We start from the raw sequence: 55739 nt of genomic DNA, 5'->3' as shown, positions 1-55739 counted from the left end.
CCGTGGAGCTGTCCGCCTTGATCGAGCGCCAGCTTGCCCTGGACGCACCTCTTCTGGAGCAGCGGAACCAGCGGCTGGTAAAGGATCTGACGCCGGGGATCGTTGTCATCGGGGACGCCTCTCTGCTGGGCCGGGTGGCAGGCAATCTGCTCTCTAACGCATCCCTCTACTCGCCGGAGGGGGCGGAGGTGCGGGTGTGGTGCGGCCTGCTGGACGGCCGCCCAGCTCTGACGGTGGAGAACACCGAGGCCCACATCTCGGAAAAAGCCCTGCCTCATCTGTTTGAGGCATTCTACCGGGAAGAAACCTCCCGGAACCGGGCTACAGGTGGCAGCGGCCTGGGGCTGTATCTGGTGAAAATGATTTTGGCCCGGCATGGAGCGGAATGTACCATCGAAAATACAGAGGACGGGGTGCGGGCTGCGGTGCGGTTTGAAACGGACGCTGTTTCTGGACTTGCCGCCGGGAATATGATAGGATAAGCATAGATGATCCAATGAAAGTGAGGGTGCCTGCGGAACAGACGATTTTGATTCACACCTGTGGCTACAAGGCAGATATCTGGAAAAAACATCTCATTTTTGGATTGCCGGAAAGGGCATCCTGCGCCCGGTTCATTGAGGAGGTGAACGAATGAAGCGCGGACTTGATGCGGCTCCATGCAAGGCTTGAGCTGGATGGCTTGTATGGAGCAAACGGAAATACCCCATCCCAATGGCCTTGCATGATGAAACGGGAAAACAATCATGCAAAGGAGTATTGAGATGAATTACAAAAAGGTTGATTTCAGCACCTGGCCGAGAGGCGATCTGTTTCAGTTTTATATGGACCACATGCGAGTGGTCATGAGCCTGACGGTGGACATGGATGTGACGCCGCTAGTCCGGTTCGTCAAGCAGCGCGGCATGAAGTTCTATCCGGCCATGATCTGGGTGGTATCCCGGGTGATCAACGCCCATGAGGAGTTCAAACTGGGCTGGGACCAGGATGGAAACCTGATCCGCTGGGACTTTGTTTCCCCCAGTTATGCCCACTTCCACCCGGAGGACGGGAACTTCACCAAGCTGGTTACGCCTTACATGGAGGACCTGCCGGCATTCCACGCCCGTTTTCTGGAGGACCGGGAAAAGTACCGGGAACTCCGGGGCGTGGTGGAAGGGCAGCCAACGAATCACTTCGATGTGTCCTGTCTGCCCTGGGTTCGCTACCGCCACTTCGATGTCCATGTGTTTGACCAGGGGGACTTTCTGGCCCCGGTGGTCACCTGGGGCAAGTACGAGGCGGAGGGCAGCAGGCTGGTCATACCGCTGACCATGAACATCCACCACGCGGTGGCGGACGGGTTCCACCTGTCCCGGTTCTTTACCGAGGTACAGGAACGGATGGACCGTATGGCCGCAGACAGTCCACAGGCTGAGGACGGAGGTGAACAGGTTTGAAACGCGCAATTTTATATGTCCACGGCAAAGGCGGCAGCGCCGGGGAGGCAGACCGCTTCCGGGCCGTCTGCCCCGGTTTCGACGTGCTGGGGGTGGACTACCGGGGGGAGCTTCCCTGGGAGGCGGCACCCCAGATCGCGGCCGCCTATGACGAGGCCCGCCGGCAGTATGAGCACATCATTCTCCTGGCCAACAGCATCGGGGCCTATTTCACCATGCTGGCCCTGGGGGATCAGGCGCCGGACAGGGCGCTGTTCGTGTCGCCGGTGCTGGACATGGAACGGCTGATCCTGGACATGATGGCCTGGGCCGGTGTGTCGGAGCAGGCGCTATGCGAACGGGGAGAGGTCCCCACAGACTTCGGGGAGACCCTGTCCTGGGCGTACCTGTGCTATGTGCGGGAGCATCCCATCGCTTGGCAGGTCCCCACGGAAATCCTCTATGCCGGGGGCGACCATCTGGTGTCCCGTCAGAGTGTGGAGCAGTTCGCGGCGGAGCACGGCGCCGGTCTCACCGTCCTGGAGGGCGGTGAGCACTGGTTCCACACAGAGGAACAGATGGCCTTACTGGATAGCTGGGTGAAAAAACATCTTTTATAGTGTTAGAACGGGGCAGGCCGGTGGCCTGCCCTGTTTTCTGCCTTTCTCCATACAAATCACAAATTCCCTCCATCTTCGCTCCATATTGCCCTGGTATTCTTTCCTCATCCCAAGCAGAAAGGAATCCAACAATATGGAAATCAAGATTCAAAATGTCAGTATGACCTACCCCAGTGGGAAGCAGGCCTTAAAGGGGCTGAACCTGGAGTTAAAATCCCCCAGCCTCATCGGGCTGCTGGGCCCCAACGGGGCGGGCAAATCCACCCTGATGAAGCTGCTGGTGGCGGCCCTGCAGCCCACCGGAGGGAACATCCTGCTGAACGGGGTGCCGCTGGCCAAGGTCGAGAGCCATCTGAAAGCCAGCCTCGGCTATCTCCCCCAGGACTTCGGTTTGTTCGATGAATTGACGGTCACCCAGTTTTTAGACTACATGGCCGCACTCAAGGGGATTGCGAATCCCAAGGCCGCGATCCAAAAGACAATCCAGGCGGTCAATCTGGAAGAAAAGGCAAAATCCAAGATCCGCACCCTCTCCGGCGGCCAGCGCCAGCGGGTAGGCATCGCCCAGGCCCTATTGGGGAATCCCCCCTTCCTGATCTTTGACGAGCCCACCGTGGGACTGGACCCGGAGGAGCGCATCCACTTCCGCAACCTGTTCTCCCGCACAGCCGAGGAGCATCTGGTGCTTCTCTCTACCCACATCATCGAGGATGTGCAGTCGGTGTGCGACCAGATCGTGGTCATCCACCACGGGACCATCCTGTTCACCGGCACGCCGGAGCAGTTGATCCAGTCGGCTGCCGGCCATGTGGGCATCTTTTGGGAGAAGGATGAGACGCTGGAGCAGGGGCTGCACATCACCGCCCGGGTGAACACCAGTCAGGGCATCCGCTGCCGGGCCGTGGCGGACAAGCTGCCGCCCTATGCCCAGGCGGAGGAGCCCTCTTTGGAGGATGCTTACCTCTATCTGATCTCCAGGGAGGCGGTACAATGAAGACAATGCGGCTCTTTCCCCTGGAACTGAAGCGGCTGCTGCAAAGCCGCCTGACCTGGCTGATGATGGCTTTGGCGGTCCTCTCCCCGGTGCTGGGGCTGGTACTCTACAAGCCCGCCACATCCACCACCATGCTCTCCATGTATCTGGCAAACCCCGCGATTGCCGGCGGTGTGGCCGGCGCCATCCTCTTCGGCCTGCTGACCATCTTTGAGCTGGACCGGGCCTGCCGCAGCCGGGTGGACATTCTCACCGACGCGGTGGTGTCCCCTCTGACCACAGCCCTGACCCGACTGCTGGCCCTGCTGACGGCCGCGGTGCTGACAGTGGGCCTCACGATGCTGGTCTGGCTGCCCATCAGCGCGGGGCTGATCGGCGCCGTGTTCACCGGCGCAAACTATGTGCTGGCCTATCTGCTGTTTATGGGGCTGGCGCTGCCCCTGGGCATCCTGGCGGCGGCCGCAGCCTACCAGTTCACCCGGCGGGCGGATCTGTCCATCGTCCTGTTTATCGCCTTCTGCGCCCTGAGCCTGACGGTGTGGGCAGCGGAATGGCAGTTATGCTGGCTCAACCCCTGCGTGTGGGCTTTGTCCGATGATTTCTCCAACCTCCGTGTGTTCCGGTCGGTGGCCTGGATGCGTTTCACCTGGCTCCTTGCACTGGCCGGGGTCTGGACAATCTCCTATCTCTGCATCCGGCAATATGGGAAGGGCGTGTTCGGCTCCCTGGCCCGGAGCGCCCGGCGGTTCTACCGCCCGGTGATCGCCCTGGCGCTGCTGATCTGTTCCGGCGCCGCCTATGCCGCCCAGCCCTTTATCGACCACAGCAACCCGGATTTAACGGTGATGTCCTTCTATGAGATCCCCTATGCAGAGGGCGTCACCTTTGTCCGCCGCACCGCCCAGGTGTTTCCGGACACCGATGCCGGCACCGTGACGGGCCGGGCCTCCTACCAGTTCCGGAACACCTCCGGCCAGGAGCAGAGCATCTCCTTCGGCATCAACCCTGGCTACGCCATCTCCAATGTGAAAGCCAACGGCGCTGATGTTCCCTTCACGGTAAGCGACTACCAGGAGTATAACGAGGCTCTGCTGGAAGTCACCATTCCCGCAGAGGAAGAAGTGGAGCTGACCATGGAGTACAGCGGCTTCCCCCAAGAGAGCCTGCCCACCATGCAGGGGGGCAAGGAGCTGAGTGACGAATACCTCTGCCTGGAGAACTCGGCCCTCTCGCCCCGTGTGATGAATGTCATGCCCGGTGATGCCGGCTATCCCGCTGAAATTGAGATCACTCTGCCGGAAAATATGCTGGCGATCCCCTTCGGCTCCAGCGAGGCGGAGGTCGTCGCGGAGCACGAGGACGGCACCAGAACATGGCGGTATGAACACAACGGCGCCGGCGGCATTCTCTACGCCGGGGACTATATCCGGGAGGACATCGAGGCCGGCGGCATGACCATTGAGTTCTACTACGGCCGCAAGCATCAGGCTGTCATGGAGGCTGCCGAAGCCGTGGACGCGGTGAAGGAAGTAGTTGACTACTGCACCGAGCATTATGGCTCCCTCTCCTTCGGAACCGGGGAGACCCTGAAGCTCATCCAGAGCCGGGTGGCCGGCGGCGGCTACGCCACCACCGGGGCCAGCCTGCTGGATGAGGCGGACTTTACCGCCGCCAACCTGGGGAACGCCGAAAAGGGCGGCGGCGCCGGTGAGGTCATGATCCACGAGCTGGTCCATCAGTGGTGGGGCCTGGGCAATATGTTTGATACCTCCGAGCCCACCAGCCCCTGGTCCGCCGAGGGCCTGACCGTCTACACCACCTACCGTATCGTCAAGGAACTATACGGCGAGGACTATGCCCAGGAGCATTATGTGGATCAGTGGCAGAAAGCGGTAGATGACTACTACCTGAACTTCTATGTGCGCAATCCTGAATATCTGGAGATGCTGCCGGAGCAGGTGCAGCTTGCCATCTCCAACAGTCTGTCTCAGGTTCGGCAGTACAATGAGATGCCCCTGAAAATTTGGAAAGCGGAGCAGTTGGTGGACGGCGAGGAGGCCATGGATCAGATCCTCCATGACCTGTTCAACCGGGAGCTGGACCCCATGTATCCCTATCTGACCTACCAGGAATTTTTGGATGCCTGCGGGCTAACGGAGGAGGATTTGAACCTTGCGTAAGATTTTTCGATATGAATGCCGCAGGCTGCTGTGGAACAAGTTTTTTATCGGGCTGGCGGTTGTGCTGCTTCTCTACGGGGCGCTGGTGCTCCATGCCGTGACCATCCTGGGGGTATCCCACACCGCCCCCTTCTCCCCCTGGAGCTTTGGGGATTATCTCTCCCGCATGCTGCCTTTGCTGTGGATCGGGATGCTGTTCTTTCTGACCTTTTATACCTCGCCCAAGGCCCGGCGGGCGGCGGTTCTCATGGACGCTACGCCGATGCCGTCCAGGCAATATGCTTTGGTCCGGTGCGCCGCGGCCCTGACGGGGGGCGTGTTGCTGAGTCTGCTGTGCATGGGCGAGGCGGCGGTGTTCTACGGCCGTATGTTCCACTGGTACGGCTGGGGGAGTCTTCTGCTCCCGGCTCTGGCGACCCTTCTGCCCGCCCTTGTGTTCGCACTGGGGAGCGGCTGGCTACTGGGGCAGATCCGGCCCTGGCTGGTGTATGTGTGGATGGCGGTACCCTTCCTGTGTATGGCCTTGCCGTTGCCCGACGCCCTGGGAATCTGGAACGGACATTTTTTCAGCAGGTACCCTCTAGCACTTGGTACTTTGGACCCCGCCTTCTTTATGCCGGCCGCAGTTCTGATCGTTCAGTGCATACTGTTGGCCGCGGGCATCGTCCTGTTGATGGTTCGCCCCGCACGATCCAAAAGATAATAAGCGGGCGAAGTTTGAATGACTGGAGGTGAGCTGCTTGGGAAGTTTATAATTCTATCGTTTAGGGACGATGAAGAAGCCCTTTTTAGCAAAGCAATATCGGCCTTTGCTTCAGTCGCAGACTTGTCCACAGTGGCCGCCTCCGCAGACGCACTGCTGCTCTTTGGCTCGTTGCAAATCGACCCGCATCGCAGGCTGGTATGGAAGTCCGGCCAGGCGGTGGAGCTGACGCCGATGGAGTTTGATATTCTGCTTCTGCTGGCCCGCCGGCCAGGGCAGGTGTTCACTGCCCGCCAGATCTATGAAGCCGTCGCCGCGGACTCCTACGATGCCAGCTGGACGGGTATCTCCAGCATGGTCTACAAGCTCCGCCGCAAGCTGGGGGCTGGTATCATCGAAACCGTTCGGGGCCACGGCTACAAATTCGTCGCCCCAGACACCTCACCAAAATAAGACAAGCGCACAACGGATCTTCTTCCGCTGTGCGCTTCTTCTATTCCTCACGCCGGTAATGCGGCTCCGGCACATAGGGCTCCTTCTGGTATTTGCGATATTTTTCCGGTACTTCGGCAGGCTCCTCCAGGCTTTCCGCACTGTAATCAATCGGCTCATCACAAACAGCGTCCAGCAAAATGCGCTCCAAATGCTCAAATTCTGAAAACTGATCCAGAGAGGCCATCACAAAGGAATCGCGGACATAGCCGGCACTGGCAGCCATCAGCTCCTGATCCATAAAGTATCCATGATGCTCCACAAAAAATGTCATCATCATTATAACCGTTCGGGTATTGCCCTCCCGGAAAGGATGCACCTGCCAGATTGGCGGAAAGAGGCTGGTAAGCTGATGAACAAATTGTTCCCGGCTGATACCATCCCAGCGAGTATTTCCCAGCCGCCGAAAAGCCTCGTCGAGATCTTCCTCTATCCTGTCGTCGTTGCTGTACCAAACGCTTCGGCCTGCCAGCAGCTTCTCCCGCTTCTCGATATTGATGATGCGGTACTGGCCGGCCCATTCGTAAATGTCGCCAAATAGGGTCCGATGGATCTCCCGCAGGCCATTTGGAGAAAAGTCCTGAAAGCCCTGTTCGTATAACAGCATCATATTGGCTCTGGATTGCTCAGCCTCGATGCGATCCAGTGTTTGCTCATTTTTGATGCCCAGCTTGTTTTTCAAGACAGGCACATCTTCATACAGGTACGGGTCAGACACGGCTCTGGCGCTCCTGCTCCGCGATCCGGCGATGATGTGCCAGCAAAGCCTGCTTCATCTGTTCGCCCGTCAGCTCACCGCGGGCCCAGCTGGCAGACAGCGACCGTGCATAGCTGGAAATCGGCGCGCCCTCAATGGCGTTGATCGCGTCGGCCGTCTTGACCGCTGCAATCCGTTTCTTTTCCAATGGACTCATCGCGCCTTCACCCCCTTCATTGATTTTAGTATAACACAGAACAGGCCTGTTTCCAATAGGCCAGGCTAATGCAAATCTTGCTGAATTAGCAGCGGGTCTCAATGGTTTCCTGCTCGGTGGTGCCGCCGGTGGACGGTTGGTACTCAATTTTGAAAGTTTGGATCAGAGTGGCTCGATGAGTATAAAAGCATAACGCTTTTTTGCTATTTCTCTTGATGATTTTTTCCATAATCAATCAATGTACCTATAACAATTCCAATCAACATTCCAATACCCGCACAAATAGGAATAGCAAAAAGATTTTGCAGAAACGCCCATCCCAATACACCCATGCAACCACCGACAATAAATCCTGTTAATAAGCCAATAGTTAAGTATCTATTGTTTTTCATATTGCTATATCCCCCTAAATTGAGCTTTGTCGTTGGCTTCATTATACTATGACCGGCTACCTTTGGGAATAGATGAATTGTAAACTTGCTGAACGGGAACAGCTTGCAGCGCAAGGTGTTCCCGGGCGGCAAGTCAATTTTTAAGCCCACGGGAAAGACCCTGAGACAGCGATCTCAGGGCCTTTCTCATAGACTTAAATCCGGAACAGGTCAATCGCCCGCATCAGCGTGATGCACAGCTCCTGGTACAGATCCTCGTCCAGTCTGCCGTTGATCACGGCATACTTGAGCAGCAGGGGCCGGTACATGAGTAAAATGCTTGTGATGGCCTCATGGTCACCGTCCTTGGCTCGCCGCAGCATCTGTTCAAATGTCATATCCGTTCACCCCCTCGATGCTCTTCTTCAACTTCCGAATGGCCCGGTAATACACCGCAGCCGCGCCCTTATACGACAATCCCAGCTGCACGCCGATCACATCGAATGGGCGCTTGTCCAGCACACGGGCAAGGAACACATACCGTTCCCGCTCGTCCAGCTGTTTCAAGGCATACAGGAGCGCACCGCTCTCAATTTTCTCCCAGAGGGGCAGCCGCTCCATCACTTCCTGCTCCAGCGTCTGGCTCACGGCAAAGATCGTATCCGTCAAGGTCTCCTGATTGCTGTACGCATAAAGGGCCTTCAGATAATCCCGCTGGGTTCGTCTGACTGCCTGGATTAAGTAACCTGTAAACTTGATTTGCAGTTCTTCCTCTGCTCGTCCATTATTTCGTTGCCACATGGCCTTATCCTCCAAATAGTTCAAGAATTTTAAGGGAATTCTTGAACCTTTGGCGGAGACCGACACCGAACTAACGGGCGTCTTGCCTTGCCATATAAAGAAACGCGGCCGGCCGCACACCGCAAAGGTGAGCTGCCGGCCGAGTGATACACATAAAGAAGTCCGTCATGACTTCCGGCGCCCGCAGGAGGAGGCTTATCGCTCGATTTGCGATGTTCCCGCCTACTCCCGTGAAAAGGGCGGCGGAAGAACCGTATTGTAAAGTAAGCTGTGTGTCGAAATGTAAGCAGATGGACGAACCTCTTTATGTGCATGATCCATCTTTCCATCATGCACTTCTGGCTCCCTGCCATCTGGACCATACTTTGCACACGAGCCCGCCGCTGCTACCAGCAGGCGGCGGACCTGCCAATCATCTTAGGTGCAGTGTTGTTCCAAAAACTTTGTTGCTTTTTGTCGGAATATATAAGAAAAGGCGGCCTCATTCTCTCTGGAATAAGACCGCCTGTTGTAACTTGAAATTACCTCTGCTGTTTTGATTTCTCCGTCTCATAGACATCCCTCCCGTTCTTTCTATCTGTTTATGGTTTCAAAACGCCATATTAAGTGTAAATGTCAAAGATCGCTGGATTTTGACTGAACGACAATTTTTCCCATCAGGCGGTTATTTTCATCAAAATCTTGCAGCTTCAACACAGAGAAAAAGGGCGGGCAAAGATCTGTTTTCTCTGCCCGCTCCTTCTAAACAAGATTTATCCCTGATGCTTGACCTTCAAGTGCTGAAAGCTGTCCTCGCTGATGGCGTGCTCCATCCGGCAGGCGTCGGCCTCTGCTGTCTCCTGATCCACGCCGGCTTCTATGAGCATTTCCGTAAAAAAGCAGTGTTTCTCATAGGTTCGCTCAGCCACCTCGCGGCCCACATCGGTCAGACGAATGAAGCCGTCCTCATCCCGTTCAACAAATCCGCCGGCCTGCAGCGTTGTAATGGCATGGGTGATGCTCGGTTTGGTGAATCCCATGTGCCGGGCCACATCTACGGAGCGTACCATACCGAGTTTCTTTTGGAGAACAAGGATGGTTTCCAGGTAGTCCTCCCCGGACGGAGTTATTACGGGCTTCATAAACTCTTTGCGCTCCTTTGCCTGTTTTTGTTGCAATTCTTCCCATGCTTCACGAATAATCAAAGAAAACACCTTGGCACGCCCCCTTTCAAGAATAATAGGTTCTGATGTTTATGCAAAAGAAATCACTTTAGTTTCCAGCCACTTGCCAGTTCACGCTGTTTCCAAAAACGACTATAAATTCCATCTTGAGAAATCAGTTCTGCGTGCGTTCCTTTTTGCGCCACTTTGCCATCCGATATAACGACAATCTGATCGGCATTTTTTACTGTTGATAAGCGATGTGCAATGGAAATCAGTGTTTTTCCCTTTGTAAGCTGTTCAATCGCTGCCAACAGTTCATGTTCATTCTCCGGGTCAACGCTGGATGTTGCTTCATCCAGGATAATGATTGGAGCATCTTTCAAAATGGCTCTCGCTATGGAAATACGCTGCTTTTCACCGCCAGACAAAGTAGAGCCACCTTCACCCACCTTTGTGTTATATCCTTCGGGCAAAGATACGATAAAGTCATGGCATTGAGCCTTTTTTGCTGCCTCCACGATTTGCTCATGGCTTGCATCAGGATTGCCAAAGCGAATATTATTCTCAATGGTATCATTGAAAAGGTAGACGCTTTGAAAGACCATGCTGATATATTGCATAAGGCTATCAGCAGTGTAATTTTTTACATCCTGCCCGTCCACAAGAACCTGACCTTCTTGAACATCCCAAAAGCGGGCAATCAGGTTGCAAAGGGTTGTTTTACCTGATCCAGATGGCCCCACAATCGCGCAGGTAGTTCCCTGTGGGATAAGCAGAGAAACATGGTCGATAATTTTTCGGGACTTTTCATATCCGAAAGATACATCCCGAAGCTCAATATCAAACCGTTTCGGGACAAGTTTATTTGATGTTGTGTCCATCTGCGGGATGTTAGTAACTTCTTCAAGGCGGTTTAAGCCAGCGGTGACGACACGGGAAAGAAACGCACCATTTCCCATCTGCTCCATTTCGGAAAAAATGATAAAGGCGCTGACAATCACCATGAGGCACCACGGCAACGATAAACTTCCCGCCAGATACAAAAGAACGGCGGCTAACATCAAAACACTGCCGGTTATCTTGTAAACAGCAGAGTACCATTTCATCAAAGCCATAGAAGCGTGTTCCTGTGCAAGATCAGCTTCTTTCTTTTTGCGAAAAGAGGCATAAACGGCATTTTCGCTACCATCCGCTTGGGAAAAGGCACGAAGCACCGCAATTCCCCGGATATATTCCAACGCCTGAGTCGTCATATCTTCTTGCGCCGCCAATACTTTCGGCGCGTGTTCCCTTGCAACTTGTCCAATAGCATGAAGAATTAAGATGCCGACAATGGAACCTGCAAGGGTGATTACTGCAAAAACAGGAACGGAAAATAGAAAGAAAACGATCATTACCAGCGCCATCAACGCTCCGCTGGTCAGATCAGTGACCGCCATCATGGAATATTGTTCCAACTCCGTTACTGTCGTTGTAAGTACATTCTGAATACTTCCCAAACGCTGCTCAGAAAAATATCCCATAGGTGCTTTTCGCATGAGGGAGCCGACATGAAGTCTGTAATCACGGAATATATCAAAGCCTTTAGCACTCATGGAAATATCCATAAGCCACTGAAAAAAGAAACGGCCCAGCACACTGATACACAAGACAGCAAAAGCTTTCCAGATTACATCCATTGTCAGGCTGTCCAGATCAGAGGCAACAATATAAACCGCCCATAAAACCATTGCCATACATACGCTTTTCAGGAAATTAAAGAGGATGCCCAGCAAGATTTTTGATTTATGCTTTCCCGCCAGATTGAGTATTCTTTTAATCATAGCAACCATTGCCTATCCCTCCTTCTTTTCCAGATTTGATGCTCCGACATACTGCTGCCACATTCGATGATACAGTGGACACTGTTCCAGTAATTCTTTCTGTGTTCCTCTGGCAATAATATTTCCCTTATCAACGACAAGAATTTGCTCCGCATTTTGAATAGTAGAAAGCCTGTGGGCGACAACCACAAGAGTTTTGCCGTGAACAAGACGCCCAACAGCCTCTTGGATTTGAGCCTCGCTTTCGGGATCAGCGTAGGCAGTTGCCTCGTCCAAAATGATAAGGTTTGACTGTTTCAGCATAGCCCTTGCAATCGTAATGCGCTGGCGTTCGCCCCCTGAAAGCCGATCTCCCGCATCACCGGCAAAGGTATCATACCCTTGCGGCAATTTCATAATAAAGTCATGGCAGTTTGCGGCTTTGGCCGCAGCCTCTACTTCCTGATCAGACGCTTGTGGGTTTCCCATGCGAATATTCTCTCGAATAGACTTATTAAACAAAAAGTTATCCTGCGCCACATAGCTGATTTCCTGCATCAGCTGATCGAATGGAATGTCTTTTATGTCCTTTCCACCATAACGAACGATACCGGAAGTCGCATCCCAAAATCCAGCCATCAGCTTTGCAATCGTTGATTTGCCAGAGCCGGAAGCCCCAACGATAGCGGTCATAGTTCCTGGTTTTGTCTGGAAAGATATGCCATGAAGCACTTCTTTGGTATCGTTATAGGAAAACGAAACATTCTCAAAAGAATATGCACTTCCGTCAAATTCAACTTTCGCATCCGGCCGTTTTTGTTCCGGCGTTGCGAGGAAATCTTTGACGGGCTTCAGATTGGCGGTAATCGTTGTCAGCATTTCACCGGCACTTGCCAGCTTCATCAAAGGCGCAATCGCACCAATGGGGATGATAATGCACGCAACAAGGATCGGAAGTGAAATCTGCTGGTTCATATAGAGGTATGCACCAATGGGCAGACTTCCCAGCATTGTCGATGGAAGAATTGCTTTTACCGCAGCCATCCAAAACCAGCATTGCCGCCACCAATCAAGCGTACTGTCATGGAAAAAGTTCACTGAATTAGAAAACTTGCCAAAAGATGCTCCTGTACGGCTAAAGGCTTTTATGACCTGGATGCCTCCAACATATTCAACCAGCGCTGCGTTCATTTCGTTTCCGCTACGCAGATAGGTTTCCATTTTCTCACCATATCCGCGAAGCATCCCGAAAATAAAAGGGATGCAAAGAGGAATTGTAATGAGTGACGCCAATCCCATGCGCCAGTCCAACGCAAACAACAAAACAATGCAGGCTGCCGGAGCTGCGATATTTGAAGGGATTTCGGGGATAAAATGCGCTATCGCATCTTCTAATTTTGCAACATTATCTACGATGAGATTTTTATATACGCCGGATGGCGTTTCCAGCATGACACCCATTGGAACCTTTCGCATTTTTTCTGCAATCGCACACCGAATATTGCACAAAATGGTAAATGCAATCTTATGGCTGCGGCTGGATGCAACAATACCGAGCAGAGTTTTGAGGATGATACCTGCTGCGGCAATTCCGGCCCAAATCAGTGTACTATGTATCGTTGCTGTACCTGCGAAAACTTCGTTGGCAAGCATGGCGGCGGTCAAATAGGGGAGCATACCAAATAACTCTGACAGAACTGTCAAAATTACAGACAGCGACATCTTTCCCTTGGCATCGCCGGAAAACTCAAAAAGAGTTTTTATTGGATTATCTTCTTTCTGCTTCATAAAGCCCCTCCTTCCTCAGAACCGAAAAATTGTTGAACACGCTGTCCGTTCTGTGTATCAAACGGCCCATACCATTTCACAGTCCCATCCTCAATAAAAATGAAATAGTCACAGCATTCTGCAATCAATTCCGGGTCATGGGTAATAATCAGCGATGTTTTCCCTATGGCGCTTAATTTCTTGAGGCAATTTGAAACCTCCAACATATGCCGATAGTCCAAACCGCTTGTCGGTTCATCAAAAACCATAATTTCTTTTTTTGATGCAATGGCACTTCCAATCGCCACGCGCTGTTTTTGTCCGCCAGATAACGAAAGGGGATGGATACTTTTTAATGCAATTAAATCCATATCATGCAGGATCTCATCAACTATTTTTTCACGCTGAGCATCGTCCGTATGTTCCACGCTTATGGAAATTTCATCTTCAACGCTTTCTGTAAAAAGCTGATGATTGACATCCTGCATAACCAGATAGCATATTTTCAGCCGCTGCCGGTTGCTGTATGTTCTACTTCCGAACGAGAATAAACCTCTTGCCCGTTTCTCAAGCCCGCACAGGCAACGGGCAAAAGTCGTTTTTCCAGCTCCATTTTCCCCGATAATTCCAACAATCGCACCTTTCGGAATAGATAAGGCCGGTATTTCAATCCCAACGCCATCCTTGTAATGAAACGATAAATCTTTCACAGAATAGCAGTCCGAACTATGCGGTGTTCTGGCATTGGAGCCAAAAGACACTGGCGATATGGATCGTAGCCCACGGCGTTTGATTTCATCTGCTGACAGGCTCCAGAATGTATCAGCGGGCATATCTTCTTTGATTTCTCCATCGTTCATATAAACAACCCGATCTGCCACACCCTTCAAATAACTAAGCCGATGTTCAGCAACAATAACGGTCTTTCCCTGGGCTTTCCATCGCATGATAATATCTTTCAGCATCCAGATTGAGCGCCAGTCCAAATTAGAAGTGGGTTCATCCAAAACAAAAATGTCCGGCATGGGAATGGAAACTGAGGCACAGGCTATCTTTTGCTTTTCACCGCCAGACAGATGGAATAGATTTCGCCCAACAAGTTCTCCAATTCCAAATTCATTGATTGCGTTTTCTAAATACTGGCTGATTTGCTCAACAGGTACAGCCAGATTTTCACATCGAAAAATCAGTTCACTGGTAGAGTCAATATTAAAAAATTGTGTGCGCGGGTTTTGAAAAACAGAGCCAACCTTGCGGGCTACCTTATGGATCGGCTGCTTCGAGATGTTTTCTCCATTAAGCAGGACTTCACCAGTGAGCTGCCCCTCATAAAAGCTGGGAATAAGGCCATTCAATAGCCGTGTGATTGTTGTTTTTCCGCACCCTGATCCTCCACATATAAGGACAACTTCTCCATCGTGAATAGATAGATTTACATTCGTAAGAGAATTGTCCTGTTCGCTGTCCTTATAGCGGAAGGACACATTTTTCAGTTCGATCATCGTGCCCCTCCTTAAAACAAGTAATAGAGAATAAGCGCAGCGGTTAACAGAACCATCAAAAGGATGTCCAACCCTTTGATCTTTATTTTGCAGTAATTACTTCTTTCCGTATCCACGCCGAGGCCGCGTGCAACGGCGGCAGCGGATAGTTCGTCACCAATTTGCACAACAGAAGCAATCAGCGGTACGAGCCTGTATTCCAACATGGCAATCGGCCCTTTACTAATTCCAATACCGCGCATTTTCATTGCATCCTGAATACTGTGGTACTCGTCCGCCACCGTAGGAAAGAAGCGAAATATCACAGCGAAGGGAATTGTGATTTTTCTGGTAATGTGCATTTTTTCCATCGCCGCCACAAACTCGCTGACTTTTGTTGTCTGTAAAAAACTCATGGCGATAAACAGGGTGGGCATCATACGAAGCACCACCTCGACTAACAAGCGAATGATAATACCTAAAAGGCTCATTCCAGATATGTACGCCAGTAGCCCATTTGCCCCATAAGCGGCACAATAGGCCACCGCATAAACCGCGGCAAGGCCGGGCCTCCTGATGTTTATCAACATCAGGAAAGCCAGCCCTGCAAACACGATTTTCAAAATGGTATCAAGTTCGCTTTCAGACGATGGAACCATGACAAGACTGAACACCATTAAGGTATATAGTTTTGTCCTTGGGTCAAGATTGATAACGGCTTGCTGCGTATTCGTTGATACCTTCCCACTCATTATGCAATTCCCGCCCGTTTGAAATGCTTATTCAGGACAGCGCGGCCAATCAAAGCGCCGATGACACCGCCGACAGCAGTTGCAAGAATGACAACTGGAACCATATAGCCCTGCACTAAGGCTGCGAGGCCATCTGCAAAGGCATCCCCCTGGCTGGCACGGTACATTTCAACATAAGCATCGCCCATGATAAACATGGGAAGCTGTGTCCCGACCTGCCAAACACTGAAAACTGCATAGCCTGCCAGCATCGCTTTCCAGCTTTTATATTTTCCAGCCTTCATAATGACATCTGCCAGCAAGCCAAAGACAATGCCGGTAATCAGAGCGTAGTATCCATATCCCATCAGGAAAAAGATAAGGCCCAGAAGCACACCCATGATTGTCACGAGGCCGAAGGATTTTACCTTCGTGTAGAAAAGGATGCAGGGTATGCCTGCAATGATCGCTGTCAGCACAGGATAAAAAACAGCCATCACCGGAACAAAGCCGGTCATTGCACACACATAGAAGATCACAAAATAAATGACCGTGAAGATTGCGACATTTACAAGATCGCGCACGCCAATTTTTGAGGTTTGCACATTGTTTTCCATAAAAATATCCTCCTTTGTTTGTTAGTTACTGCTAACCTATCTGTCAAAATGTAGCCGACGCTTTGAATATTTTCATATCAAACCATCGGCTGTAAGATTGTGTGAAAGCGCCTATACGCAGATCATTCGGGCGGCTTTAATCCGGCCACATGACATCACCCACTTTCCCGCCTTCAAAAATCGTTTTCCATCCGGCATTGAAGAACCAGCTCATACTTTGTATGTGCTTTTTAGCATCTTCTTTGGTCATATCATGGATAACGGTTTCAAAAAGGCCCGTATAAAAAGCGCTCGATAGCAGGTGGGCCAATTCCATTGTCAACCGGCCAGAAGAAATCGCATCGTTTCCAGTCTTTTCAATGTATTGCAAAGTGGTCTGTATATCAATCGCAACCACTCTGTGCATAAACTCCTGATAGCAATTTGTTTCGCCGCTGAGAAGCATGATTTTGAATTCATCAAGATGGGCGAAAACAAAATCCATCAGCTTTGAAAATTTGCCATTGGAGTAGCTATTGATTTGTGCTTTTTGTTCTTCCGGCTCTAAAGCCTCAAACCCGGCCAGCGTTTTTTGTAACAACTCGCAAAAGCCATCAGCAACAGGCTGGACAATACTGTGGTATAACGCCTCCTTGTCCGAATACCGATAGAGCAAGGAGCTTTTCGTTGTGCCTGCTTTTTCGGCAATATTACGCAAAGAAGCGTTCTCGTATCCATTGGCAAGAAATTCTTCTTTGGCACACTTGAGAATATTCTCCGTTACGCCTTCAATCATCTTGGCCATAGGCTCACCTCCTTCATGTTTTAGTCCACCGGTCTAAACCGATGGTCTAAATATAGCATAGAAAGATCAGATAGTCAAGATGGTCTTTCTATGTTTGGTTGTTAATGCTAACGGAAAACAATGTAACAGGCGGAAAAAATCCGCCTGTTCGATGCTGTTAAGCCATAATTAACTCATCTAAAACAATTTCCTCCGCCTGCGCTTTCAGCGTGTTCATCAGCCCCACCCAGCGCATGGGATCACGGACTTTCAGTTCCTCAGTGACGCCCGCCGCCTCCATCATACGGGGCAGCATGGCATCCATGCGCTCCCGCGCCGCCCGGTCAATCTCCAACAGGTGCAGGTACAGCTTTTCGCTCAAAATCAAGCTGCTGTAAAGGCTGGGTCGGTGTTCCTTCAGGTAGCGTTGCCGCATACGGCCATACTTGCCGATGGGGGCCTCCGGCTGCTCGGACAGCTTCAAGTCGGGGATGTAGTAATCTCCGCAGCGGGTGTAAGTCAATTCGCTCATGTTCATTCTCCTTTGCACTGTGATGGTCAAACTGCGGCACTGGCCGATACGGTGGCCTTGCGCGGCTCCTGCCTGGGTAACTGGCTGACGGTGGTAAAAATGCCCTTCTCCATGTCCTCGGCCCGGATAGCTGCCTTTGCCGCCTCCATTTTTGCCTTGCGCTTGGCGTTGTAGCGTTCTTCCCATTCCTTCTGCTTGCCGTTTGCTTTGCGGCGTAAATAGTTCTGGTGAAGCCTGTCCTTGCGTTCCTCCTTCTTCCGCAGTTCTTCCTGCTCCTCCGGGGTCAGGGGAACCGGCTGCAAGGCGGGCGGGATATACCGGCCCACAAAGTTGAAGTAGATTTCAACCTCCTGCGTGGTGTCCTGGCTGCCTTTCCGGGCGCGCTCATGGACAAGAATTTTCTCTACAAACTCGTTGAGCATGGTGTTTGTCAGCGTGTCGAAATTCTCATACTTGTCAATCAGGGCTATAAACTTCTCCGCAGATTTCCGGCTCTGCTCATAGCCGGTAGCGTATCCGATTACTGATATGGATGTGCCGCTCTGATACCATTCCATATCTTGTTTTAATTTGCTGCATAGGAGAGATGTATCCCGTAACAGCTCTGCTCATAATAGATACGGCCATCACTACTATAACCGGCCATACATTCATAAAGGAACGGTTTCCTTTATACCAGAGTTAATCCCGATACCTTTCCCGTATCTGGATGGATCAATACCACAGGCAGTTTCCTCGCCTCTGCCATCCGCAACACCGCCTCCACGCCGCTCGGGCCAGCAGTCTCATCATCACACACGGTCACCAGGCAATCAGCGTGTTCTACCATGTAGGCAGTGCGCTCCCGATACCCCTGGGCCCCCACGATTTTGCTGCCCATTACAAACTGGTCGCAGTTTTCCTTCAGATGGCGCAGACGCTCCCGACTCTTTGGGTCCCATCGCTCGTCATGGCCCGGAAACGGGTAGACCAGCACGATCTCCAGCTCCTGGTACTCTTCCTGCCGGCGCATTTCCAGCAGGATCTCGCCGGCCCATAGATCAACGCCAAGGGCCCCACCAACATAGAACCGGCGCACACCGCGCCGGTACAGTTCGGTAAAAACATCGTGCAGCCGTTTCTTCAGGCGCTTGCACGAGGTCATATATTCCTGATACTTGAATTTGAACCGTGTAGGCCGCTGACTGGTAATTGCACACGAGTAAAACTGGGACATCTCATCTCCTCCAGAAACTTTTTTCTCAATATAGCCCATTATACTTGCTATGGCTGATGAAGTTCAACCATGGCCGCTTAATTTTTTATGTTATAGCGGATAAAATATAGCTATAGCATGGAGGGTTGCGAATGGGCGAACTTTTGAAAGAAATGGGCCAGCGGATGCTGGACCGGCGCAAACAACTAAAATTGACACAAGAGGCTCTGGCCAAGATGGCGCATGTCACGCCCCAGACCGTTTCGACTGCGGAGCTGGGCACGAAAGCCATGCGGCCTGAAACGATGCTGAAGATCTGCGATGCGCTTGACATCAGCACAGACTATCTGCTGCGCGGTCAGGTCGTGGAAGGTGACACCCGCTTGCTCAATCAAAAGGTCTCGTCGTTGACTCCCTGCCAATACCGACACCTGGAAAATATTATCGACAACTTCATCGCGGCTATACAGGAAGAAAAAGAGGTATGAGAGCCAGCGGCAATGCAGCCCTCATACCTCTTTTTATATCATCTCCCCTGGCGAAAAGCTTCCATTGTGCTGGAGATCAGGCCGAGGATCGCATCATCTGCCTCCGGTTCCTCTCCCAGCTCCGACACATATTCCGGCTCCGGCGTCCGCTCCTGCGGCACCGGGGCCGTTGTTGTTTCTGCATCCGGGCAGGCGGCGGGGGCGGCGGCAGGCTTTTCAGAGTGCCTCGTCTCTTGGAGCAGAATCTCACGCACGATGGCTTCAATGGCGGCCCGGTCTATGGCCGGTGCCGCTGCTCTTAACGGTTGTGGATCATCCGCGAAGTGGGTATCGTAGAAAACGACTGCATTGGCGATATACTGTGCTTTCCCGTGGTCAGGCTGTTTTTCCAGCAGTTCGACCGTTGCCAAATGGATCGGGTCGCTGATATTGAACCGCAGGGAAAAACGCCCCCGTTCTTTCTTGGCCGCCATAGCTGTCACCTGCCCGCAGCTTCAAGGCGGTACAGATACTCATATCCGGCTGCATTGGCGTTGATATTGGAGACGAACAACGGCTTACCCACTTTTCCGGATGCCTCAATCTGCCGGCGCAAAAGAATGGCGCCGCCGCCCACAAAGACCACCGTGCAGTAGCGCAAGTCCAGCATCCGCTCCCGCAGGGTGCTGAACAGGTCGTTGACGAACTCCTGTGCCAGCTGCTCCACCAACCGGACTACCGACGGCGGGTACTGCGTCTGCTTGCCGGTGAGGATGGCGTCCACATCTCCCTCATCCAGCAGAAGATCCAATTCTGCGTTGCCTCTGGACCTGATCTTATTGTAAAGCAGGATTACGCCGTTTTCCAGCGAATCACAGGAGCTGAGGTCGGCTTTTCCATTTTTCATCAGCAGATAGTCTGCCGTGAAGCCGCCAATGTCCACTACTACCGCCTTGGCCTCATTCATCAGCGTGTGGAGCATGGTGGCCGCCGCCGCGTATGCCTGGGGATAGCAGGCCACATCATCAATGCTGATGGCATAGTGCTTGTCCCGGTACTGGAATTCTACGATCCCTTTCTTCTGGAAATAGGCAGTGAACTTTTCCGCCTGGGCGCCGAAGTGGGCCGGCGGCAGCCCCACCGGCAGCTGGATACGGTACAATTCTTTCTCGTCAACGCCGCGGGCCGTCAATTCCTCCGCAATCGCAATCAGGGTGAGGATAAAGAAGCGGTCATCCCCAGTCTTGTCCTTGCGGTAAGGAATGCGCTCGTTGGAGAGCGTATAGTAGTTGCCGCTGTATTGCAGGCTCGGCCCAAACGGCCGGGTCATGCTCTGCTGCAGGCCGGAAACGAACGGGGTGCAGTGAACCGTCTTAATTTGTTTATTGCCATGATCGACACCAATTAACATAGGTGAATGCCTCCTTTTTTGCTTTATACATATCCTTTACGCCTGGATGACGCCTTTCTCAACAGGCGAAGGCAAAATTGAGAAAATTGCCTTGTGCATTGACATTTCTCAAACATAGTGCTATACTGAAAATAACCAATTAACCAAAAGGTTAAAAGCTATGAAGGGGGTGTTCACCTTGTTGAATGTGTCCAGCTTGTCTTTTCATTACCAGCCGCAAGTACCTGTGCTGACCAATCTTACCTTTTCTGTGTTGGATGGAGAAATCGTTGGCCTGTTAGGGAAAAACGGAGTTGGAAAAACCACAACCTTAAAGCTGATTTTGGGATTACTACCGATTGAAAAAGGCTCTATCTGCCTTGGTAATTACTCTCTGGAGCAACACCCCATGCAATACAAGAAACAAATCAGCTATGTTTCTGACAGCCATGATATATACAACAATCTTACGGGAAAGGAATATTTGAATTTTATAGCGGATATGTACGAAGTACCTTCTGAAACAAGAGGTAAAATTTATGCTCCGCTGATAGAGGCGTTCCAGGTTGAAAAATATCTGAACAGCCCTATCAAAAAATTATCTCATGGGACAAAGCAGAAAATTGCGATTATAGCTTCACTGGTGAATGATCCCCTTCTTTGGGTGTTAGATGAGCCGATGACGGGACTGGATGTAGAAGCGGTTCAGGTCTTGAAGAAATTGATTCAATCCAGGGCGACCTTCGGAAAATCGGTTCTGTTTTCCTCTCACATATTGGAAATTTGTGAGAACCTATGTGATAAAATTGTAATTATGCAAGCTGGCATGATTAAGAAAACAATCGAACTTCGAGATAACCCTTCCGAAACTTCTTTAGAGGATATTTATATGGAGGTGGTTAATGATGTACCGATGGGCAAAGATTTTTCAATTAAGCAAAGCAATCGGTAAGATCAATTTTAGCTTTTTGAACTTCCGATATAAGTTAAAAGAACGCCCTGACGCCTACGTTATTGTGCTGAGTTGCTTTGTTTTAAGTATTATAAGCGTGTTCTATTACTACTATTTTCAAATGCTGGGACAGCTTTATGATGGACTTTCCGAGTTGGGGCTGGGAGCATTGTTTTGTCGGCTTACACTGTTTGCAGTGGCAATGATACTCTCGATTGCGAGCGCCTTCCTGCTGATCAACGTTTTTTGTTTTTCAAAGGATATAGGACACTTGCTGCTATTTCCTGTGAGGCCATGTGATGTTTTTACAGGCAAGTACATTACCGTAATCTTGTTCTGCTATGGGATTGAAACTTTACTGCTGCTTCCCGTCTGTATAGTTCACGCGCAATACATGGGAAATGTTTCTGTGATAATTACATATATCTCTGCGGCAGCAATACTTCCTCATATTGTTGTGTTCCCTTTGGCGGTTCTTGTGACAATATGCTTGAAATTTGCCATGCTTCTGAAACGCATGAGGACACTGCTGGTGGTTGCAGGAATCATAGTGTATTTTGCGGGCGGCGTGATTGGCGGTCTATTATCCAATGGACAAATAGATGAAAAACGAGACTTATTAAACTGGGTTAATGATTTCATTGTACCATTCCCATTCTATAATCAGTATATCGGTTTTCATCCCGTACTAAAGCTGCTCTGCATGATACTTGTTGTGATATTTATTGGCGGCTATTACTATTTGAGCTATCTTGTGATCGGAAAGAAATATGCCATTTATGATAAAGAAGGACGGATTCGTTTATCGACGATGGAATACAGCTCGTCGTCAAAGCTGAGAAGTTATTTTAAGAAAGAGTATCAAACTTTTTTCCGTAATCCAGTATATGTCATAAATGGACTGTTTGGGATTTTTGTTACCCCCTTTTTACTGCCGCTGTCTTTCCGGATCAGTACAACCGCAGAAAGTATAGAACAAATAAGAACCTTGGTATCTGCCCCGGAGTTTTCCTTCTATGCAATGTTATTTGCGATTGCGGTTATAGTCCTCACATCCACAATCAATGTAGTGGCTTCCAGCAGTTTTTCCAGAGAGGGGGCAAGTTTCTGGATAGCGAAGATTATTCCGTATTCATTAAAGCAGCAAGCGTTTGTGAAGGCCCTGTTTTCTACAAGTATTTCAATGATGGGGATTATCATAAATTGCTTCATATTTAAGGTTTACTTCCACTATGGTCTTATCCAGATTGGAGTAATTGCTCTTGTTGGCATATCATTTGCAGCGTTATGGAACTTGATCGGAGTATGGATCGACATGAAGCGGCCCAAATTGGAATGGACAAATGAAACAGAGGCGATTAAGCAGAATGTTAATGTGGTTTTATCCATTTTGCTTTGCATCGCAATTTCAATAGGATATATATTTGCGGTTGCAAAAATGCTTCAGAATGGATTCCTTGCCGGGGGCGTTATAACCTTTCTGTTGTGCAGCGTATGTATTTTAATTTTACTTGTGTGTAAAGGAATTGCTTCACATCGGGAGTAATTGCCTTTCAAAATATGTCAATCAATCAAAAGGAGGAAGAAGCTATGAGTAAGAAGAACTTGATCCCTGTGGCGCTATTGATCGGAGCCTTTGTCATTTTGTTTGTGGCAACATTTTTTCTTCCAGACAAGATACCTTTCCATTTTGATGCAAATGGCGAGGCAGGATGGTATGCAAGCAAGTATTTTATTCTGCTGCTTACGCCGGTTCCGTATTTGATTTACCATCAATTCACGCGAAAGAAAAAATGAATACAGTATTATAGAAAGGAGATTCGTTTAGATGACTACTGTATTCAAAGCTCTATCTGATGATACCAGACGACAAATCCTAAAGCTGCTTGCGAATGGTGATATGACAGCGAAAGAGATTTCTGAAAACTTTACGATTTCAAAGCCTGCCATATCAAAGCACCTTGACATTTTGAAAGAAGCAAGGTTAGTGACAAGCGAGCGGACGGGGATGTCCGTTACTTATTCCCTGAATGCTTCTGTATTGCAAACAACTTTAGGCGCATTTTTGGAGTTTTTTGATACCAATAAAACGGTAGGAAAAGAGGGAGACGAGAATGAAACTATATAGAAGTCTGAATACGATATTCTTGATTATATTCATCATAGGGACGGTTCTGTGTTTTAAGTACCTTCCCAGTGAAATCCCTTTGTTCATGCAAAGCCCTTCCCGCTGGGTTTTTATCGGGATTTGTTTTGCTCTTTTGTTAGCGTTAGCTATTGTGGCATTTTTCCCTCATAAAATCTCCAAAAGTGATAACAAAGTGAGAAATGATATTACTCTGACTGCGATTAACCTCTTGGGGCTTGGAGTTTTTCTTTTCTATTTTGTCACGGTAGCTAAATACTGTGGTTTGCAGATGAATTACATGAAAGGCATAGTGCTTATCGTGGGAGGCGTAATGGTATTGGTTGGGAATTTATTGCCACAAATGCCTTACCGCAGCCGCATTGGGTTTAAATTGCCTTGGATTCTAAAGGATAAACTATGCTGGCAAAAAACACATCGGTTTGCTGGATACACGGCGATTCCTTTTGGGATTATTCAATGTTTGCTTGTCTTGTTTGTGCAAAACAACAATCTTATATTTTTGCTGGGAATTGGTCTTTGGATTATAGCTGTTTGCATATACTCATTGATTATCTTTTGCCAAATCACGAAAAAGATATAACCCAAGAATAATGGGCGCATTTGCTATTGACAGTTATACCCGTCCGTGCAGATTAGCAAATAATATATTTGGTTTGAAACAACGGAGATGCGCCATGATGAAGGAGTCTGAAAACACACTGGATAAGAAATTTCAAGTGTTGTCAAATCGAACCAGGCGAGAAATCCTGATGCGGTTAAACCAAGAATCACACTCTGCCGGAGAGATTGCAACTTGCTTTCAGATAACACCTGCCTCAATTTCTTATCATCTTTCCTTATTGCAAGAGAGTGGGTTGATTTCCTGCCACCGAGTAGAAAGACGGAGGATATATCGCCTCAACCATGATGCACTTGATGAATTGTATCTATGGTTACAAAATCTATATAAAACTAAGTAAAATAAATAATCAAGTAACTATACAAGGAAAAATTTAAGAGGAGGTGATCCACATGGGAAGTTTATAATTCTATCCTTCAGCGACGGTGAGGACGCCATCTTTGCAAACACTGTGACGGCCCTTGCTTCTGTCGCAGACTTCTCCACGGTGGCCGCCTCCGCAGACGCACCACTGCTCTTTGGCTCTCTGCAAATCGACCCGCAGCGCAGGCTGGTGTGGCAGGCCGGCCAAATGGTAGACCTAACGCCAATGGAGTTTGACATTCTGCTCCTGCTGGCCCGCCGGCCAGGGCAGGTGTTCACCGCCCGTCAGATCTACGAAGCTGTCGCCGCGGACTCCTTTGACGCCGGCTGGACCGGGATCTCCAGCATGGTCTATAAACTCCGCCGCAAGCTTGGCTCCGACATCATCGAGACGGTGCGGGGCCACGGCTACCGTTTCACACCAGAATAGCAAAACAGCGCCACCTCGGCTCTACCGGGGCGGCGCTACTGTTATATTGCAAAGAGGTATGAGCGCCAGCGACAATGCAGCTCTCATACCTCAGGTGAAGGCAAAATTACAATGAAATTCTGCAAATAGCTGTACCTCAAAAATTAAGAGATGCAGCTATAATTTTTGTCAGTCTATTGACATCAGCGTATTTCCGTTATATACTGTTATCATAGAGCAATACAGTTAATACAGTGCATAACAGAGAGGAGGAGAGATAGATTGGAGATTGTCGTAAGCAACAAGGCAAGCCAGCCGCTATATGAACAAATCGCATCTCAAGTTAAAGCCGCTATTATGAGCGGTGAACTAAGTGCCGGTGAGCCACTTCCTTCGGTGAGAGCTATGGCAAAATCCTTACGCATCAGTATTTTGACTGTTCAAAAAGCCTATGGTTGCCTACAAGATGATGGGTTCATCGAAATAACGGCAGGAAAAGGCTGCTATGTATCAGCACAAAATCAGGACTTCTACCTGGAAGAACAACAAAAGAGAATAGAAGAAAAATTTGCAGAGGCAATCGAGATTGCCCGCACAAGCGGAATATCTCTGGATAAACTGACCGAACTGCTTACACTTATGTATCAGGAGGATGAATGATGACTGATAATGTTTTAGAAATCCGAGAGCTATCAAAAGACTATGGCGATTTTGTTCTTGACAGAGTGAGCTTTGCTTTACCTCGCGGCGTAATTATGGGCCTAATAGGAGAGAATGGGGCTGGCAAATCTACGACTATCAACTGTATTTTAAATGAAACACAAAAAAGCGATGGTCAAGTCCTCATCTTTGGCAAGGATCATATTGCAGACGAAATTGAGATCAAGGATAAACTTGGCGTCGTATTTGATGAGAACCACTTCCCTGACATTTTCACGCCAGAAGAAATCGGAAAATTCATGTGTGGCATTTACTCTGGCTGGGATTGGCAGCTCTACCATCAGCACCTTGAAAAGTTTGAATTGCCAAAAAACAAGAAAATAAAAGACTTCTCCAAAGGCATGAAAGTGAAGCTGGCCTTTGCCGTAGCATTATCTCACAATGCAGAACTACTGATTTTGGATGAAGCTACCAGCGGCCTAGACCCAATTATTCGCGATGATGTGTTAGACATGCTGATTGATTTCGTTCAAAACGAAAAGCACTCTGTACTGGTATCCTCTCATATCACCAGTGACTTGGAAAAGGTTGCAGATTATATTACTTTCATCCATAAGGGCAAACTAGTCTTTTCTCATGAGAAAGACGATTTGATTGACAATTACGGAATAGCCAACTGTAAAGCTGCCGTATTTGATGCTATGGACAAATCGCAGATTATTGCCTATCGAAAAGAAGATTACCAATATAAGGTCCTAGTTCGGAATCGGCACACAATCACTAAAAAGAACCCAGATGTAATCGTTGGACCTGCTACGATTGAAGAAATCATGCTATTCTATGTAAAGGGGGAAATGAAATGAAAGGGTTACTGACAAAAGATTTTCTGACAGTCAAGAAAAAATACGGAATTGCCCGCCTTATCATGGATCTCGCCATTATCGCTGCGTTGATGATTATTCTGGAAGGAGCTGGTTCTATTTACATCAGTTTTCTTCTTGTTCCGTTGGAAATTGCTTCTATGATTATTACTCTTGCAAACTCCGATGAACAATGGAAATGGAGTAAATATGCCGTTGCTCTGCCACTTTCCAAAAAACAAATCGTTACCAGCCGATATGCCTTTGCAGGCATTGGTGCTGTCATTGGATTGTGTGTTGCGCTTGTAGTAAACACCATTTCCTATTTCTGTTTTCCCGCATATCGATATGGGTTTTATCTTTTCTTGTCGGTAGCCTCTTTCTGTATTGTGCTGCTGTTCCTCGCCTTTATTTTGCCCTCTAACTATTGGATGGGTGTCAATGCAGGATTTGCGGTGATGTTCATTTTGATTATCCTGCTGGTTGTACTTGGAATTTGGTCAAAAGTAACTGATAACGCAATTATGGGATTTATCGTAGAGCATTTTGATTTAAGCATGGCTATCGGCTTTATTGGCGTTCTGGTACTCTTTGCAATTTCCTATATTCTATCAGTCGCACTCTTTAAGAAAAAATATTGCTAATTAAGCCGCTTGTCACTTTCAATGTCTCTGCACAAATCATTTGAAAGAAGTTTTAGAACAAACTCCACACCAATAGAGGAAGGAAGATTGAAAAATATAGTCCGACAACTTCGAGTAGAAAATGGGTTGACTCAAACAGATCTAGGGCAAATGGTTAATGTCTCCCGCCAGACAATTTATGCTGTAGAATCAGGTCGTTTCGATCCATCTATTTGGCTGGCTTTTGATATTGCGCAACTATTTGATATGAAAATTGAAGATGTATTTGACTTCACTGATAGAATTCGGAAGTAATTGGAGGTGATCCACATGGGAAGTTTATAATTCTATCCTTCGGCGATGGCGAGGACGCCATCTTTGCAAATACCGTGACAGCCCTTGCTTCAGTCGCAGACTTTTCCACGGTGGCCGCCTCCGCAGATGCACCACTGCTCTTTGGCTCTCTGCAAATCGACCCGCAGCGCAGGCTTGTGTGGCAGTCCGGCCAGATGGTGACCCTGACGCCGATGGAGTTTGATATTCTTCTCCTGCTGGCCCGCCGACCGGGACAGGTGTTCTCCGCCCGCCAAATCTATGAAGCTGTTGCTGCGGACTCCTTTGACGCCAGCTGGACGGGGATATCCAGCATGGTCTATAAGCTCCGGCGCAAGCTGGGCGCCAGCATCATTGAGACAGTGCGGGGCCACGGCTACCGCTTCACACCAGAATAGCAGAACAGCGCCGCCTCGGCTCTACCGGGGCGGCGCTGCTGTTATATCGGTATGTTCAACAATTTGGCTCGATAGTGTAATCGACAGCAACCTTTCTTTATTTTGGGGAATGAGGGAGTAAAATTTCGGGCTTTATAACTGCTTTTTATTAAATGCCCGGATTGCTGCCGCTAAAAATACCACAGATAAAACCACTGAAACAATAAATGGAATAAGAAACTCCGTCATTGAAATCTCACCTGAAATCAGGTCAACATTTCGTGAAGTGAGGACAACCGGGTTAAAGGCAGATAACGGTTTTACAACACTTAAAACAGAGAACAGGGCTACAATCCCGCCAGTAAACAGGATACTTGTAAAAGTCTGCTTGAATAGAACACAACCGAGTATGAGGATGCTAAGATAGAGAAATCCAATCATCCACATAAAAAACGCAGACGGTACAACATTTGAAAGTGAAGCATCTGGCCAAAGGTAATATGTATATCCATAGGCACCTACAAAGCTCACCCAAAAGCTAACCGTCATAGATACTGCTGCTACGGTGTACTTTGCCATAATCACAGATGGCCTTGCCAATCCCTTTGTCACCAGCAGTAGCAATGTCCCTTTGGAATACTCACTGGACATACAGCTTCCAAACAGAATGATAAATGCGCTAAATCCAATGCCGGATATGTTTTTAAAGAATTGCTGCCATGCGTCAAGGGCGACAGGTTCCTCGGTGATTTCTAATCCGGCTCCAAATGCAGCTATAATTTCCGGCGTGAATTTTGCCAGAAAAGCACTGGACATTCCGAAAACCGCAAAGATTGCAAACAGGATTAAAAAGCGGTAGTTTTTTAGATTTTCTACAAACTCTTTTTTTACAAATGCAATATAGCCTTTCATTTTATCACCTCCAAAAATAGGCTTTCAAGCGACGGCTCCATAAGTTCCACCTTGACCGGCACAAGGTCTGCTTCGGCTAAAGTGGAGAAGATGGTATGCTGGGCCTTTTTCATCTCCCGGCTGTGTATTACAATTTCCCGCCCCTTTTCTTCTGATCCGTTCAGGAGCGATTGTCCTGTCATACATTCTTTGAAATGCTGTAAATCGGCCTCGGTTGAAAATTCAATTAACAGGCTGTCATGGCTATGCAACGCTTTGATTTCCGAAAGCGTTCCGCCAACAGCAATATTACCGTCATTCAAGAGTGCCACATGATCGCAAATGCGCTCCACATCGGATAAAATATGCGTTGAAAACAAAACCGTTGTTGTCCCACGGATTTTATAAAGAATGTCCAAGATTTCTTTTCTTCCCACCGGGTCAAGGGCGCTGGTAGGTTCATCACAAATCAGCAGTTTAGGATCAGCCAATAACGCCTGTGCAATTCCAAGGCGCTGTTTCATACCACGCGAATAACCGCCAACACGCTTTTCTACGCCATCAAGACCGACAAGGGAAAGTAGCTTTTTTCCCTTTTGAGAAATGCTTTCTTTGGGAAGGCCAACAATTTCTCCGCACAGTGTAAGATACTGCATTGCAGTCATATAGTTATAAAATTCCGGCACATCCGGCAAATATCCAATATACTGATTTGTTTTGGTCTGCCCAAAGCGAACCGGTTCATTACACACAAGGATTTCTCCCTGATCGGGCTGCAAAAGCCCCAAAACCATTTTCATTGTTGTTGTTTTTCCTGCACCGTTTTGTCCAATGAAGCCAAAAACGCTCCCCTCTGGAACAGACATATTCAGATCTTTTATAATTTGCTGCTGTCCAAAACTTTTAGATAGATTGCGGATAGAAAGCACATTCATTTTTCCTCACCTCTCCCAAAAACAAAATAGATAATCGGGCCAAACATAAGGATAACCAGAGAGATTACAAGCCACATAGCCCTGTTCCCAAAGCGATAATGCGGATGCCGGAGAATATGCCGGACAGCGGCCACGGCAAGGATCACATCAATCACAAAGATGGGAATAAGAAGCGGAAATATTTCCTGCAACAAAGACATACCAATTTACCTCCTATTGTTATAATTCGTATCGATATTTGCGGGGGTTCGACATTTTCGCCTTAATATTCCCGCACAGGTTATATTACCACTATGGAAACAAAAAAGCAATACCCTCCCTTGACTTTTTATTTCCGAAATGATAATATTTTCAAAAAGGAGGTTGAACATGGGCAGTAAGAATTTGAATGAAAAGATTATGGAATGTATTTCAAATCCGGCCAAGAGCCGCCTGCTGATAGAAATAATGCGTCGAGGGGAAGTTACCGCAAAGTATTTGGCTGAAAAATGCTCAGATATTCCTCAAACTACACTATATCGTAATTTGAAACGAATGACCGATGATGGACTATTGAAAATCGTTAATGAAACACCAATACGCGGAACAGTTGAAAAGACTTACGCATTAACTTTTGACCCGTCTGATCCTCCATCAGTTCTCGGAGAAAATTCTGGTGCCATTTATATGCAGATGTTCTTTCAGTATTTTTTGACCTTCGCCAAGATTTTTCAAGAATACTGCGACACACCGGGAATTGACATAAAAAGGGATCGGTCTGGTCTTAGCCTTTCTCATGTTTATTTGACAGATGAGGAACTGGAAAAAGTGGTATCGGATATTGCTCAAATCTTATATCCACTTCAAGATAATAAACCAGAGCCGGGTCGCAGATTAAGAACGGTTGGATTGATTATCTCCCCGGAGCATAAAGCGGACGAATAGAGAAAAACGCCCTATATGCACAGGGCGTTTTCTCTTGACTTAATATTCCCATAATGGTAATATTTTGTTATCGGGAACAATGGAGATACATTATGAGAAATGGGCGCGAAAATGCACTGGACAAAAAATTCCATGCGTTATCAAATTCAACCAGACGAGAAATTCTAACGCGGCTAAGCAAAAAACCACACTCTGCCGGAGAGATTGCAGGATATTTTCAGATAACACCTGCCTCGATTTCTTATCATCTTTCTCTGTTGCAAAGGAGTGGCTTAATTTGCTGTCGTCAAGTAGAAAAACAGAGGATATATAGCATCAATCGCGGCGCATTGGATGAAGTGTATCTGTGGCTAATGGGGCTATATAATGCTAAGTCAAATAAGTGATTGTAAATTATTCGAGCAAAAATTAGGAGGTGGGGGAAAATTGGGAAATTTATAATTCTATCCTTCAGCGACGACGAGGACGCCATCTTTGCAAACACTGTGACGGCTCTTGCTTCTGTTGCGAACTTCTCCACAGTGACCGCCTCCGCAGATGCCCCGCTGCTCTTTGGCTCTCTGCAAATCGACCCGCAGCGCAGGCTTGTGTGGCAGTCCGGCCAAATGGTAGACCTGACGCCGATGGAGTTTGATATTCTGCTCCTGCTGGCCCGCCGGCCGGGGCAGGTGTTCACTGCCCGCCAGATCTATGAAGCTGTCGCCACGGACTCCTTTGACGCCGGCTGGACGGGGATCTCCAGCATGGTCTATAAGCTCCGGCGCAAGTTGGGGACTGGCATCATCGAAACAGTGCGGGGCCACGGCTACCGCTTCACAACAAAATAGAAGAACAGCGCCGCCTCGTTAGAATCGAGGCGGCGCTACTTTTCACAGTTCAGTACAGATTTCCGAAGCACTGTGGTATAATTTTTTGAAAAGCTAAATTGCACTGAGAGTTCGCGGTTGAAATTATACTTTTGAGTCCCCCAAATTTTTTAACCTTTTTTCATTTTTCATGCAATGAATAACAAATTTTGTTGTGTATATAGGTGAAAGGCCTTTACGCAACAGGAAAGGAGGACGCAATGAAGGACAATGAAATCATCGGATTGTATTGGGAGCGGAACGAAGCTGCCATAACTGCAAGTGCAGATAAATACGGCGACTATACAAAGTATCATAATGGAAAATGTGAAAAAAGTGAACTTAGCACTCTTTTTTCTTGATATCGCTAATCCCAAAGAGCGCAAACACCAGAGCCAAAACAATCAGCGAAATAGTATTTGCAGATACAGAGGGCATGAAATAATCGACGATATAGAAACCGTAAAATGTAGCGATAGTATCTAACAACACATACATACAGACAGCTATTTCCCTTGTTATTCTGTCAAGATTAAGCAAAGCTTTTGGTAGTGCGCCCGCTATTAAATTTATGGGATACGAAACAACCGATGCGATTATAAAATAGAGGATAAAGCCGCCGACGCTCTCATATTCAAAGCCGAGCAGACGCATAATTGCACCGCTGAATATGGCGATTATGGCCAGGACGATGATGATTAGAAGCGCCCCAAAAATGAATGTGATTATTTTTTCCCGCTTTTTGTTGCTGTTATTATCCAAGAGTTTCGCCCCCTTATATCGTGATTTGAATTTGAAGCTGATATGAGTATATCATAGGAATATGAACTTTTCCATTGGAAACAAAAAATACCGCCGGGCAGAAGGAAAATCCCTCTGCCCGGCGGCGTTGCGTTTGTTACACGAAATCAGCGTACTGTTTAGGTATGTACGCTGTACTGGGCCTTTGCCAAGTCCTCGGCGCTATTCAGGATGATACCGCCGCAGATCCCTATGCCATAAGGCGTGTATTCTTCAAAAAAGAAGCTGTAAGGCTGGCCGTCATCATAAATGACGATCTTTTCTGTGCCGCGCCACTGGAAATGCCGCCCCAGGACTCGTCCCAGCTTGCGCCGGAGAACGGGCCGCCGGGCAACCTCATGGAGATTTTTCCGGCTGTGGAACTCATAACGAGGCATGAGCATTTCCGGAACGGAAAGGTGGCGCCACTCTGCGCCATCCATATCCTCTCCATTTTCCACAAAAACATGGAACGGCTCATAGGGTAGCCGAATATTCTCCTGCCAGCCGTGTACTTTACCGGCGCCGATCTCCTGAAGCCAGGTGAACCGGATCTCCAGCATCTTCATGTCACCTGGCCTCTGCGTCAGCCGCAGGACGGCAAAGGAACCGCAGTCACCGGAAATCAGCCGGTTTTGTGGCCGTTGCTCCAGTTGCTGGAGTTCGCTTCTCAAAATGGAAAAACTGTAGGGGGATTTCCGGGTCCAGGATACAGTCCGAATATCCAACATTTCCTTATTGCATCGTAATTTTACCAGAGTGCGGTCATTCATATAATTCATCCTCCTTCTGCGGCGCTGCCGTGCGCATCGCCGCCTGTTCTACGAGAAAAACAGCCCCCGTATATTGCTCTTTGTGGGAAGTCACCGCGGCGCCTCCCATTGAATCCAGATACTGCTGTCCGTTTTTGGATTTTGAGATATACACATAGAAGTGGCTGCCAACATACTGATCGCGGTCATAGCAGCCCAGATAGCGCCGCGCCAGCACAGCGACGGCGCCGATGGCCGCCGCTTTCTGCGTCACCAGGGAAACGGCCAGCTTCATTGCGGTTTTCACTTCTTCATCGTTCAATCTGGAAGTATAGATGCGCTCCAAAAACAGAACCAGCATTTCGTCAGCAGCGCGCTTTTTATCCGCCGACTGCACTTGAGCCAGATCAGCAAAAGAAAAATTAAAGTCCGCAGGTCGTTGGAACGCCCCTTTTGTCAGCCGGATGCAGGCGCGGCCCACAATGTCTTCACCTTTCCGAATCAAGATCATCTTCTTGTTGGAATCAAAGGCTGCCAGCAGGCAGTCCCTCTGGTTTCCGTCCCAGCAGGAAAGGCATGTGGTGCGGGGCAATTCTCCCAGCCTCATCGTAAAGTAGAAATCATCCGCTTCTTCCGCGGAAAATGCTCCCCGCTTCAGTGTGAGATTGGGTTTCCATGTTGCCTCCTGCACCTCGCTGATGGGATAGCGAATCTCCCGCTGCAGGTCATCGGCAAAATATTTCAACGCATAGAATTGGCCCATCAGTTCGGCCTGTACGATCCTTCTCAAGGCCTCAATAGCCTTGTCGTTGCCTTGCAGGTAGCCGTACAGAGAGCGCACCATCGCACTGCCGCCGCGCAGCAGGAAATTGGTGACCGGCTCCCTGTGCTGCTCCACAAATTCATCGGTAATGGAAAACCTTTCTTTCAGGTCAAGCCAGTCCCGATCCATCGTCAAAACAGCGGCACGAACCTGCGTCCAGTTTTTCTGTCCGGCAATCACCGCCCCGTTGTTGAGCGCAAAGATCGCGTCCGCCTCGGACTGCATCTCCTGGATAAATACCTGCAGCTGCTCATATTTCCGCAGCAGCCACATGGCCGTCCTCCGGGTCAGGCCGCGGATGTGTCCAAAAGTGCCTCGATACCACTCACTGAACGGCTTTTCCAGCAGACACCGGGCAAGCTGTTCCAGTTCCTGGTCTTCCATGTGGTGGCTGACCAGCCCATGCTTCAATAGCTGGCGCAAAGTGAGCAGCCGTCTGTCCACGGAAAGGGGCGTCAGCATGGCGTAGAGCCGGACATAGATTTCATCCTGCTGCCACAGCAGCCACATCTCTTCAAAGGTGTACTGCCTGCCGTCTTCCAGCAGGTCAAAATGGCTGCTGCCGCGTTCTACTGTATCGCACGCCTGCAGGTTCCTGGCTGTGAGGCTGTTGAGGTTGCAGTGTTCACAGAACTTATCCTCAAACAGCAGCGCATACCGTCCCAGCGAAAGGAACAGCTCGCTGTGCTCGCTCACCAGATCCAGAAAATGCTTCTTCCCATGCCGCACTGCATAAGTGAGGATAGGGAATTGATGACGCCGGATAGAGCTGAAATCCAGATGGAGCCTCCCGGAGTACAGGGCGTTGAGATAGCTCAGGTCATTTCGCAGGATCTCCTGCCGCTGTCCTTTGTCCAGCGGCGCTGTGTGCGAGATAAACCAGTTAAGGTCATACTGCCCCGCGTGATTTTCCAGCCACCGCTCAAAAAAGGCATCGATGTCTTCGGTATCATATTCAAAGGCGGCCAGCAGGCGGCGGAATTTCATCACATCGGCCGTCTCTACCCAGCAAAGGTCTTTGAGCCGTGCCGCGTTCAGATCAAGCGCCACCCCCTGCCGGTAGAGCAGTGTCAGGACCCGCTGAAGGGGCTTGTTCTGTTCCAGCAGCTCCAGCGCCTCGCGCGCATTGTTGTTCCAGTTGAACAGGTACGGGCCGAGAAACGGCTGCCGCATCATGTTCTTCTGTGCGTCCGTCAATGCGGATAATTCCTCCCGTTCTGTGGCCGGGAAGGCATTGATGTTGTCAATGATGGCCTCTCCTTCTTCCTCATACTTGATAAACGGCAGGTAGAATTTCATGTAATAAAATCGCAGGGACAAAGGGATATCCGTTCCCGCTGCCGCCAGCACCTGTTCTTTGGGATACTGCGTCAACTGCTCATCGCAGGCTACAGCCGACTGGAGCATACTTGTGATCGACCGGTCATCCACCCCATCATTGCACAGCGCATGGTAGAGCGCCGCAAATTCCGGCGTCCGTACAAGTTCCTTCTGAATTTGCGTATTGTCATTTCCGGTGCGGAGCCTGTTCTGTAATTGAAAAGTTTCCACCCGCTCGCAGGTCTGGTCCAGGGCATCCTCCGGGAATTTTCCCGTCAACCCCAGTTTCAGGCCGCTGCTCTCCATGCGGACGAGCAGGGCTAAATGCTTCAATGTGTTTGTCATGCTGCTTCACCTCCTACGATGGTTTGCACCATTGTCAATATCTCTCTGCGCGGCCGAGGCTCATACATCACAAGACTCCCGCACAGCTCAAAAAATTTCCACATTTCCGCCGCCTCAAGGGTCTGAGCGTAGCCTGCCGGCCATTCCAACAATTTTTCATAGACCATACCCAGCGCAGCTTTCCTGATCTCACCAAAATGATATCCGTGCATGAACTGGATCAGGGATTCCGCGCTGCCATTATAGCAACTTGCCAGTTTCTCCTGACACTTCATGACCTGCTGCTGCCACTGGCGTTCCTTTTCCTGTTCTTCCTGTTCGGCGGTGGCTTTTCGGTCGGTCTCCATTTCTTCCTTGGAATAGAACCGCTCCTTTAACTGATTTACTTCGTAGCCATTGCAGGCATCGTGTGTCAGAAGCTGCCTCAGCACAGACGCCAGCAGCGGTTTGTCATAGATGCGCTGGATCACCGGGGCCTTCAGGGCACAGAGGACAAACGAATCATAGTATTCCGGCTCTGTCTGAAAGAGCGAGGCATCGATCCAGTCATAAAGCTGGCGGTGCTGCTCCGCTGTCAGGAACGGCCGGACCATAGAGAACGATTGGACTTTTTTGTTATAATAGCTTTCCTTCTTGACAAACTTCTGGTGGAAATAAAAGTTATCTCCGAAAATTTCCTGTAGCTGGGAGAAAGTGTACTGACTGAACAGCTTTTGCGCAAACCGAAAGCACCGACAGCTGGAGATTTTCAGCGCATATTCCTCTAAAAGCTCCAGAGGATGGGCACGAGCCCCGTCCCCCTTGTGCTGCTCAAAAAACTGCCACAAATTGATCTCCTTTCGCTCCACCAGCAAAACAAAGCTGCGAAGCGTAAGCCAATGGCGCTTGTTAAAATACTCAATATACTCCACACCAGTCAGGGCCTGATACCGCGTAAGCCAGCGCCGTAGCGGGATCGCCGCACGGGAACGGAGCATCTGCACGGTAAACAGTTCCGCATATTCCTCATTACTCAGCTCGTTTGCCAGAATGTCGTATCGCGGGTCGAAGACATCGAAGCGATAAGGGAACTGTCTTTTAATTGTTTGATTCATCCAGAGGATAGTCTGGGGGGCTGTGGGTGCAAGCCCCGTCTGGATGGCTGCCCAGAGATCCTGATATCCCTCGTACCTGACCTCAAATTTCTTGTAAACCTGGAACAGCCAGCTGATGTACGCATAGATCTCTTCCGGCTGTCCATCCGGGCCGTTCAGCAGCATTCGGACGCAGGCCACCGCGATCTTTTCCGCCACAATGCCTTTGGATGAGAGCCGGTCCGGTATCCGGTCGGCCCACACCGCCAGGGAATTTGCCATTGTAATCTCTTCCATGCTGTACCCGGCAGTATGCAAAACCGAAAATTCCCGACTGTCCGGCTTCATGTTCATGTAGGGCAGCTTCATCAGCGTCCGCAATACCAGATCGTTTTTTCCCCGATAGCGTTTTGCCTCTTCAGCGTAGAAACGGATGAACCATTCCAGCACGCCGAAATCCCGTGCCATAGAAATCGTCCTTTCTGGTCCAAACAGCCGCGTCAGCTGCGGCCGCATAGCCCGATAGCCGGTCTCCGGATCATCAAACAGGGAGAGCACAAACAGAGCCTCCTCCGTCCTGGCGTATTCCCTGGCGGCCAGTTCATCCAGCCGCGTGCGGCGCCGGAGAGCGTCGGTTTCCAGCAGATAGAGCGCGCCTTGCAGGTAAACATCCGTCCCGGTGGTCCTGCGAAGTTTTTGAATAAAATCGTTCCGCTGATTGCCCACAAACATTGTGTCGGCCTGGCACCGGCGGGTGTAGCCCAGGGCCAGCGCCAGCGCGCGCAGGATGCGTATGTCTGTCCCCAGTTTTTCCTCGAAGCGTTCCAGCACTTCGCCGGGATAGCGCAGGCTGTAAGCTTCAAAATAGCTGGAAACATTCTGATCTTCCTGCCAGATTTGTCTCGCTTCCAGCTGGCGGTAGAGGATTCTCGCCTCACCGTCCTGGGCTGTCTGTACAACCAATTCAGCAAAGGCGTGATACAGCGTAAGATCTATGTCCTTCTGGAAGGTGCTGTATGCAGGTATAATTTCTTGGGTCACAATATTTCCCTCCTTTTCACTGCGGCCAATGCCCGCCGGTAGAATAGTTCCATTCAATCGTCCCATCTTCGTAAATTTGCGGTCCATGCGCAGTCAGGCTCCAGCCGTCGGACAGCCTTGTGAAATAGGCTACCGTTTCCCACGGGCAGCTGCCCTCCACGAAGCCGGTGCAGCGGTACTGTTTATTATTGCGGTTGGTATAAACGCGATTGACAACAGGGATGAAATACTTTCTTTCCATATGGTGTTCCTCCATAAAAATATAGGGAGAGGACGCAGACCGCCCTCTCCCCATTGTCAAACTCTGATGAACCGACTGGTTAAGCCACACCGGCCATGCGGAAAAATTCCTCCGGCGTCAGCACCGGGATATCCAGTTCCCGCGCCTTGGACAGCTTGCTGCCGGCTTTCTCGCCGCAGACCAGATAATCGGTCTTGCGGGTCACCGAACTGCCGGCCACTGCCCCCAATGAGGCGATCAGGCTGTTCATCTCGTCGCGGGTGTAAGGCTCGACCTTTCCCGTGACCACAATGGTCTTTCCGGAAAAAGAATTGTCCCTGTTGATGGTCTGGTTGTCGGCCTCCACCGGTTTCTGAATGTTCATCATCATCTGTAATTCCTCCCAAATACAGAAATTTTCTTCCTTGTTAAACCATTCTTGAATGTTGTTGTGCAGCGTCTCTCCAAAGTCCGGGAGCTGTCGGAAGTCATAGCCCCCATAGACGGCATCCCGGAATTCGTCCAGACTGCCGTGAAATTCCCGGCAAAGGACCTTGCTGGCGGTATTGCCGACCATCGGGATGTCCATAGCGATAACATACCGCTCGAATGTCGTGCTGCGGCTCTGCTGGATGGCGTCCCAAAGACGCTGCCAGGACTTTTCACCGAAACCGTCCATCCGGATGATCTCATTCCTATGTTGATCCAGGCGGTAAATGTCCAGATAGCTGTGAATCCAGCCGCGGCCAATCAGCTTTTCCAGCGTTCCTTCCGACAGTCCCTCAATGTTCATGGCCTTTTTGCTCACAAAATGGACGAACTGTTTAAGGCGCCGGGTCTCGCAGGCGGCGTTGTCGCAGAACAGGGTCTTGATGACCCGTTCCTCGCCGTTTTCACCGCGGCCACTGGTTTCATGGATTCTGGTCGGTTCTCCGCAGCAGGGGCACTGGTGCGGGATCACGGCATCCATAGAAAAATTGCCCCGGTCCAGGTTTTCCTCCACATGGGGAATGATCATGTTTCGCTTGCTCACCAGGATACGGCAGCCCGGCACCAATTCCAGATCCTCAATGAAGGACAGGTTGTGCAGGCTGGCTCTGGACACTTCGCATCCGTCGATCTCCACCGGCTCAAAAATGGCAACCGGGGCAATCTCGCCGGTGCGGCCGGGCGTCCATTCAATCGTCTGGAGCTTTGTCTGGAACAAATCATCCTCAAATTTGAAGGCAAGGCCGTCCTTGTAGTGATGGCCCGTGCGCCCGCAGCTTTTGGACAGCGCGATGTCGTTGTAAGTAATAACGATACCGTCAATGGGAATATCAGCGTCCGCCGCATACTCCTTGAGCTGACGGATACCGTCCTCGGTTTCCTTCTGCGTCAAAGGGCGCTTGGTGACCATGTACTTGCAGGGCAGAAAGCCCAGCGGCCGCAGCGCCTTGAGGCGCTCCGACTTGCGAGGCAGTTCCTCCATGCCCTCCAGCACAGTGAACGGCATGAACATCAGTCGCCGTCCCAGGCAGGTCCCGGCGTCAAACAGGCGCACTGAGCCGGCCGCCAGATTGCGGCCGTTCTTGTAGGGTTTCCCATCGCTGTCCACCAGAGTGGTCTTCAGCTGTTCAAAATCGCTGGGGCGGATGAACGCCTCGCCGGTGACCACCAGGCGGTCTTCATATTGGATATTCTCGGGGATGCCGCCAATAGCGCGGGTGTTGTGGGTCACGATTTCGCCCACATCACCGTCGCCCCGGGTAGCTGCCTCCACCAATTTGCCCCCTTCATAGGTCAGCTTGATGGTAAGGCCGTCCAACTTGAGCATGAACATCACCTGATGCTCTCCCATAAAGCGGCACAAATCCTCCGCATTCTTCACTTTATCCAGAGACAGCAGCGGAATCGAGTGATTTGTTTTTTCCAGTTTGCTGACCGCCGGGTATCCTACGGTATTGGTGGGCGAATTTGACATCTGGACGCCCGTTGCACTTTCCAACTCCTGCAGTTCCTCAAACAATCGGTCATAGACCGCATCACTGACGCTTGGGCTGTTGAGATTGTAATACTCATTCCGGTAGCGGTTGAGCCGGTCGTTCAGCTCCCGCTGCTTCATTAACAAATTCTGGTCCATCAGGCCGCCTCCTTTTCTAAAACACGGAACGCCATAATCAGCGTCTCCGCCGTATGTTCGCTACGGGTGTATGACTTGCACACCCCATCTTCAAATTCCCAGGTGCGCGCGGCTCCCCACCAGAGGATGGCGCCGCGCCCCTCGTTTGCCGCATTGAGCTTCGGATCGGGCGGATTGAGCGTTTTGGTATAAAAGCCCTGGGTATTGACCCAAGTGACCTCCCGCAGCTGCCCAATGCACCCCGGCCGGCAGTGGCCGATAACTTCCAGACGCATACCAGGCCGAAGAGCGCGTTTGAGCTGGTTCAGGTTTTTAATCATGCCGCACCATCCTTTCCCTGTCCGGGGCATACCGGCCAAAATTCAATTCCCGGATGATGCTCTGGATCGTCTCATCATCATCCCATTTTGCAGTGAGGACGGCCCGTTCCGGCCCCTCTCCTGTGTGTACGCTTACCTCGCTGCCATAAATCTGCATCAGCACATCGGGGCGCTGGGCGCAGACCACGGCCAGATTTCCAAGCTGTTTCATGGAGTTCTCCTTTCATGCCGTATAAAGCCAGACCACTACCGGCCGGCTCAAGTCGGCAACCACATAATTTTTCCGCACATGAACCGGGCGGAAATTTCCGTCAAACTCACATTCGGTACTCTGTTCAATACGCCCGCCGGTCTGGGCCAGATGTTCCCGGTAGAGGCGCAGGATACGCAGGCGCTCTTTGGGCGTGTCACTCTCCCTACACCGAAGATTGGAGCAATACACATACCGATGCGGCTCGTCTTTGAGAAGAAAGCCATAGGTCATGTACCGCCGGCACTTGTGTTCCCGCTCCCGCTCGATGTGCTTTACATAGGCTACACCCGCCTTGCCGCCTTGGGTCATACAGAGATAGCCCATTTTCCGACGCTGTTCACCCGACAACGAGATCTGCTCCATTTTCTGTCCCGGCAATCCTTTAAAAGCCCGGAAACTCTCAGGCGCATACCTGTAACCGCGTATCTCGTACTCAAATCGTTTTCTCCCCATCTAAGACCTCCATTCTATAAAGTGGGCCGGACGCCCCGAAAGACGCCCGGCCGTTGAACCTGTCTCACGCGGCAGCAGGGAGTGCCTGCGGCTGCATGACTTCCGTATTTTCCATCAAATCGGCCAGCAGCACCTCTGCCAGCAGACGGCCGGCAAGATGCCCGGTGTGAATGATCACACGGTCTTTCTGCATCTGGATGAATTCCTCCTTCCGCAGCTCACGGCTCCGCTCAGCCAGCTTCAGGTCGCGGCCGGTAAGGCGGGCCGCAATGACCTTCTGCCATTTGATCAGGAATTCTGTTGCCTGTTCAATATCTTCATACTGCCGGTCAAACAAAGTGCGCTTCTGACGAACTGTTCCATCTGGTTCAATCTCCAGAGTATAGTAGGGATCGTTAGGTTCCTCCGTCCGGCGCAGGAACATGATGAAGCTTTCCCGGCGTTCCATGCGGTCATAGTACCGCTCGCCGGCGCCATCATTGCCGACACAGTGATGAAGCATGCGCCCCTCCTTGATGATTTCAAAGATGTCTTGGGGCGCAAGCACCGTGTAGTCGTCATCGCTGTAGGCATATTTTTCCTGCAGTTCCACGCAGATGGCATTAACATGGGGATATTTCGCCGCCATTTTCGACGCCTGCTCTTCCAGGCTCCCGGCTTCACTCTGAAGGACCAGTTCATCGTGCCGCTGGCGCAGTTTTCGCACACGGTAGACGATCTCATCGCTGGTGTCATAGTGCAGCCGTTCCGCCATAGCAAGATAGTCCTGCCAGGTGGTCAGCGCCTGCTGGCAGCTGCCATCAAAATACTCTTTTTGCCGCTCCAGATAATTTTTGATCTGCACCAGGCTCATTCGGTCTGCGATAAACACCAGATCCTTGGCGCTGATCTGTTCCTTTTTGCTCCAGCGCAGCATGTCGTCCGTGATACGCTGTCCGGTCCGCTTCTCAAGCTGCAGCCAGGCCAAAGTTTCTGTGTCTCCATCCATCTGCCGCAGGCGGCGGAATTTTGAGGCATCCAGACCCAGAGCGCGGATCAGCCCGGGCTCACTGGGGTTCAGCACCAGCTTCCGCACATTGTCGCAGTTATGGAAACACTCCTTTGTCAGCCGCTGCAGTCCAGCCTTCCAGATCTGCTCCATCTGGGGAAGCCTTTTCCAGACTGCCAAGTATTTTTCAGGATCAGTGATCGGATGGCTTCGTATCCACTCGGCCAAGCCGGTTTGACGAAGTTCTTTTTTCTCCAGGCTGGGCAAAGTCTTTCCATATACCCGGCCGGATTGATCACCATAATAAGCGTAATAGCAGGGGCTTCCCGCGATCCAGCGTGTTTCCCGCTGGCAGTACATCCCCCAGTAATAGGAGCGGATTTCGCCGGTGCGGTCATAAATCGAACGCCGGAACTCATGCCAATAGGGCTCGCTGTGCGGCAGGGTATCCTTTCGGTAGGTCCTGTCCGCCCGGAATTCCCGAACGACAAATCCATCCCTGCACCGCTGGACCAGATAAGCATAATACTTATCTGTTTGAAAATAGCCTGCGCGCCCCAAAGCCTTGAACATTACGGGATGCCGGCAGCGGGTGCAGCGCCCTTTTTTGTTGTGGTAGGGATGCCCGGAAATGGGCACCTCCTTCCCGCAGAAGGTGCAGTAGCCTGTTTTAGCGCCACCGCGCTTGTAATGGTAAAATATAAAATTTTCCCGCACGGCCACCTTGTCGGCCCAGTGCGCCCAATCCTTGGGCAGCTCCGGCACCTGGGCAAGATCCTGGTCCCACGGGTCGGTAATCCGTTTGTGGCGCCGCTCCAGCTGCTCATCCCGCACATTCCGTTGAAAATCGAGAATGCCGAGGGCGCCACCGCGCTCGCCGGAAAAATAGTCTTGAACCAGGGCCGCATCTTCCTCGCTGACCCAGCAGGTAGCGTAGTAGTTCCTGCCATGCCATTCCAAACGGTCTAATTTGGCGTCCCGCCATTTTTTCTCCAAGTGATCGTAGGTCAGAAACTGGCGGTTTTCCTTGTCGAGAAACACCTCATAGACAGGGTTGTTTCCATCCAGCCGCAGATGATCCGGCAGGAAAAAAGCGGCTTTCAGAATGCCATCCTGCACCAGACAATTCATATATGCGAAATAGGTGCGGGTAGTATAGGTATGGCCGTAATAAGTCGTCTCCTTTTTGGGCTCGTCCGCCATCGCTGCTTGTTTCATCTCCGGCGATGCCGTCAGCATCGGCATCGCCAGAAGCATGGATTTCTTCAAATTAACTCACCGTCCTTTTCTCAAGATTCGCTCCATACCAGACATCCGGCAGGAGCGTCTTTCCATCAATGGTAGCCACCACGATCTGCTGGATGCTGCCGGTGGCCGGGTCCTCCTTGGCAAAGGCCAATACATCACCCTTCCGGCAGCCCTTGGCTATGGGGTCGGCGCCGCGGACGACCGCATAACCACCCCGCGCTTCAGCCCTGTCCTTCCGAACATGCTTGTTCCACTTCCGCTTGGGGTGGTCTGCCATAAAGGCGAGGCCGTGGAGAAACAGTTCTTCTTTCGTCAGCCGTTTGAGGACCGTCAGCTCGGTGCAGGAGATCTTGGAATCCACCTCGTCCTCATCGATGTCCCCGCCGGCGTTGACGATGTAATATTCCGAATGGTCTACATCGCCATAATAGCTCAGGCAGTCTAACGGGTCCTCCGCACAATGGAATCCATTTTGGCGGCAGTTGGCCTTTTCCGTCACATTGAGGCCCATCTGAAACTGATAGTCAATGCAGATCATGCCGGGCCGAAAACCTTTATACGCAATCATACGCTGCCTCCTCAGCCGGCCTTTGCCATGCCAAAATCCATCAGGGACATCTGGCCGTCAGCAGCAGGCTTCTTTTCCGGCGCCGGCTTGGGCTCAGGCTTTTTCTTCTCGGCAGGCTTTTTCTCGGCTTTCTTTTTCTTGGAGGATTTCACGGAAGACTTGCCATAGTAGGGGCGGGGGACAAACTTTTCTTCCTGCTCCTGGTCCTCTTTGGCGTCCGGATCGCGGAAATAGTCCTCCGACCACTGATAGCACAGGTCATCCGGAATATCGCAGCCATACCCCTGGCTGCCCTGGCCCGGCTGGATGCCGTTTGCTTTCAATTCGTCCTGGATGTACTCCCATGCCTTGCGGCTGATGTACTGGAAGCAGTGAACCATTGTTTTCTTCGGGTGCATGGTGAGGCGGGCAAAGGCCGGATCTTCCAGGCACTTGGTCTGGATATACTCCGACACGCACTCCTTCATATTGCGCCGGGTCAGCTTTTCCACATCGCCGCTGACCCGCTGCATGGAAGCAGCCACCACCTCATCGTCGCTCATGGCGGCCAAGCGGTCCATCTGCTCCTGCAGGGCCTTCTTCTTTTCCGCCTGTTTCGCCTCCCACTCAGCCTTCCGTTTGGCTTCGGCGGCCTCATGCTCGGCACGTCGCTGTTCCTCGTCAGCGTCCGCATTGGAGGCATCGGCCTTGGCAGGCTCCGCCTGACCCTCATCGGCATTGTCCTCCTCATCGGTTTTTTCTGCGGGAGACTCAGCCTCGTCAGGCTGTTCCAGCTCTTCCGGGGCCTCATCCAAATCTCCGTCGTCCTCAAAAGCAGGCTGCGGCGCCGGCTCTGCGGCAGGCGGTACGGGCTGACGGTCAGCCGGCGGCACCGGCAGCTCGTCAAAGTTCTCCCCGTCCTCAAAAGCGCACTCGCGGGTGAGCGAGGCGGCAGACGGTTTGCGGCCTTCCTGCATATCCAGCGACATTTCCGAAAAATATCCCATAATAAACTCCTTTCCGTTGACAAAAATGGCATGGATCAGGATAAAACCTGTTCCATGCCATCGTTTACCTGTGTCACAGCACATAGAGTAGTGTGCTGAAGCTGTCGAAACAGTAACATACCACATTGGGATACTGCTCCGACCACTTTTTGATCCTGTCCTGCACCTCCTGGGCTTTCCGCTGGGCCGGGCCATTCCACGGCGGCGGGACCGTCACCGTAAAATATCCCTTATCCGTGCGGGGCCGCACATCAGCGTTCAGATGGGCGCATTGCTCCAGAAGCGCCAGAAGTTGCCCTCTCTTCGTCTCATTTACAACAACCATTGAAGCCTCTTTATGTCCCTTCTTTGATGTCCTTTTTGGCAAGCATGGGGGAAAACTTGACCTGCGGAAATTCATGCTCCCCATTGACATAGTAGTAGATCCTTCGTGGAGAATGGTCCAGTTCTACCACATCAGAGAGCGCCATTGGCCGCCCGTGGCAGCCCTCCGGCAGTTCCTCCCGGCAGTCAGCAAACAGGCGCTTCAAAATCTCTGCGTCGCTCTGTTCCACCGGGCAGTAGACTTCGCCAGACCCGGCCATGCGGTACATGGCGGCGGGCGGCTGTTCATAGCCGGCCTTTTGCAGCGCCGCAAGTTCCTTGAAAGCAAATGGGATCGCTTTTTGCTCGTCCAGTTCCAACTGATAGAGCACAAATCTCTGTTTCCGCCGCTGGGGTTCCAGCAGGGTGCCGAGGGCATCCCTGCCTTGCCGCAGGAAAGTTTCATGTTCCTCTCTGGTCAAACCAAGATACTCCGTCAGGCAGGTTTTGTTTTCAGCCAAGTGCTGCCATAGTTCGATGCAGTCCTCAATATGCGCCAGTTCACACAAACCGCGGAGGTACTGCGCCTTAAAACTAAGTCTATCGATCTCCTTTCTCCGTTGATTTTCCCGGCGAAGTGCCAGCTGCCAATCGTCAAATCCCTTATAGTTGGGATTCCAGGTCAGCCTCCGGCAGTTCATGCCATACTTCCGGGCCGTCAGATAAATTTTCGACGCCCCGGCCATCGTCATTTGATTGTTGTACTTGTCCATATCGTGGGCTTCAATGATTTCCTCCGTGCCGTTCTGCGCCAAAAGGGCAAACAACGGGTCCAGCGGGCTGGTGTTGTTGGCCCCGGCAATCGCGGCAAAGGTGCGCCCGGTCAGACAATGGGAAATATCTGCTTTCAGCAGCCCCTCGATCACATAGACCACCCGGGCGGATGGGTCACCGATCAGATGTACCGGGCTGCCGGAGCCTGTCCCGTCTGTCTTTGAGGAAGAGGAAAACCAGATGTACTTGGCCCCCGGTTTCTCCGGCGGGTCATCCTTGTGTTTCAGCGGTACATCCAGCATGATCTGAAATCCCTGAAGCCGGCCGTCAAAGCCTATGGCGGGAATCAGGATGCCGGAGGTCTTCTTATAAAATGCCATTGTCCAGTGGCCGCTGTCGTCCCGGTAAAATCCGGGTACGCCCTGCACCCTGCATCCCTGCCTGATCAGCCGGTCCGTGATAGAGCGGCATAAGAAGGGCGGCGGGGTACTCTTAAAGCCCAGCGCCTCGATTTGTTCATCAGACAGCCCACGCTTTGGTGAACGCAGATGTTCCCGATGTGCCGGCCGCAGCGTAAGCTGGGCCAGCAGGAGGGATAGCGTCTGATGGATCTCGGCCGGGCTGGCTTTGTCCGACTGCGGCACAGTTTTTCGCTCGGAAGAAGAATAACCTGCAGCGGCCGCCCGGGCCCCCGAAGATGGGGACCCGGTGCTGACCGGCTGCTGTTGGGCTTCATTCCCGGAGCGTGCGTGTTCCTCGTGGGTATTGTCACACAGAGCTTCTGCAATTTCCCAATAAGCGTCAGAGGTCGTCGTGTGATTCAATTTTGCATATAGCGCCAGCATTCCGCCATGTTCGTCGCAGTGATTGCACCGCCAGACATTTTTGACGAAATTGACATTCATCCGCCCGCGGCGGTCACCGCAGAACGGGCAGTCCACATAGACGCTGTTTGCCTGCTGGCGCCTGACCCGCAGGTGCAGCAGTTCCACAACTTCCATGATACCGAAGGGAAATTCATCCGGGTACGAGCCCATCTGTCATTCCTCCCTTCATGCCCTCGCCGGGGGCCATATCAGCCGGCCTTTTGAAGCGAATTCAAAACCAGCTGGGCGGCAGCGCGGACCATGTTGTTTTTGCTTTTGCCCGGGATCAAGTAATACCGCAGGTTGACAGGCCGCTTCTCGGCCACCTGGGCAATCGTCATGCCCTTGCAGATGCCATCGTCTACGATGACCTGCTGGGCCTGTTCCAGCGTCATGACCTGCAGAATATCCTCCATAGGCGTGTCCTTCGTGTAAGAGGGGGTATCCACCGCAGTATCCGCCGCCCCGGCAGCGTCATCTTCGGGCTGCATAGGCTCGGCGGCAGGTTCGGATTCCTCCGTGTGCTGGACCGGCAGCTCCGTTACATTGCCGCGGACGGGCAATTCATCCGCCTGCTCATTTTCAGCCGCCGGCTGTTCCGTCTTTGGCGAAGCGTCAACCGGGAGCGTATCGAATTTCTTCGCCGGCTCCACCGGCAGGTGCTGCTTCACCGGTTCCGAAGCAGTGTTTTCCTTCGACGGGGCCGTTGTCGCTGTTGCCGCCTTTTCGCCCTCAAACGCCCTCTGCGGCGTTTCAACGGGGCTGGCAGGGGATTTCCCCTCGGCAGGCTCATCGGCCCTCTGAGGGGCGCTGTGGGGCTCCTGCGGCGGTGCCGTGCATTCCGCCGGCCCGGCAGGCGGTTCTGCGGCCTTTTTGACAGACGCTCCGGCGCTTTTCTCCATCAGATCGGCCTGGGCGCCGGCGCTGATCAGCTGGATGCCAAAACCGGCGTCCGTAAGGGCCTGGCTCAGCGCCTCATTTTGGGCGGCTTTCACGAAGTCGCGGCTGTCCTGGGTAGTCTGCTGGGCCGTGCTCATACTGAACGGCTCCGCGTCACTGCGGTCCAGGAATACCTTGGCCTCAAAAATCGCCATCTGCTCCGTGATCCGCAGCGCCGTCAGACGCATACGGCCGTTGGGATGGGCCATGCGGAACCAGAGTTTCTGGTAAGGCAGGTCCAGCTTCAGGGTGTCCTTGGTGCGGCGGAGGAACTTGAGCGGGTCAAAGCCCGGCACCTTGTTCAGTTCAGCGGCCGCAGGCACAGTTTCGTACATCGTTTTCGCATTGCTGTCGTTCATGTCATATACTCCTTCCTGTGTAATAAATAGGAGACGCGGGGCAATTTTCTGCACCTTGCGCCTCTTTTTTAACCAGCGTATTTCAGTTCTTCTTCCAGAGCCGCCGGGACCGGGATTCCGGCCCGCTTGGCATAGGCCTTATAGTACATGCCGATGCGCTTGCCCAGAAGCGTATTCCTCTTGACGATTTCATTCCGGTGGATCGCCATAAACAGCACCTGCTTTTGGCCGATCAGCACCACGCGCTTTTTGGCCCGGGTGATGCCGGTATAGAGCAGGTTGCGGTAGAGCATGACGGTGTGCGCTTTCAAAAGCGGCATGATGACCGTTTCATACTCAGAGCCCATTGCCTTGTGGATGGTGGTGGCGTAGGCTAGGTCCAGATTGACCATATCCTCTACGCTGTATTCCAGCTCTCGGCCCACACCGAAATCCAGGCCGACGCGCTTGCCATCTTCATCGTCTTTGATATAGCGGATAAATCCCAGGTCGCCGTTGGACACCTTGGCGGTGTTTTTGGTCTGCATGATCCGGTCGTTGACCCGGAACACTTTGACGCCGATCTTGATTTCTTCCTCGGCAGAGCGGAACGGGTTGACCACCTCGCGGATGGCCTCGTTGAGTTGTTCCGCCGACGCAGCGCCTTCCGAACGGAAGGGAGACAAAATCTGCACCCGGTCGATGCCGCTTTCCGCGATTTCCCGGCAGTAACGGGCGATGATCCGCTCCGCAGCCTCCGCCTGGTTATCGCTTGCCATAAATACAAAGTCCGGCCCAAAGTACAGCTTGGTGTTGCCCTCGTTGATAAACTTGGCGTTATAAGCGATCAGGCTGTCCTTGGACTGACGGAAGATCTGGTCCAGCACCGTGACGGGAATCAAGCCACAGTCGATCAGTTCGCGGAACACAGTCCCGGCGCCCACACTGGGGAGCTGGTCGGGGTCGCCCACGAGAACGACACGGGCCCCATCCTTGATGCGGGAGAAAAATTTGTCTGCCAACCACATATCCACCATAGAAAACTCGTCCACAATGATCAGGTCCGCCGACAACGGCTCCTGCTGTCTGCTGCGGTTGGCGTCATCTTCTTCACTGCCGAGGCCCAGGCCGCTGTGGAGCGTCCGCGCCTTGTCAAAGCCAGTGCTTTCCGCCATACGACGGCTGGCACGGCCGGTCGGCGCCATCAGAACGATTTCACCTTTCGGGTGCAGGCGGCGATAAACTTCCAAAATGGTCTTGAGCACCGTTGTCTTGCCGGTGCCGGGAGAACCAGTGATAATGGACAGGCTGTGGCGGTAAGCCGCGTAGACCGCTGCCTCCTGTTTGGAAGACAGCACCAGCCCCATTTCACGCTTGACCTGCTCCAGCGCCTGCTCAATGCGCTCCGGCGCAGACGGCTCTATCAGCCGCATGGCAATACGCCGGGCCGTTTCATCTTCCTGTGCGAATGTGCGGGGCAGGTAGATGTTATCTTTGACGGATACCACCTCGCCATGAAGGATCATGTCCTGAAGCACATCCGCGACCTCCTGTTCATGAAGCCGGAGAGACGGGACGGGGATCTTTGTGTTGAGAAGCCGAAGAGCCTCCTTCCGCAAAGTTTCACCAGGCAGGAACAAATGTCCTTTGCCGCCCTTGCTGTCCTCCAGCGCCCAGAACAGCGCGCCTTTGACCCGCATGGGGTCATGCAGGTCGCCGCCGTTTTTCTGAACGATGGCATCTACCCGGAGAAATCCAAAACCGGACACCTGGCACAGTTCAAAGGGACTCCTTTTCAAGATGTCCACGCTGGCGGGCCCGAAGTGCTGGTAGATCTTCAGGGCCGTTTTCGGCGTGATCTTGAATGGGGAGAGCAGCGTCATCAGGTCTTGGAGCATCCGGCTCTCCGCATACGAGGTTTTGATATCCTCCAGCTTGCTTTCCGTAATGCCCTTGACCTCCAGCAGCCGCTCGGGATGGTTTTGCAGAATATCCAGCGTTTCCACGCCAAACCGGGAGACGATCTGCGCGGCAGTCGCCGGCCCAATACCTTTGATGAGGCCGGAGGCCAGATAGCCTTCCACGCCGTCCTTGGTCTTGGGAACGATCTCGCGCCACTGTTCCACCTGAAGCTGCACACCATATTTGCCCTTTGTCCATTCGCCGTCCAGTTCCAGCTCTACCGCGTCCGTGCGGGGCAGTTCATAGCCCGTCGCAACAAAGCGGATCAGATGATCTCTGTACCGGCGGGTGGAACGGGCCTCCTGGGGCACCTCCTTATCAGCGGTCTTTACGCTGATGATGCAGAACTTGTTCACCGGGTTGTGGTAGATCGTCCCGTCATAAGTTCCTCTATGGATCACTTCTTTTTTCCCTCCTTTTATGCCGCCTCGGCGTCACTCTTGACCGTGAAGCGGCGGTGCACGGAAACAGTCACATACTGCTCATAGATGTCCGGATGTTCCAGCTTCAGCCTGTTCAGATTATCCTTGTCAATACCGGGGGTCCGCACCGGATTGTAGGTGACGGTATAGTTCACCCCATCCTGCTGGCAGATGGCTTTGCAGCTTTTCCCCATTTTGGCAATGATGGCAGCCTTCAGCCGCTTCATATCTTCCTCGATTTCCTTTTTGCCTGCTTCTGCGCCTTTTTTCTGCTCTTGGAGCTGGAGAAAACGCATCAGCTTGGCCGTCAGGGGCAGGTCGAGTGATACAGCGGGGGCCTCCTTGTCAGCGGGGCCAGTGTACCGGCGCACGCTCTCGATCACGAGGTCGCCATCTTCGGTGTAAGGCGGCGGCGTTCTGGTAAGCACATGATTTTCCCAGAAATTCTGCTCCAGGAAAATCATCTCATCCTCATAGGCCAGATCTCTCTGCATATCACGGATAATGCTTTCCTGCTCGTTGTTGCCATACAGGCAGCAGAAAAAACAGCGGTCCACATCCATAACGGCCATGTAATGCCGTCCCTGGGACTCATAGTAGGCCGGAATGGTTTCCTCACCATCCAGCCACCAGTTGTCTTTGGCGTTGTAGTTTGTGGTCTTGATCTCCAGAATAGCGGTGGTGCCGTCCGGCAGTTCTACAAAGTAGTCCACATCCGCCAGCATCCAGGGATACTTCGGGTGCTGGAACATCTTTTTGATCTGATAGACCTTGTAGCCGGTCCTGTGCTGGAAGATCTTCGCCACCAGCGGTTCCAACAGGTGTCCCATCTCCAGGGCCACCCAGTTGTCCTCATGGTCCTCGACCACGGCAATGTTCAGCTTGTCATAAAACAGATCCCGGGCCGTCCGCCACGGTGAAATGCCCAGCAGAGCTGCAACATCGCTGCCGCCAATGCCTTTCCGGCGGTAAGCAAGCCATTCTTCTTCGGACAAGCCTGCCGTATCCACCAGCACCAGGGGCTGATGCCGCTCTTTGACAGCCACACTGCCTGCCGGCATACTCAACACCCCCTCCGTGTCCTGCGGGGAATGACGGGCGCCCGAATCACCGGGCAATGCTTCTGTGCGGACTGGTTCAGCTTCTGGTACTGCCGCCAGCTCTCCATCGGTTTTCTCTTACTCGTCAGAGACTCCTGACTCCGCTTTTTTACATTCATGTTCATACCTGCCTTTCTGTGATTTTGGTATATCCTCAAAGCCGTTCCCGGCATTTGGGCAGAAAAAAGCGAGGGTGACAGTGGGCGTAACGCCTGATGTCCATAGTTGCCTATGAACCAAAGTCATCCTCGCTGACGGGAGCAAAAGTCCCGGAAAACAAAAAAGCCAGTAATATACCGGCCCAGAGGGGCGCAGTAATACTACTGGCACAAGTACAATCTTGACTGCGTGTGCAATGCAGATTTTTCAATCCGCGGTACAGAAACTAGGTCTGTATCCCACAAGGGGAAAACGCACAAAAATCAATTACAGAAACAGTGTAACACAATATCTTGCGTTAGTCAAGGAATATCATCTATATATAGTATCTTTCTGTTGCTGAAAATGGCATTGCTCAAAAAAACTCATCAAAAGGCACAGGATTTGCAGAAATTTGGCCGCCATCTCCTATATATAGGGCGTACAGACATGGCATGGGACTCCGTAGCCGGTCTGCACGCTCTTTTTGTACCTTGACAAGCCCCATAACCTTTTCCATTGGAGTTATACAGGGATCGCGGACAGTGTGCGATGACCACATGGAGCCCGCCCACGATTGAAATACCGCACAGCGGGCCCTGGCAATACGCGGCGGAAAGCCCCGGCGCAGGAAATGGCCTTTGGAAGAGACCCTACACTTCCCGATGAATTTGAATGACTTCATTGTTTTTGTTGAAAACCTTCCACTACAAATCGTAGGGGATATATGTAATTGCAAATAAAGGAGGGCAATTATGGAAAAAAGAAAACCCAATGACCTTTCACCGGATCAGTGCTTGGCGGTCGATACGGAATCGCTTTGCAAACTGCTCGACTGCGGGCGGCATACGGCCGTTCAGATCGGCGACCTGGCCCACGCCCGCATCACCATGAATTCTCGTGTCCTTTGGAGCGTTCAGCGAGTGAAGGAATATTTGTACGAGATCTCATGCTAACAGAACCTTGCCCATTCCGGGCGCAGCAACACACAAAACATCGGGAGGTATCAGCCTATGCCAAAAGTTAGAAAAGACAACAAAGGCCGCAACCTGCGGCCAGGAGAAACACAACGCTCAGACGGCAGCTATATGTTTGTCTATAAGCTGGGTAAGAAGAAAAAGTACATTTATGATTTTGACCTTGCCAGCCTGCGGGCCAAAGAAAAAGTTCTCAACCGTGACAGCGAAGACGGTATTCGCACCCAGGAGGCTATGAAAATCACCCTAAATGATATGTTCAAAGTCCTCATGGATACGAAGATCCAGTTAAAGGCTTCTACACGGGCGAATTACGAATATCTTTGGAGCAACTATGTGAAGGATGAGCCGTTTGCCAACATTCCCCTGCCCAACATCCGAAAGAGCGACATCCTGACATTTTACACGAAGCTTTTGAAAAAAGGCTTTGCGGTCAATTCCTTGGAAAGCATCAATAACCTGATTCACCCCACGCTTGAATTGGCGGTCGATGATGACTACATCCGAAAAAATCCAAGCAAAGGCGTCTACCGCTCTCTCAAAACAGAGGGAGCCGGGGCGCCCCCGAAGAAAAGAATCGCGCTGACCATGACACAGCAGAAGAACTTCCTTCAGTTCATTTCCAAGTCACCGATGTATAGCCACTGGCTGCCTGTCATGGTCGTACTGCTCGGTACGGGAATGCGTGTTGCGGAATGTACCGGCTTAACTAAAAATGATGTGGACCTGGAGAACAACACCATCTCTGTCAATCACAACTTGATCTATCGCGTGATCGATGGGAAAGCAGGTTTTCATATCACCACCCCTAAAACAGCCAGCGGCACCCGCACTATCCCTATCCTGTATCCGCAGGTTGCTGAACAGCTCCGCACATTGATTGAAGTCATGGACACACTCTATCCGGAAGACCTTGTGATGAATGGGTATCACGGTTTCCTTTTTAGGAATCGGGAAGGTTACTTTCTCAGTGCCCATAATATCAATCGGGCCATCCAGCGTATCTCCATCGCCTACAACGCCGAAGAAATGGATCAGGCTGAACTGGAAGATCGTGAGCCGGAACTGCTGCCGCATTTTAGCGTACATAACATGAGACACACATTCTGCACGCGGCTCTGTGAAAGCACCAACGACATCAAGTTTATCCAGCAGGTGATGGGCCACGCTGATTTTTCCACAACTATGGATATTTATACGCATATTACGCAAGAAAACATGAGGGAAAAAGCAGAGGCAATCAAGGGTAATTTGGTGCTAATGTGAAAATTGCAAAAAAGGGCAAATCCGCATAAAAAACACGGATTTGCCCTTCATTTTGGCCCGTCTGATGCCGTCTGATTTCAAGCAAAAGTTGTAGAAAAGTTGTAGTTGTAAGCCCTTTTTACTACATCTTGTGCCGTCCGGTTTCGTCAGACACTATATATTGTGGAATTTTAGTCCAGAGGCTTCATTGTGGGGAACAGCAGAACCTCACGGATGGAGTCATTGTTGGTGAGCATCATGACACAGCGGTCGATACCGATGCCCAGACCGCCCGTGGGAGGCAGACCGTACTCCAGAGCAGTGATATAGTCCTCGTCCATCATACCGGCTTCCTCGTCGCCGTTTTCACGCAGCTCCACCTGACGCTGGAAACGCTGCTTCTGGTCGATGGGGTCGTTGAGCTCGGAGAAAGCGTTGCCCATCTCGCTGCGGCAGATGAACAACTCGAAGCGCTCGGTGAGCCGGGGATCGGCAGGAGAGCGCTTGGCCAGGGGGGACACATCCACGGGGTGCATGGTGATGAAGGTGGGCTGAATCAGCTTCTCCTCCACCTTCTGGTCGAACACCTCGTACAGGGCGTTGCCCCAGGTGGCGGGAGCGGTCTCGGGCAGCTCCACACCGATGGAAGCGGCCAGAGCCACGGCCTCGGCGTCGTCGGTGACCGCCATAAAGTCCAGGCCGGTGTACTGCTTGACGGCCTCAGCCATGGTCAGACGGGGCCAGCCGGGGGTCAGGTCAATGTTCTGGCCCTGCCACTGAATCTGATAGGTGCCCAGAATCTTCTGGGCAGCCGTGCTAAGCAGATCCTCAAACAGGTCCATCATATCGTGGAAATCGGCATAAGCCTGGTACAGCTCCACGGAGGTAAACTCGGGGTTGTGCTTGGTGTCCATACCCTCGTTGCGGAAGATACGGCCAATCTCGTACACACGCTCCAAACCACCCACCACCAGGCGCTTCAGGTGCAGCTCGGTGGCGATACGCATGTACATGTCGATATCCAGGGTGTTGTGGTGGGTGATGAAGGGTCGGGCGGTGGCGCCGCCGGAGATGGTGTTGAGCACCGGGGTCTCCACTTCCATGTAGCCACGGTTGTCCAGGAAGTTGCGCACGTGGCGGATGAAGGCAGAACGAATCTCAAAGGTGCGGCGCACCTCGGGGTTGACAATCAGGTCCACATAGCGCTGACGGCACCGGGTCTCCACGTCGGTGAGGCCGTGGAACTTCTCGGGCAGAGGCAACAGGGACTTGGACAGCAGGGTGATGGTGTGGGCCTTGAGGGAGATCTCACCACGCTTGGTGCGGAACACGTCGCCTTCCACGCCCACAATATCGCCGATGTCGTACTTCTTAAAGGTGGCCAGAGCCTCCTCGCCCACATCGTCGATGCGGACATAGAGCTGGATACGTCCGCCGCCGTCCTGCAGGTCTGCAAAAATAGCCTTGCCCATGCCGCGCTTGCTCATCAAACGGCCAGCCAGACGGACGATCTGGCCCTCCATAGCCTCAAAGTTGTCCTTGATCTCATTGCTGTGGTGGGTCACGTCATACTTGGTGACGGTGAAGGGGTCCTTCCCCGCAGCCTGGAGCTCCGAGAGCTTGTCCCGGCGAATTTGCAGCAGCTCGGACAGGGAGGGCTCCTCCTGCACATTCTGCTGGTTCTGCTTCTTCTGTTCCGACATAATCGTCTCTCCTTCTCGTATCCGTCGTCTGCTTAGCGCTGGATGCTGACGACCTTGTATTCAATGTTGCCGGCGGGGGCGTCCACAATGACGGTATCCCCAATACGCTTACCCAGCAGGGCCTTGCCAAAGGGAGACTCCTCAGAGATACGGCCGTTCATGGGATCAGCCTCCTGAGAGCCCACCACCTGGTAGGTCTCCTCCTCGTCCAGCATGGTGTCCATCACGGTGATCTTGCTGCCCAGACGCACGGTGTCGGGGTCAGCGTCGGTCTCCTCGATGACGGAGCAGTTGGCCAGAATGTTCTCGATCTCGGCAATGCGGGAGTAGAGCTTGCCCTGCTCGTTCTTGGCCTCG

At 51.4% G+C, this 55739-nt stretch carries 64 protein-coding genes and 1 pseudogene (2 of these 65 running past the window's edge); 25 read left to right on the top strand and 40 right to left on the bottom strand.

The window, feature by feature from the left end; all coding sequences use genetic code 11:
• The 7 genes from B5G37_RS00615 to B5G37_RS00585 all read left to right on the top strand — a co-directional run.
• A protein-coding gene (locus tag B5G37_RS00615) for a HAMP domain-containing sensor histidine kinase (RefSeq protein WP_077138511.1) crosses the window boundary here: on the top strand, positions 1–482 show its final stretch. The gene continues 1039 nt to the left of window position 1, outside the view; the window shows 482 of its 1521 coding nt (coding positions 1040–1521); its start codon lies off the left edge, out of view; it ends in the stop codon at positions 480–482.
• A 282-nt stretch (positions 483–764) separates the two neighbouring features.
• Complete coding sequence (locus B5G37_RS00610) at positions 765–1439, top strand: CatA-like O-acetyltransferase (protein ID WP_077138512.1); 675 nt, start codon at positions 765–767, stop codon at positions 1437–1439.
• Complete coding sequence (locus tag B5G37_RS00605) at positions 1436–2038, top strand: alpha/beta hydrolase (protein ID WP_058963742.1); 603 nt, start codon at positions 1436–1438, stop codon at positions 2036–2038. The genes B5G37_RS00610 and B5G37_RS00605 overlap by 4 nt, the downstream gene beginning before the upstream one ends.
• A 133-nt stretch (positions 2039–2171) precedes the next feature.
• Complete coding sequence (locus tag B5G37_RS00600; RefSeq protein WP_058963743.1) at positions 2172–3032, top strand: ATP-binding cassette domain-containing protein; 861 nt, start codon at positions 2172–2174, stop codon at positions 3030–3032.
• A complete protein-coding gene (locus tag B5G37_RS00595; protein ID WP_087235891.1) occupies positions 3029–5212 on the top strand; it encodes a hypothetical protein in 2184 nt (727 codons plus the stop codon). The genes B5G37_RS00600 and B5G37_RS00595 overlap by 4 nt, the downstream gene beginning before the upstream one ends.
• On the top strand, positions 5205–5915 hold the full coding sequence (locus B5G37_RS00590) for a hypothetical protein (RefSeq protein ID WP_058963746.1): 711 nt from the start codon (positions 5205–5207) through the stop codon (positions 5913–5915). Before B5G37_RS00595 ends, B5G37_RS00590 begins: the two co-directional genes overlap by 8 nt.
• 18 nt (positions 5916–5933) lie before the next feature.
• Positions 5934–6368: a winged helix-turn-helix domain-containing protein gene (locus B5G37_RS00585; protein WP_087235889.1), complete on the top strand. Its 435-nt coding sequence runs from the start codon at positions 5934–5936 to the stop codon at positions 6366–6368.
• Positions 6369–6408: 40 nt separating this feature from the next.
• Here B5G37_RS00585 and B5G37_RS00580 read toward each other — a convergent pair whose 3' ends face one another.
• The 15 genes and pseudogenes from B5G37_RS00580 to B5G37_RS00510 all read right to left on the bottom strand — a co-directional run bounded on the left by B5G37_RS00580 (position 6409) and on the right by B5G37_RS00510 (position 18547).
• The gene (locus B5G37_RS00580) at positions 6409–7125 is read right to left on the bottom strand and encodes a Fic family protein (protein WP_087235887.1); all 717 of its coding nucleotides are present in this window, start codon (positions 7123–7125) and stop codon (positions 6409–6411) included.
• Positions 7118–7321, bottom strand: coding sequence for an antitoxin VbhA family protein (locus B5G37_RS00575; protein WP_006573901.1), 204 nt, complete (start codon positions 7319–7321; stop codon positions 7118–7120). The genes B5G37_RS00580 and B5G37_RS00575 overlap by 8 nt, the downstream gene beginning before the upstream one ends.
• A gap of 203 nt (positions 7322–7524) precedes the next feature.
• On the bottom strand, positions 7525–7713 hold the full coding sequence (locus B5G37_RS00570; RefSeq protein ID WP_087221920.1) for a hypothetical protein: 189 nt from the start codon (positions 7711–7713) through the stop codon (positions 7525–7527).
• A 194-nt stretch (positions 7714–7907) separates the two neighbouring features.
• Positions 7908–8090 (bottom strand): helix-turn-helix domain-containing protein, encoded by a 183-nt coding sequence (locus B5G37_RS00565; protein ID WP_006573903.1) that lies wholly within the window; start codon positions 8088–8090, stop codon positions 7908–7910.
• Positions 8080–8493 (bottom strand): sigma-70 family RNA polymerase sigma factor, encoded by a 414-nt coding sequence (locus B5G37_RS00560; RefSeq protein WP_242962714.1) that lies wholly within the window; start codon positions 8491–8493, stop codon positions 8080–8082. The genes B5G37_RS00565 and B5G37_RS00560 overlap by 11 nt, the downstream gene beginning before the upstream one ends.
• A gap of 752 nt (positions 8494–9245) precedes the next feature.
• Positions 9246–9614, bottom strand: a complete 369-nt coding sequence (locus B5G37_RS00555) for a metal-dependent transcriptional regulator (protein ID WP_087236623.1) — start codon at positions 9612–9614, stop codon at positions 9246–9248.
• Positions 9615–9739: 125 nt separating this feature from the next.
• Entirely contained in the window at positions 9740–11470 is a 1731-nt protein-coding gene (locus B5G37_RS00550) for an ABC transporter ATP-binding protein (protein ID WP_087235883.1), read from the bottom strand.
• A gap of 3 nt (positions 11471–11473) precedes the next feature.
• Positions 11474–13228 carry an ABC transporter ATP-binding protein gene (locus tag B5G37_RS00545; RefSeq protein ID WP_087235881.1) on the bottom strand — a complete coding sequence of 585 codons (1755 nt, stop codon included), beginning with the start codon at positions 13226–13228 and terminating at the stop codon, positions 11474–11476.
• Positions 13225–14709: an energy-coupling factor ABC transporter ATP-binding protein gene (locus B5G37_RS00540; protein ID WP_087235879.1), complete on the bottom strand. Its 1485-nt coding sequence runs from the start codon at positions 14707–14709 to the stop codon at positions 13225–13227. The genes B5G37_RS00545 and B5G37_RS00540 overlap by 4 nt, the downstream gene beginning before the upstream one ends.
• 11 nt (positions 14710–14720) lie before the next feature.
• Positions 14721–15440, bottom strand: a complete 720-nt coding sequence (locus tag B5G37_RS00535; RefSeq protein ID WP_087235877.1) for an energy-coupling factor transporter transmembrane component T — start codon at positions 15438–15440, stop codon at positions 14721–14723.
• Complete coding sequence (locus B5G37_RS00530) at positions 15440–16036, bottom strand: MptD family putative ECF transporter S component (protein WP_087235875.1); 597 nt, start codon at positions 16034–16036, stop codon at positions 15440–15442. Before B5G37_RS00530 ends, B5G37_RS00535 begins: the two co-directional genes overlap by 1 nt.
• Before the next feature lie 136 nt (positions 16037–16172).
• Positions 16173–16820, bottom strand: coding sequence for a TetR/AcrR family transcriptional regulator (locus tag B5G37_RS00525; RefSeq protein WP_087235873.1), 648 nt, complete (start codon positions 16818–16820; stop codon positions 16173–16175).
• Between the two features lie 157 nt (positions 16821–16977).
• Positions 16978–17331, bottom strand: a complete 354-nt coding sequence (locus tag B5G37_RS00520; RefSeq protein WP_087235871.1) for a TnpV protein — start codon at positions 17329–17331, stop codon at positions 16978–16980.
• A gap of 26 nt (positions 17332–17357) precedes the next feature.
• Positions 17358–17840, bottom strand: a pseudogene (locus B5G37_RS00515) (DUF4368 domain-containing protein); the annotation flags it as partial.
• 161 nt (positions 17841–18001) lie between these two features.
• A complete protein-coding gene (locus tag B5G37_RS00510) occupies positions 18002–18547 on the bottom strand; it encodes an SLOG family protein (RefSeq protein ID WP_242962713.1) in 546 nt (181 codons plus the stop codon).
• 131 nt (positions 18548–18678) lie between these two features.
• Between B5G37_RS00510 and B5G37_RS00505 the strand changes: the two genes are divergently transcribed.
• Positions 18679–19014, top strand: a complete 336-nt coding sequence (locus tag B5G37_RS00505; RefSeq protein ID WP_006573917.1) for a helix-turn-helix transcriptional regulator — start codon at positions 18679–18681, stop codon at positions 19012–19014.
• Between the two features lie 38 nt (positions 19015–19052).
• On the opposite strand, the gene B5G37_RS00500 is transcribed toward B5G37_RS00505, so the two are convergent.
• Positions 19053–19487: a hypothetical protein gene (locus B5G37_RS00500; RefSeq protein WP_087241899.1), complete on the bottom strand. Its 435-nt coding sequence runs from the start codon at positions 19485–19487 to the stop codon at positions 19053–19055.
• 5 nt (positions 19488–19492) lie between these two features.
• On the bottom strand, positions 19493–20404 hold the full coding sequence (locus B5G37_RS00495) for a ParM/StbA family protein (protein WP_087241901.1): 912 nt from the start codon (positions 20402–20404) through the stop codon (positions 19493–19495).
• 187 nt (positions 20405–20591) lie between these two features.
• On the opposite strand from B5G37_RS00495, the gene B5G37_RS00490 reads away from it, so the two are divergent.
• From B5G37_RS00490 to B5G37_RS00435, 11 genes are all read left to right on the top strand, one after another.
• Positions 20592–21335 carry an ABC transporter ATP-binding protein gene (locus B5G37_RS00490; protein WP_343229675.1) on the top strand — a complete coding sequence of 248 codons (744 nt, stop codon included), beginning with the start codon at positions 20592–20594 and terminating at the stop codon, positions 21333–21335.
• Complete coding sequence (locus B5G37_RS00485; RefSeq protein ID WP_087241905.1) at positions 21286–22881, top strand: hypothetical protein; 1596 nt, start codon at positions 21286–21288, stop codon at positions 22879–22881. The genes B5G37_RS00490 and B5G37_RS00485 overlap by 50 nt, the downstream gene beginning before the upstream one ends.
• Before the next feature lie 44 nt (positions 22882–22925).
• Positions 22926–23132, top strand: a complete 207-nt coding sequence (locus B5G37_RS00480) for a DUF1648 domain-containing protein (protein ID WP_087241907.1) — start codon at positions 22926–22928, stop codon at positions 23130–23132.
• 31 nt (positions 23133–23163) lie between these two features.
• On the top strand, positions 23164–23463 hold the full coding sequence (locus B5G37_RS00475) for an autorepressor SdpR family transcription factor (protein WP_087241909.1): 300 nt from the start codon (positions 23164–23166) through the stop codon (positions 23461–23463).
• Positions 23450–24064, top strand: a complete 615-nt coding sequence (locus B5G37_RS00470; protein ID WP_087241911.1) for an SdpI family protein — start codon at positions 23450–23452, stop codon at positions 24062–24064. The genes B5G37_RS00475 and B5G37_RS00470 overlap by 14 nt, the downstream gene beginning before the upstream one ends.
• 490 nt (positions 24065–24554) lie before the next feature.
• Positions 24555–24896 (top strand): winged helix-turn-helix domain-containing protein, encoded by a 342-nt coding sequence (locus B5G37_RS00460; protein ID WP_242962712.1) that lies wholly within the window; start codon positions 24555–24557, stop codon positions 24894–24896.
• Between the two features lie 261 nt (positions 24897–25157).
• Positions 25158–25535: a GntR family transcriptional regulator gene (locus B5G37_RS00455; RefSeq protein WP_087241917.1), complete on the top strand. Its 378-nt coding sequence runs from the start codon at positions 25158–25160 to the stop codon at positions 25533–25535.
• A complete protein-coding gene (locus B5G37_RS00450; RefSeq protein WP_343214205.1) occupies positions 25532–26398 on the top strand; it encodes an ABC transporter ATP-binding protein in 867 nt (288 codons plus the stop codon). The genes B5G37_RS00455 and B5G37_RS00450 overlap by 4 nt, the downstream gene beginning before the upstream one ends.
• Positions 26395–27039, top strand: a complete 645-nt coding sequence (locus tag B5G37_RS00445) for an ABC-2 transporter permease (RefSeq protein ID WP_087241921.1) — start codon at positions 26395–26397, stop codon at positions 27037–27039. The genes B5G37_RS00450 and B5G37_RS00445 overlap by 4 nt, the downstream gene beginning before the upstream one ends.
• An 87-nt stretch (positions 27040–27126) precedes the next feature.
• Positions 27127–27333, top strand: a complete 207-nt coding sequence (locus B5G37_RS00440) for a helix-turn-helix transcriptional regulator (protein WP_087241923.1) — start codon at positions 27127–27129, stop codon at positions 27331–27333.
• A gap of 74 nt (positions 27334–27407) precedes the next feature.
• Positions 27408–27749 carry a winged helix-turn-helix domain-containing protein gene (locus B5G37_RS00435; RefSeq protein ID WP_077138524.1) on the top strand — a complete coding sequence of 114 codons (342 nt, stop codon included), beginning with the start codon at positions 27408–27410 and terminating at the stop codon, positions 27747–27749.
• Positions 27750–27881: 132 nt separating this feature from the next.
• Here B5G37_RS00435 and B5G37_RS00430 read toward each other — a convergent pair whose 3' ends face one another.
• From B5G37_RS00430 to B5G37_RS00420, 3 genes are read right to left on the bottom strand one after another with little or no spacing between them, the layout of a single operon-like run.
• Entirely contained in the window at positions 27882–28640 is a 759-nt protein-coding gene (locus tag B5G37_RS00430; RefSeq protein WP_058963789.1) for an ABC transporter permease subunit, read from the bottom strand.
• Entirely contained in the window at positions 28637–29554 is a 918-nt protein-coding gene (locus B5G37_RS00425; protein WP_058963790.1) for an ABC transporter ATP-binding protein, read from the bottom strand. Before B5G37_RS00425 ends, B5G37_RS00430 begins: the two co-directional genes overlap by 4 nt.
• Positions 29551–29754 carry a PLDc N-terminal domain-containing protein gene (locus tag B5G37_RS00420; protein WP_058963791.1) on the bottom strand — a complete coding sequence of 68 codons (204 nt, stop codon included), beginning with the start codon at positions 29752–29754 and terminating at the stop codon, positions 29551–29553. Before B5G37_RS00420 ends, B5G37_RS00425 begins: the two co-directional genes overlap by 4 nt.
• Before the next feature lie 169 nt (positions 29755–29923).
• Here B5G37_RS00420 and B5G37_RS00415 point away from each other — a divergent pair, with 169 nt between their 5' ends.
• The 4 genes from B5G37_RS00415 (at position 29924) to B5G37_RS15635 (ending at position 31685) form a co-directional block, all read left to right on the top strand.
• Positions 29924–30478 (top strand): helix-turn-helix domain-containing protein, encoded by a 555-nt coding sequence (locus B5G37_RS00415; RefSeq protein ID WP_227604675.1) that lies wholly within the window; start codon positions 29924–29926, stop codon positions 30476–30478.
• Between the two features lie 92 nt (positions 30479–30570).
• A complete protein-coding gene (locus B5G37_RS00410) occupies positions 30571–30864 on the top strand; it encodes a metalloregulator ArsR/SmtB family transcription factor (RefSeq protein ID WP_077138516.1) in 294 nt (97 codons plus the stop codon).
• Positions 30865–30999: 135 nt separating this feature from the next.
• Positions 31000–31305 (top strand): winged helix-turn-helix domain-containing protein, encoded by a 306-nt coding sequence (locus tag B5G37_RS00405; protein ID WP_242868333.1) that lies wholly within the window; start codon positions 31000–31002, stop codon positions 31303–31305.
• A 239-nt stretch (positions 31306–31544) separates the two neighbouring features.
• On the top strand, positions 31545–31685 hold the full coding sequence (locus B5G37_RS15635) for a hypothetical protein (RefSeq protein ID WP_242868335.1): 141 nt from the start codon (positions 31545–31547) through the stop codon (positions 31683–31685).
• Here the strand turns inward: B5G37_RS15635 and B5G37_RS00400 are convergent.
• The 18 genes from B5G37_RS00400 to B5G37_RS15125 form a co-directional block, all read right to left on the bottom strand.
• Entirely contained in the window at positions 31666–32085 is a 420-nt protein-coding gene (locus tag B5G37_RS00400; RefSeq protein ID WP_058963793.1) for a regulatory YrvL family protein, read from the bottom strand. The genes B5G37_RS15635 and B5G37_RS00400 overlap by 20 nt on opposite strands.
• A gap of 158 nt (positions 32086–32243) precedes the next feature.
• Entirely contained in the window at positions 32244–32876 is a 633-nt protein-coding gene (locus tag B5G37_RS00395) for a hypothetical protein (RefSeq protein ID WP_087241927.1), read from the bottom strand.
• Positions 32869–35343, bottom strand: a complete 2475-nt coding sequence (locus B5G37_RS00390; RefSeq protein ID WP_087241929.1) for a hypothetical protein — start codon at positions 35341–35343, stop codon at positions 32869–32871. The genes B5G37_RS00395 and B5G37_RS00390 overlap by 8 nt, the downstream gene beginning before the upstream one ends.
• Positions 35340–37457, bottom strand: coding sequence for a hypothetical protein (locus B5G37_RS00385; protein ID WP_087241931.1), 2118 nt, complete (start codon positions 37455–37457; stop codon positions 35340–35342). The genes B5G37_RS00390 and B5G37_RS00385 overlap by 4 nt, the downstream gene beginning before the upstream one ends.
• A 16-nt stretch (positions 37458–37473) precedes the next feature.
• On the bottom strand, positions 37474–37698 hold the full coding sequence (locus tag B5G37_RS00380; RefSeq protein WP_040647389.1) for a hypothetical protein: 225 nt from the start codon (positions 37696–37698) through the stop codon (positions 37474–37476).
• 79 nt (positions 37699–37777) lie between these two features.
• Positions 37778–39799 (bottom strand): NAD-dependent DNA ligase LigA, encoded by a 2022-nt coding sequence (ligA, locus tag B5G37_RS00375; RefSeq protein WP_087241933.1) that lies wholly within the window; start codon positions 39797–39799, stop codon positions 37778–37780.
• Positions 39799–40119: a hypothetical protein gene (locus B5G37_RS00370; protein WP_006573946.1), complete on the bottom strand. Its 321-nt coding sequence runs from the start codon at positions 40117–40119 to the stop codon at positions 39799–39801. The genes ligA and B5G37_RS00370 overlap by 1 nt, the downstream gene beginning before the upstream one ends.
• Entirely contained in the window at positions 40112–40330 is a 219-nt protein-coding gene (locus tag B5G37_RS00365; protein WP_006573947.1) for a hypothetical protein, read from the bottom strand. The genes B5G37_RS00370 and B5G37_RS00365 overlap by 8 nt, the downstream gene beginning before the upstream one ends.
• A gap of 12 nt (positions 40331–40342) precedes the next feature.
• Positions 40343–40825 (bottom strand): hypothetical protein, encoded by a 483-nt coding sequence (locus tag B5G37_RS00360; protein ID WP_087241935.1) that lies wholly within the window; start codon positions 40823–40825, stop codon positions 40343–40345.
• A 64-nt stretch (positions 40826–40889) separates the two neighbouring features.
• Positions 40890–43082 (bottom strand): PcfJ domain-containing protein, encoded by a 2193-nt coding sequence (locus B5G37_RS00355; RefSeq protein WP_087241937.1) that lies wholly within the window; start codon positions 43080–43082, stop codon positions 40890–40892.
• 1 nt (position 43083) lies between these two features.
• Positions 43084–43629: a hypothetical protein gene (locus B5G37_RS00350; RefSeq protein WP_087231245.1), complete on the bottom strand. Its 546-nt coding sequence runs from the start codon at positions 43627–43629 to the stop codon at positions 43084–43086.
• Between the two features lie 11 nt (positions 43630–43640).
• On the bottom strand, positions 43641–44615 hold the full coding sequence (locus B5G37_RS00345; protein ID WP_242962711.1) for a Cas9 inhibitor AcrIIA9 family protein: 975 nt from the start codon (positions 44613–44615) through the stop codon (positions 43641–43643).
• Positions 44616–44688: 73 nt separating this feature from the next.
• Complete coding sequence (locus tag B5G37_RS00340) at positions 44689–44940, bottom strand: hypothetical protein (RefSeq protein WP_087241941.1); 252 nt, start codon at positions 44938–44940, stop codon at positions 44689–44691.
• A gap of 10 nt (positions 44941–44950) precedes the next feature.
• Positions 44951–46729 (bottom strand): YodL domain-containing protein, encoded by a 1779-nt coding sequence (locus tag B5G37_RS00335; protein WP_087241943.1) that lies wholly within the window; start codon positions 46727–46729, stop codon positions 44951–44953.
• Positions 46730–46767: 38 nt separating this feature from the next.
• Positions 46768–47856, bottom strand: coding sequence for a hypothetical protein (locus B5G37_RS00330; RefSeq protein WP_087241945.1), 1089 nt, complete (start codon positions 47854–47856; stop codon positions 46768–46770).
• A gap of 68 nt (positions 47857–47924) precedes the next feature.
• On the bottom strand, positions 47925–50198 hold the full coding sequence (locus B5G37_RS00325) for an ATP-dependent RecD-like DNA helicase (RefSeq protein ID WP_058963805.1): 2274 nt from the start codon (positions 50196–50198) through the stop codon (positions 47925–47927).
• A 17-nt stretch (positions 50199–50215) separates the two neighbouring features.
• Positions 50216–51280: a lambda-exonuclease family protein gene (locus B5G37_RS00320; protein WP_087241947.1), complete on the bottom strand. Its 1065-nt coding sequence runs from the start codon at positions 51278–51280 to the stop codon at positions 50216–50218.
• 2 nt (positions 51281–51282) lie between these two features.
• Positions 51283–51438, bottom strand: coding sequence for a hypothetical protein (locus tag B5G37_RS15125; RefSeq protein WP_158099318.1), 156 nt, complete (start codon positions 51436–51438; stop codon positions 51283–51285).
• A 774-nt stretch (positions 51439–52212) separates the two neighbouring features.
• Here B5G37_RS15125 and B5G37_RS00315 point away from each other — a divergent pair.
• A complete protein-coding gene (locus B5G37_RS00315) occupies positions 52213–52413 on the top strand; it encodes a hypothetical protein (RefSeq protein ID WP_006573960.1) in 201 nt (66 codons plus the stop codon).
• Between the two features lie 57 nt (positions 52414–52470).
• Positions 52471–53700 (top strand): site-specific integrase, encoded by a 1230-nt coding sequence (locus B5G37_RS00310; protein ID WP_087241949.1) that lies wholly within the window; start codon positions 52471–52473, stop codon positions 53698–53700.
• A gap of 170 nt (positions 53701–53870) precedes the next feature.
• Here the strand turns inward: B5G37_RS00310 and lysS are convergent, their stop codons facing one another.
• Both lysS and greA read right to left on the bottom strand, forming a co-directional pair.
• The gene (gene lysS, locus B5G37_RS00305; RefSeq protein ID WP_087252943.1) at positions 53871–55382 is read right to left on the bottom strand and encodes a lysine--tRNA ligase; all 1512 of its coding nucleotides are present in this window, start codon (positions 55380–55382) and stop codon (positions 53871–53873) included.
• 32 nt (positions 55383–55414) lie between these two features.
• Positions 55415–55739: the 3' portion of a transcription elongation factor GreA gene (gene greA / locus B5G37_RS00300; protein WP_087252942.1), read on the bottom strand. 149 nt of this gene lie beyond the right edge of the window; 325 of the gene's 474 nt are visible here — the last part of the coding sequence; its start codon lies beyond the right edge, outside the window — the gene reads right to left on this strand; the stop codon is at positions 55415–55417.

This window comes from Pseudoflavonifractor sp. An85, from assembly GCF_002161235.1.
Lineage (GTDB): Bacteria > Bacillota > Clostridia > Oscillospirales > Oscillospiraceae > Enterenecus.
Note: the sequence above shows the minus strand (reverse complement) of the source record. Positions and strands in the feature narration are given on the sequence as shown.

Coding starts and splice junctions, on each gene's coding strand:
- B5G37_RS15635 (WP_242868335.1), top strand. CDS start 31,545: ATGAAGGACAATGAAATCATCGGATTGTATTGGGAGCGGAACGAAGCT.
- B5G37_RS00570 (WP_087221920.1), bottom strand. CDS start 7,713: ATGAAAAACAATAGATACTTAACTATTGGCTTATTAACAGGATTTATT.
- B5G37_RS00340 (WP_087241941.1), bottom strand. CDS start 44,940: ATGGTTGTTGTAAATGAGACGAAGAGAGGGCAACTTCTGGCGCTTCTG.
- B5G37_RS00380 (WP_040647389.1), bottom strand. CDS start 37,698: ATGGAAAGAAAGTATTTCATCCCTGTTGTCAATCGCGTTTATACCAAC.
- B5G37_RS00350 (WP_087231245.1), bottom strand. CDS start 43,629: ATGATTGCGTATAAAGGTTTTCGGCCCGGCATGATCTGCATTGACTAT.
- B5G37_RS00410 (WP_077138516.1), top strand. CDS start 30,571: ATGAGAAATGGGCGCGAAAATGCACTGGACAAAAAATTCCATGCGTTA.
- B5G37_RS00540 (WP_087235879.1), bottom strand. CDS start 14,709: ATGATCGAACTGAAAAATGTGTCCTTCCGCTATAAGGACAGCGAACAG.
- B5G37_RS00390 (WP_087241929.1), bottom strand. CDS start 35,343: ATGACAAACACATTGAAGCATTTAGCCCTGCTCGTCCGCATGGAGAGC.
- ligA (WP_087241933.1), bottom strand. CDS start 39,799: ATGGACCAGAATTTGTTAATGAAGCAGCGGGAGCTGAACGACCGGCTC.
- B5G37_RS00320 (WP_087241947.1), bottom strand. CDS start 51,280: ATGCCGGCAGGCAGTGTGGCTGTCAAAGAGCGGCATCAGCCCCTGGTG.
- B5G37_RS15125 (WP_158099318.1), bottom strand. CDS start 51,438: ATGAATGTAAAAAAGCGGAGTCAGGAGTCTCTGACGAGTAAGAGAAAA.
- B5G37_RS00315 (WP_006573960.1), top strand. CDS start 52,213: ATGGAAAAAAGAAAACCCAATGACCTTTCACCGGATCAGTGCTTGGCG.
- B5G37_RS00370 (WP_006573946.1), bottom strand. CDS start 40,119: ATGATTAAAAACCTGAACCAGCTCAAACGCGCTCTTCGGCCTGGTATG.
- B5G37_RS00500 (WP_087241899.1), bottom strand. CDS start 19,487: ATGGCGGCCAAGAAAGAACGGGGGCGTTTTTCCCTGCGGTTCAATATC.
- B5G37_RS00335 (WP_087241943.1), bottom strand. CDS start 46,729: ATGGGCTCGTACCCGGATGAATTTCCCTTCGGTATCATGGAAGTTGTG.
- B5G37_RS00505 (WP_006573917.1), top strand. CDS start 18,679: ATGGGCGAACTTTTGAAAGAAATGGGCCAGCGGATGCTGGACCGGCGC.
- B5G37_RS00475 (WP_087241909.1), top strand. CDS start 23,164: ATGACTACTGTATTCAAAGCTCTATCTGATGATACCAGACGACAAATC.
- B5G37_RS00555 (WP_087236623.1), bottom strand. CDS start 9,614: ATGAAGCCCGTAATAACTCCGTCCGGGGAGGACTACCTGGAAACCATC.
- B5G37_RS00565 (WP_006573903.1), bottom strand. CDS start 8,090: ATGACATTTGAACAGATGCTGCGGCGAGCCAAGGACGGTGACCATGAG.
- B5G37_RS00450 (WP_343214205.1), top strand. CDS start 25,532: ATGATGACTGATAATGTTTTAGAAATCCGAGAGCTATCAAAAGACTAT.
- B5G37_RS00510 (WP_242962713.1), bottom strand. CDS start 18,547: ATGTCCCAGTTTTACTCGTGTGCAATTACCAGTCAGCGGCCTACACGG.
- B5G37_RS00550 (WP_087235883.1), bottom strand. CDS start 11,470: ATGGTTGCTATGATTAAAAGAATACTCAATCTGGCGGGAAAGCATAAA.
- B5G37_RS00470 (WP_087241911.1), top strand. CDS start 23,450: ATGAAACTATATAGAAGTCTGAATACGATATTCTTGATTATATTCATC.
- B5G37_RS00330 (WP_087241945.1), bottom strand. CDS start 47,856: ATGAACGACAGCAATGCGAAAACGATGTACGAAACTGTGCCTGCGGCC.
- B5G37_RS00365 (WP_006573947.1), bottom strand. CDS start 40,330: ATGAAACAGCTTGGAAATCTGGCCGTGGTCTGCGCCCAGCGCCCCGAT.
- B5G37_RS00610 (WP_077138512.1), top strand. CDS start 765: ATGAATTACAAAAAGGTTGATTTCAGCACCTGGCCGAGAGGCGATCTG.
- B5G37_RS00595 (WP_087235891.1), top strand. CDS start 3,029: ATGAAGACAATGCGGCTCTTTCCCCTGGAACTGAAGCGGCTGCTGCAA.
- B5G37_RS00425 (WP_058963790.1), bottom strand. CDS start 29,554: ATGAATGTGCTTTCTATCCGCAATCTATCTAAAAGTTTTGGACAGCAG.
- lysS (WP_087252943.1), bottom strand. CDS start 55,382: ATGTCGGAACAGAAGAAGCAGAACCAGCAGAATGTGCAGGAGGAGCCC.
- B5G37_RS00545 (WP_087235881.1), bottom strand. CDS start 13,228: ATGAAGCAGAAAGAAGATAATCCAATAAAAACTCTTTTTGAGTTTTCC.
- B5G37_RS00585 (WP_087235889.1), top strand. CDS start 5,934: ATGACTGGAGGTGAGCTGCTTGGGAAGTTTATAATTCTATCGTTTAGG.
- B5G37_RS00560 (WP_242962714.1), bottom strand. CDS start 8,493: ATGTGGCAACGAAATAATGGACGAGCAGAGGAAGAACTGCAAATCAAG.
- B5G37_RS00445 (WP_087241921.1), top strand. CDS start 26,395: ATGAAAGGGTTACTGACAAAAGATTTTCTGACAGTCAAGAAAAAATAC.
- B5G37_RS00520 (WP_087235871.1), bottom strand. CDS start 17,331: ATGAGCGAATTGACTTACACCCGCTGCGGAGATTACTACATCCCCGAC.
- B5G37_RS00310 (WP_087241949.1), top strand. CDS start 52,471: ATGCCAAAAGTTAGAAAAGACAACAAAGGCCGCAACCTGCGGCCAGGA.
- B5G37_RS00485 (WP_087241905.1), top strand. CDS start 21,286: ATGATGTACCGATGGGCAAAGATTTTTCAATTAAGCAAAGCAATCGGT.
- B5G37_RS00600 (WP_058963743.1), top strand. CDS start 2,172: ATGGAAATCAAGATTCAAAATGTCAGTATGACCTACCCCAGTGGGAAG.
- B5G37_RS00480 (WP_087241907.1), top strand. CDS start 22,926: ATGAGTAAGAAGAACTTGATCCCTGTGGCGCTATTGATCGGAGCCTTT.
- B5G37_RS00420 (WP_058963791.1), bottom strand. CDS start 29,754: ATGTCTTTGTTGCAGGAAATATTTCCGCTTCTTATTCCCATCTTTGTG.
- B5G37_RS00360 (WP_087241935.1), bottom strand. CDS start 40,825: ATGGGGAGAAAACGATTTGAGTACGAGATACGCGGTTACAGGTATGCG.
- B5G37_RS00430 (WP_058963789.1), bottom strand. CDS start 28,640: ATGAAAGGCTATATTGCATTTGTAAAAAAAGAGTTTGTAGAAAATCTA.
- B5G37_RS00415 (WP_227604675.1), top strand. CDS start 29,924: ATGGGCAGTAAGAATTTGAATGAAAAGATTATGGAATGTATTTCAAAT.
- B5G37_RS00525 (WP_087235873.1), bottom strand. CDS start 16,820: ATGGCCAAGATGATTGAAGGCGTAACGGAGAATATTCTCAAGTGTGCC.
- B5G37_RS00530 (WP_087235875.1), bottom strand. CDS start 16,036: ATGGAAAACAATGTGCAAACCTCAAAAATTGGCGTGCGCGATCTTGTA.
- B5G37_RS00495 (WP_087241901.1), bottom strand. CDS start 20,404: ATGTTAATTGGTGTCGATCATGGCAATAAACAAATTAAGACGGTTCAC.
- B5G37_RS00535 (WP_087235877.1), bottom strand. CDS start 15,440: ATGAGTGGGAAGGTATCAACGAATACGCAGCAAGCCGTTATCAATCTT.
- B5G37_RS00345 (WP_242962711.1), bottom strand. CDS start 44,615: ATGGGATATTTTTCGGAAATGTCGCTGGATATGCAGGAAGGCCGCAAA.
- B5G37_RS00575 (WP_006573901.1), bottom strand. CDS start 7,321: ATGAGTCCATTGGAAAAGAAACGGATTGCAGCGGTCAAGACGGCCGAC.
- B5G37_RS00395 (WP_087241927.1), bottom strand. CDS start 32,876: ATGAATGACCGCACTCTGGTAAAATTACGATGCAATAAGGAAATGTTG.